Origin of the sequence: Stenotrophomonas sp. S41 (assembly GCF_016624625.1) — a bacterium.
In the GTDB taxonomy this organism is placed as follows: Bacteria; Pseudomonadota; Gammaproteobacteria; order Xanthomonadales; family Xanthomonadaceae; genus Stenotrophomonas.
On sequence record NZ_JACVTV010000028.1, the window covers coordinates 1 to 41,730 of the forward strand.

39 protein-coding genes and 1 tRNA gene are annotated in these 41,730 nt (G+C 65.8%); 12 read left to right on the forward strand and 28 right to left on the reverse strand.

What is annotated here, in order from left to right:
* Window positions 1–59 precede the first annotated feature (59 nt).
* Window positions 60–1,352 (reverse strand): tryptophan--tRNA ligase, encoded by a 1,293-nt coding sequence (locus tag IAE56_RS08290; protein ID WP_200752194.1) that lies wholly within the window; start codon window positions 1,350–1,352, stop codon window positions 60–62.
* A 108-nt stretch (window positions 1,353–1,460) separates the two neighbouring features.
* On the opposite strand from IAE56_RS08290, the gene IAE56_RS08295 reads away from it, so the two are divergent.
* Complete coding sequence (locus IAE56_RS08295) at window positions 1,461–2,273, forward strand: hypothetical protein (RefSeq protein WP_200752195.1); 813 nt, start codon at window positions 1,461–1,463, stop codon at window positions 2,271–2,273.
* A 79-nt stretch (window positions 2,274–2,352) separates the two neighbouring features.
* On the opposite strand, the gene IAE56_RS08300 is transcribed toward IAE56_RS08295, so the two are convergent.
* The 3 genes from IAE56_RS08300 to rocF form a co-directional block, all read right to left on the reverse strand.
* Window positions 2,353–2,574: a CsbD family protein gene (locus tag IAE56_RS08300; RefSeq protein WP_079224919.1), complete on the reverse strand. Its 222-nt coding sequence runs from the start codon at window positions 2,572–2,574 to the stop codon at window positions 2,353–2,355.
* 200 nt (window positions 2,575–2,774) lie between these two features.
* A complete protein-coding gene (locus IAE56_RS08305; protein ID WP_079224917.1) occupies window positions 2,775–2,912 on the reverse strand; it encodes an entericidin A/B family lipoprotein in 138 nt (45 codons plus the stop codon).
* A 151-nt stretch (window positions 2,913–3,063) separates the two neighbouring features.
* Entirely contained in the window at window positions 3,064–3,984 is a 921-nt protein-coding gene (rocF, locus tag IAE56_RS08310) for an arginase (protein ID WP_150455582.1), read from the reverse strand.
* 332 nt (window positions 3,985–4,316) lie between these two features.
* Between rocF and IAE56_RS08315 the strand changes: the two genes are divergently transcribed.
* Window positions 4,317–5,132, forward strand: a complete 816-nt coding sequence (locus IAE56_RS08315; RefSeq protein WP_200752196.1) for a hypothetical protein — start codon at window positions 4,317–4,319, stop codon at window positions 5,130–5,132.
* A 57-nt stretch (window positions 5,133–5,189) separates the two neighbouring features.
* Here the strand turns inward: IAE56_RS08315 and IAE56_RS08320 are convergent, their stop codons facing one another.
* The gene (locus IAE56_RS08320) at window positions 5,190–5,960 is read right to left on the reverse strand and encodes a DUF3011 domain-containing protein (RefSeq protein ID WP_200752197.1); all 771 of its coding nucleotides are present in this window, start codon (window positions 5,958–5,960) and stop codon (window positions 5,190–5,192) included.
* Window positions 5,961–6,121: 161 nt separating this feature from the next.
* Here IAE56_RS08320 and IAE56_RS08325 point away from each other — a divergent pair, with 161 nt between their 5' ends.
* Both IAE56_RS08325 and IAE56_RS08330 read left to right on the forward strand, forming a co-directional pair.
* Window positions 6,122–7,057 (forward strand): hypothetical protein, encoded by a 936-nt coding sequence (locus tag IAE56_RS08325; RefSeq protein ID WP_200752198.1) that lies wholly within the window; start codon window positions 6,122–6,124, stop codon window positions 7,055–7,057.
* A 499-nt stretch (window positions 7,058–7,556) separates the two neighbouring features.
* The gene (locus tag IAE56_RS08330; RefSeq protein ID WP_200752199.1) at window positions 7,557–7,961 is read left to right on the forward strand and encodes a hypothetical protein; all 405 of its coding nucleotides are present in this window, start codon (window positions 7,557–7,559) and stop codon (window positions 7,959–7,961) included.
* A gap of 438 nt (window positions 7,962–8,399) precedes the next feature.
* Here IAE56_RS08330 and IAE56_RS08335 read toward each other — a convergent pair whose 3' ends face one another.
* The 10 genes from IAE56_RS08335 to birA form a co-directional block, all read right to left on the reverse strand.
* Window positions 8,400–9,149: a SprT family zinc-dependent metalloprotease gene (locus tag IAE56_RS08335; RefSeq protein WP_200752220.1), complete on the reverse strand. Its 750-nt coding sequence runs from the start codon at window positions 9,147–9,149 to the stop codon at window positions 8,400–8,402.
* 2 nt (window positions 9,150–9,151) lie between these two features.
* Window positions 9,152–12,463 carry an HsdR family type I site-specific deoxyribonuclease gene (locus IAE56_RS08340; RefSeq protein WP_200752200.1) on the reverse strand — a complete coding sequence of 1,104 codons (3,312 nt, stop codon included), beginning with the start codon at window positions 12,461–12,463 and terminating at the stop codon, window positions 9,152–9,154.
* Window positions 12,460–13,716 carry a restriction endonuclease subunit S gene (locus IAE56_RS08345; protein ID WP_200752201.1) on the reverse strand — a complete coding sequence of 419 codons (1,257 nt, stop codon included), beginning with the start codon at window positions 13,714–13,716 and terminating at the stop codon, window positions 12,460–12,462. Before IAE56_RS08345 ends, IAE56_RS08340 begins: the two co-directional genes overlap by 4 nt.
* Window positions 13,706–14,845 carry a RhuM family protein gene (gene rhuM, locus IAE56_RS08350; RefSeq protein ID WP_234455971.1) on the reverse strand — a complete coding sequence of 380 codons (1,140 nt, stop codon included), beginning with the start codon at window positions 14,843–14,845 and terminating at the stop codon, window positions 13,706–13,708. Before rhuM ends, IAE56_RS08345 begins: the two co-directional genes overlap by 11 nt.
* The gene (locus IAE56_RS08355) at window positions 14,838–16,364 is read right to left on the reverse strand and encodes a type I restriction-modification system subunit M (RefSeq protein ID WP_200752202.1); all 1,527 of its coding nucleotides are present in this window, start codon (window positions 16,362–16,364) and stop codon (window positions 14,838–14,840) included. Before IAE56_RS08355 ends, rhuM begins: the two co-directional genes overlap by 8 nt.
* 22 nt (window positions 16,365–16,386) lie before the next feature.
* Window positions 16,387–16,992 (reverse strand): restriction endonuclease subunit S, encoded by a 606-nt coding sequence (locus IAE56_RS08360; protein ID WP_200752203.1) that lies wholly within the window; start codon window positions 16,990–16,992, stop codon window positions 16,387–16,389.
* Window positions 16,993–17,707: 715 nt separating this feature from the next.
* Window positions 17,708–17,783, reverse strand: a tRNA-Thr gene (locus IAE56_RS08365).
* 40 nt (window positions 17,784–17,823) lie between these two features.
* Window positions 17,824–18,669 carry an SPOR domain-containing protein gene (locus IAE56_RS08370; RefSeq protein ID WP_200752204.1) on the reverse strand — a complete coding sequence of 282 codons (846 nt, stop codon included), beginning with the start codon at window positions 18,667–18,669 and terminating at the stop codon, window positions 17,824–17,826.
* Between the two features lie 10 nt (window positions 18,670–18,679).
* A complete protein-coding gene (locus IAE56_RS08375; RefSeq protein WP_200752205.1) occupies window positions 18,680–19,411 on the reverse strand; it encodes a type III pantothenate kinase in 732 nt (243 codons plus the stop codon).
* Window positions 19,408–20,373 (reverse strand): bifunctional biotin--[acetyl-CoA-carboxylase] ligase/biotin operon repressor BirA, encoded by a 966-nt coding sequence (gene birA / locus IAE56_RS08380; RefSeq protein WP_200752206.1) that lies wholly within the window; start codon window positions 20,371–20,373, stop codon window positions 19,408–19,410. Before birA ends, IAE56_RS08375 begins: the two co-directional genes overlap by 4 nt.
* Before the next feature lie 142 nt (window positions 20,374–20,515).
* Here birA and IAE56_RS08385 point away from each other — a divergent pair, with 142 nt between their 5' ends.
* Both IAE56_RS08385 and IAE56_RS08390 read left to right on the forward strand, forming a co-directional pair.
* Window positions 20,516–20,809: a hypothetical protein gene (locus tag IAE56_RS08385; protein WP_200752207.1), complete on the forward strand. Its 294-nt coding sequence runs from the start codon at window positions 20,516–20,518 to the stop codon at window positions 20,807–20,809.
* Window positions 20,776–21,564: a M90 family metallopeptidase gene (locus IAE56_RS08390; RefSeq protein WP_200752208.1), complete on the forward strand. Its 789-nt coding sequence runs from the start codon at window positions 20,776–20,778 to the stop codon at window positions 21,562–21,564. The genes IAE56_RS08385 and IAE56_RS08390 overlap by 34 nt, the downstream gene beginning before the upstream one ends.
* Before the next feature lie 104 nt (window positions 21,565–21,668).
* On the opposite strand, the gene IAE56_RS08395 is transcribed toward IAE56_RS08390, so the two are convergent.
* The 4 genes from IAE56_RS08395 to dusA all read right to left on the reverse strand — a co-directional run bounded on the left by IAE56_RS08395 (window position 21,669) and on the right by dusA (window position 25,499).
* Window positions 21,669–23,093, reverse strand: a complete 1,425-nt coding sequence (locus IAE56_RS08395; protein ID WP_079224893.1) for a sensor histidine kinase — start codon at window positions 23,091–23,093, stop codon at window positions 21,669–21,671.
* Between the two features lie 22 nt (window positions 23,094–23,115).
* Window positions 23,116–23,799: a response regulator transcription factor gene (locus IAE56_RS08400; RefSeq protein ID WP_079224892.1), complete on the reverse strand. Its 684-nt coding sequence runs from the start codon at window positions 23,797–23,799 to the stop codon at window positions 23,116–23,118.
* 71 nt (window positions 23,800–23,870) lie between these two features.
* Window positions 23,871–24,254, reverse strand: coding sequence for a hypothetical protein (locus IAE56_RS08405; RefSeq protein WP_164073701.1), 384 nt, complete (start codon window positions 24,252–24,254; stop codon window positions 23,871–23,873).
* Between the two features lie 213 nt (window positions 24,255–24,467).
* Window positions 24,468–25,499: a tRNA dihydrouridine(20/20a) synthase DusA gene (gene dusA / locus IAE56_RS08410; protein ID WP_200752209.1), complete on the reverse strand. Its 1,032-nt coding sequence runs from the start codon at window positions 25,497–25,499 to the stop codon at window positions 24,468–24,470.
* 122 nt (window positions 25,500–25,621) lie between these two features.
* On the opposite strand from dusA, the gene IAE56_RS08415 reads away from it, so the two are divergent.
* Window positions 25,622–25,912, forward strand: coding sequence for a type II toxin-antitoxin system RelE/ParE family toxin (locus IAE56_RS08415; RefSeq protein ID WP_200752210.1), 291 nt, complete (start codon window positions 25,622–25,624; stop codon window positions 25,910–25,912).
* Window positions 25,913–25,948: 36 nt separating this feature from the next.
* On the forward strand, window positions 25,949–26,257 hold the full coding sequence (locus tag IAE56_RS08420) for an addiction module antidote protein (protein WP_108767378.1): 309 nt from the start codon (window positions 25,949–25,951) through the stop codon (window positions 26,255–26,257).
* 80 nt (window positions 26,258–26,337) lie between these two features.
* Here the strand turns inward: IAE56_RS08420 and IAE56_RS08425 are convergent, their stop codons facing one another.
* Together IAE56_RS08425 and IAE56_RS08430 are read right to left on the reverse strand one after the other, a co-directional pair.
* Complete coding sequence (locus IAE56_RS08425) at window positions 26,338–26,739, reverse strand: lysozyme inhibitor LprI family protein (RefSeq protein ID WP_200752211.1); 402 nt, start codon at window positions 26,737–26,739, stop codon at window positions 26,338–26,340.
* A gap of 133 nt (window positions 26,740–26,872) precedes the next feature.
* Entirely contained in the window at window positions 26,873–28,327 is a 1,455-nt protein-coding gene (locus IAE56_RS08430) for a SulP family inorganic anion transporter (RefSeq protein ID WP_200752212.1), read from the reverse strand.
* A 208-nt stretch (window positions 28,328–28,535) separates the two neighbouring features.
* Here IAE56_RS08430 and IAE56_RS08435 point away from each other — a divergent pair, with 208 nt between their 5' ends.
* Together IAE56_RS08435 and IAE56_RS08440 are read left to right on the forward strand one after the other, a co-directional pair.
* Entirely contained in the window at window positions 28,536–29,516 is a 981-nt protein-coding gene (locus tag IAE56_RS08435; protein ID WP_200752213.1) for a cation transporter, read from the forward strand.
* A 109-nt stretch (window positions 29,517–29,625) separates the two neighbouring features.
* Window positions 29,626–30,051, forward strand: coding sequence for an organic hydroperoxide resistance protein (locus tag IAE56_RS08440; protein ID WP_079224881.1), 426 nt, complete (start codon window positions 29,626–29,628; stop codon window positions 30,049–30,051).
* A 148-nt stretch (window positions 30,052–30,199) separates the two neighbouring features.
* Here the strand turns inward: IAE56_RS08440 and mmsB are convergent, their stop codons facing one another.
* The 5 genes from mmsB to IAE56_RS08465 are packed head-to-tail and all read right to left on the reverse strand — an operon-like array spanning window position 30,200 to window position 35,739.
* Window positions 30,200–31,090 (reverse strand): 3-hydroxyisobutyrate dehydrogenase, encoded by an 891-nt coding sequence (gene mmsB / locus IAE56_RS08445; protein ID WP_108767373.1) that lies wholly within the window; start codon window positions 31,088–31,090, stop codon window positions 30,200–30,202.
* The gene (locus IAE56_RS08450; protein WP_200752214.1) at window positions 31,087–32,262 is read right to left on the reverse strand and encodes an enoyl-CoA hydratase/isomerase family protein; all 1,176 of its coding nucleotides are present in this window, start codon (window positions 32,260–32,262) and stop codon (window positions 31,087–31,089) included. The genes mmsB and IAE56_RS08450 overlap by 4 nt, the downstream gene beginning before the upstream one ends.
* Entirely contained in the window at window positions 32,259–33,056 is a 798-nt protein-coding gene (locus tag IAE56_RS08455) for an enoyl-CoA hydratase (protein WP_200752215.1), read from the reverse strand. Before IAE56_RS08455 ends, IAE56_RS08450 begins: the two co-directional genes overlap by 4 nt.
* Window positions 33,053–34,219 carry an acyl-CoA dehydrogenase family protein gene (locus IAE56_RS08460; RefSeq protein WP_108767370.1) on the reverse strand — a complete coding sequence of 389 codons (1,167 nt, stop codon included), beginning with the start codon at window positions 34,217–34,219 and terminating at the stop codon, window positions 33,053–33,055. Before IAE56_RS08460 ends, IAE56_RS08455 begins: the two co-directional genes overlap by 4 nt.
* Window positions 34,220–34,233: 14 nt before the next feature.
* The gene (locus tag IAE56_RS08465) at window positions 34,234–35,739 is read right to left on the reverse strand and encodes a CoA-acylating methylmalonate-semialdehyde dehydrogenase (RefSeq protein ID WP_200752216.1); all 1,506 of its coding nucleotides are present in this window, start codon (window positions 35,737–35,739) and stop codon (window positions 34,234–34,236) included.
* A gap of 114 nt (window positions 35,740–35,853) precedes the next feature.
* Here IAE56_RS08465 and IAE56_RS08470 point away from each other — a divergent pair, with 114 nt between their 5' ends.
* Entirely contained in the window at window positions 35,854–37,221 is a 1,368-nt protein-coding gene (locus tag IAE56_RS08470) for a short-chain fatty acyl-CoA regulator family protein (RefSeq protein WP_200752217.1), read from the forward strand.
* 461 nt (window positions 37,222–37,682) lie between these two features.
* Here the strand turns inward: IAE56_RS08470 and IAE56_RS08475 are convergent, their stop codons facing one another.
* Both IAE56_RS08475 and IAE56_RS08480 read right to left on the reverse strand, forming a co-directional pair.
* Window positions 37,683–38,120 (reverse strand): hypothetical protein, encoded by a 438-nt coding sequence (locus IAE56_RS08475; RefSeq protein ID WP_200752218.1) that lies wholly within the window; start codon window positions 38,118–38,120, stop codon window positions 37,683–37,685.
* A 44-nt stretch (window positions 38,121–38,164) separates the two neighbouring features.
* Window positions 38,165–40,039: a patatin-like phospholipase family protein gene (locus IAE56_RS08480; protein ID WP_325167181.1), complete on the reverse strand. Its 1,875-nt coding sequence runs from the start codon at window positions 40,037–40,039 to the stop codon at window positions 38,165–38,167.
* 162 nt (window positions 40,040–40,201) lie between these two features.
* On the opposite strand from IAE56_RS08480, the gene IAE56_RS08485 reads away from it, so the two are divergent.
* On the forward strand, window positions 40,202–41,608 hold the full coding sequence (locus IAE56_RS08485; RefSeq protein WP_200752219.1) for an FAD-binding oxidoreductase: 1,407 nt from the start codon (window positions 40,202–40,204) through the stop codon (window positions 41,606–41,608).
* Window positions 41,609–41,730: the final 122 nt, after the last annotated feature.

Consider the following 41,730-nt stretch of genomic DNA (forward strand, 5'->3'; position numbering starts at 1 on the left):
GGGCGGGCGGGGGGGCGGGGGCGGGGGGGGGGGGGCCCCCCCCCCCCGGCCACTACCCGTCATTCGGCGCGCAGCACCGCCAGCGCGGCCAGCACGGCATCAACCTCGGCTTCCAGCTTGAACAGCTCGCTCTGCAGCTGGTCGCCCTGCTCGGCCTGCTTGATCACGGCAATCAGCTGGCCGGCATCGCGCGGCGAATCGAAGCCTTCGCTCTGGATCAGCAGCGTGCCGTCGCCGGCGGTCAGCTTGAAGTAGAAGCGGCCGTCCTTTTCGCGGTACTGCTTGAACAGCGGTGGTGCCGCGCGGGCGACGCCGGCATCCTCGCTGGCGATGTCGCCGGCGCTGGACAGGTCACGCAGGCCCACGGCATGGCGCAGTTCTTCCAGCAGCGGGGCCGCCAGCTGCTCGCGCAGCTGCTGGCCACGGCGCTTGAGCAGCGCTTCGATCTTCTCCGGCTCGGCCATCAGCGCGTTGTAGCGCTCGCGCAGCGGCGACAGCTCGCCGTCGATGCGCTCGAACAGCTGCTGCTTGGCATCGCCCCAGCTGATGCCGGCGGCGAAGGCCTTGGCGAATTCGGCGGTCTGTTCCGGGGTGGCGAAGGCCTGGTACATCTGGAACAGCGCCGAGCCCTCGGTGTCCTTCGGTTCGCCCGGTGCGCGCGAATCGGTGAGGATCGAGAACACCAGCTTCTTCAGCTCCTCGCGCGGCACGAACAGCGGAATGGTGTTGTGGTAGCTCTTGCTCATCTTGCGGCCGTCCAGGCCCGCCAGGGTCGCCACCTGCTCGTCGATCACCACGTCCGGCAGCGGGAAATACTCCTTGCCGTACACGTGGTTGAAGCGCTGGGCGAAATCGCGCGCCATCTCGATGTGCTGGATCTGGTCGCGGCCCACCGGCACCTGGTTGGCCTTGAAGATGAGGATGTCGGCGGCCATCAGCACCGGGTACATGAACAGGCCGGCGCTGACGCCCGCGTCCTCGTCCACGCCCTCTTCGCGGTTCTTGTCCACCGCCGCCTTGTAGGCGTGGGCACGGTTGAGGATGCCCTTGCTGGCGATGGCGGTGAGGAACCACATCAGCTCGGTGGTCTCGCGGATGTCGCTCTGGCGGTAGAACCACACGTGCTCCGGGTCCAGGCCGCAGGCCAGCCAGCTGGCCGCAATCTCCAGGGTCGCGCGCTGGGTGCGCTGCGGGTCCTGCGATTTGATCAGGCTGTGCAGGTCGGCCAGGAAGAAGAAACTCTCGATGCCCGGGGCGCGGCTGGCGGCGATGGCCGGACGGATGGCGCCAACGTAGTTGCCCAGGTGGGGCGTGCCGGAGGGGGTAATGCCGGTAAGAACTCGGGTCGTCATGACTGCGTAGGGTAACCTTCGATGAACGGGGCCAGTTTACCGTGCCCACGACCAACCCCGTCAGGGCCTGCGGCGCGTTTGTTCACCCAACCCCGCCGGAGACGCCTAATGAAACGCCTGCTGCCCCTGCTGCTGATCCTGCCCCTGGCCGGCTTCCGCCCGGCCCCGCTGCCGCTGCCTGTCTCCGAAAACGGCCCGGTCCGCATGAGCCTGGTTGACCGCGACCGCGGCACCGAACTGCGCAGCTACCCGGCCGACGGTCAGCGTTGGGTGGCCGGCGAGCGCGGCCATCGCTATGCCGTGCGCCTGTACAACGACAGCCCGCGGCGCGTGCTGGTGGTGCTATCGGTGGACGGCATCAATGCCATTTCCGGCGAAGACGCCAATCCCTCGCAGACCGGCTACGTGCTCAACCCCGGCCAGAGCGCGGACATCACCGGCTGGCGCAAGAGCCAGGACGAGGTAGCCCAGTTCGTGTTCAGCAGCCCCGGCGGCAGCTATGCCAGCCGCACCGGGCGGCCGGACAATGTGGGCGTGATCGGCATCGCGGTGTTCAACGAAATGTACCGCTGGCGCCCGCAGCCCCGCCCAGAACCGCGCCTGCGGCAGTTGCCGCCACCGGCGCCCGCGGCCCCGGCGGCCGAAGCGGCCGCTGACAGCAGCGCCAGCCGTGCCGAAGGCCATGCCGCCAAGTCGCAGGCCCCGGCACTGGGCACCGGCCACGGTGATCGCGAGACCTCGCAGGTGCGTGACACCACATTCGAGCGCGCCAGCCGCGGCCCTGCCCAGGTGCAGGAGCTGCGCTACGACAGCGCACGCAACCTGCGCGCACGCGGCATCGTGCTGGATACGCGCTCGCGCCTGCCGCGCGAACCGCAGGCCTTCCCCAACCGCTACGTGCCCGACCCGCCGGCACGCTGAGGCAGACAGCACGACGCCCGCACCATCACGGTACGGGCGCCGGGCTGTGGGGGCGCGCTGTGGGGGAAGCGCGACGGACTTACTTGAAGTCCGGATAATCCTTGCGGACGCTGTCGGAGAACTCGTGCACTTCCTTCTCGGCACGGTCCTTGGCCCAGCCATAGCGTTCCTGCAGACGGCCCGCCAGGTACTCGGCGTTGCCCTCGGCCACATCGAAATCGTCGTTGGTCAGATCGCCCCACTTGGCCTGGGCCTTGCCCTTGAGCTGCGACCACTTGCCGGAAATGATGTCTTTGTTCATTGCTGGAGTCCTCGGTTGCAACGGCGTTCTTACCGTGGCTGCAGCTTGGCGCACTCAGCGTTGAACACCAGTCAACCCGCAATGAAAAGCATGCTCACCTGCTTGAATGATTCACTACCGACGAGCTCGTCTGCGCGAAATGCGAAAAGAAAAAGGCCGGGACAGTGTCCCGGCCTCTTTAATTCGGCACCACCCCGGGCTCAGTTGCCCTTGGCGGCATCCTCAACCGACTGGCCAGCCTTCTGCACATCCTTGCCGGCGCCGGCAACGGTGTTGCAGCCAGCCAGCATGGCCACCGAGAACATCGACAACAGCATCAGGGCAACTACACGCTTCATGGGTTTTCTCCTGGGGTTCGCCACTACATGGTTTTCATCGCGCTTGGCCATTTCCACGGTGGAACGGCCTTGCGTGAAGTGCAATCTGGCGTCTGCCGCGTGCAGCGAGTGTGAACAGGCCCCGAAGCCATTCAGGCGCAGGCCGCCGGACTCAGTCGCGCATCAGCGTGGACTTGCCGAACAGGCTCTCCACCAGGTCCACGGCCAGCTCGGCGGTCGCGTTCTGCGTGTCCAGCAGCGGGTTCAGTTCAACGATGTCCAACGAGCCCATGCGGCCACTGTCGGCGATCATCTCCATCACCAGCTGCGCCTCGCGGTAGTTCACCCCGCCCGGCACCGTGGTGCCCACGCCCGGGGCGATGCTCGGGTCGAGGAAGTCCACGTCGAAGCTGACGTGCAGGTGGGTGTTCCCGTCGATGCCGGCCAGCGCCGCTTCCACGGCGCGCTTCATGCCGTTCTCGTCGATGTAGCGCATGTCGTAGACATCGACCTTGTGGGTCTTGATCAGGCGCTTCTCGTCCGGGTCCACCGAACGGATGCCGATCTGGTGCATCTGCGCCGGGGTGATGGCCGGGCTGCTACCGCCCAGCTGGGTCAGCGCGTCCGGGCCGAGGCCGCACAGGCAGGCCACCGGCATGCCGTGGATGTTGCCCGACGGGGTGACATCGCTGGTGTTGAAATCCGAATGCGCATCCAGCCACAGCACGCGCAGGGTCTTGCCCTGTTCGCGGCACCAGCGGGCGACGGCGGTGATCGAACCGATGCCCAGGCAATGGTCGCCGCCCAGCATGATCGGCATGCGCCCGGCCTGCAGTTCAGCGTAGCTGGCGTCCATCAGCGCGCGGTTCCAGGCCACCACCTCGTCCAGGTGGCGGTAGCCCTGCACGGGCGAGGTCCACGGGTTGCGCGGGCCATCCAGGTTGCCCAGGTCGCGCACATCCACGCCGCGCGCCGCCAGCGCCTCCGGCAGGCCGGCCACGCGCAGGGCTTCCGGGCCAAGCCGCGCACCACGATGGCCCGCGCCCACGTCGGTGGGCACGCCGATCAGGGTGACGGAAATGGGGTGGGCCATGGGTGCCTCCTGCAGACGAAAAAGAAGCACAGTCTAGCCAGAGGGATGTGACACCACTCGCGGCGGTGCAGCAGGAGCATTCAACAGCCAGAGCGCGGCAAGCACTTCCCAGGTTCTCCGGAATCCCCTCTCCTCCCAGCCGCCTTCCCCCGGGACGTGCGATCAGCCCCACAACAGGACCGGATGATGCAGTTTCCTTGACCGCGACAATGGGAGTGCCGAGTATCCGCGGGAAGGCAACGTGGGAAACGGCTGTTCGAACCCAAGGAGAGTGATTTGCAGAGTCTGTACAGCAGGGACGCGCCAAGGATCCCCATGGATTGGGAGGCACATTGAACATCGCCCGCACGTTCGCGCTGTTGGCGCTGGGTGTTCTTTCAGCCTCTTGCACGGAGGCCGATGACGCCCCGGTTGAGTGCACTGCAGGTGGCAATGCAACCTTGAGCCCGGTGGATGCCGATGGCTCTGACGCTATCGTTTTTGGCGAGATTCACGGGAACGTCCAGACGCCGCAATTGTTTTTCGACGCTGTCTGTAAATTCGCATCGAAATCAAGTCCACCCCTTGTAGGCGTGGAGATGCCCGCCTCTTCCATCAAAGCCGTCAGAGACTCAGCCGGACGCGGGAGGCAGGAGGTGTTCAAGGACGTCTTCTGGGCCAGATCGAGGGACGGTCGATCAAGTGCCGCGAACCTGGAACTGATCGAGCGCCTCGTCCGACTGGAGTCGCAGGGATTCATTCGACTTGTTGGGTTCGACAAGCGAGTAACGGGTAGAGAAGATTTTGGCGTAAGCTCGTTGTCAGCATTGGCGTCCGAGGAGCAAGCGACAGGTGGGAAGGGCAAGTGGATTCTGCTCACCGGCCGGGGTCACTCAAGATATGGCAATGACCCGTTGAGCCTGTCGTACGCCCTCGTCCAAAGCGGACGCAGCACCCGCGTTGTGGATCTGACCTTGGCCACTGGAACTACCTGGGCCTGCGTGATGGGCGAATGCAAGGTTCAGCAAACCGGAAGCGGTGAGTGCGAGAGCTCCTCCATGCCGAGGGAACCCGCACCAGGCACTCGTCTACAGGTCAACAATCTCTGCATTGACTCAGCAACTGCATCTGCTCCGGCGGCAGACTCAGCGGCCGCCAGCGGCGAGTAGTCGATGGTGTCGCCTCCCTGCAGGCCCCGGCGCACCACGCCGGGGGCAGGTCGGCGGTCAGCGGCGGCGCACCGGGGTCACGCTCTGCACCTCGCCGTTGTTGCGCAGCATGCACAGGAAGCGCCCATCGGGGTAATCGATGATCAGCTCCTGGTAGTCGCTGCCCACCGGCACCTGGGTCACCAGCGTGCCCTGTGCGCCCTTGCGCGTGTTGCAGGACCCCAGCGCAGTGCCGCCGCTGGGCGCGGTGTACGCAGCGCGCGAGGTATTGCGGAACACCGCGCGGCAGCCGCCGTTCACCCACACCGAATGCCGCGACAGGCCCCAGTTCTGGCCCTGCTCGCAGCGGGTGTGGCTGATCTGGCGGGCGACTTCCACGTTGCCGCGCGTGTCCATCTCGCACGACACCTGGCGCTGGTCGGTGGACTCGCATGTGACTTCGCGCGGCAGCGCCGCACCTTCGTCGTCACTGTCATCGTGGCGGCGGCGGTCATGCCGCTCGCCTGCCACGGGCGCGCCGCCGCCGCTGACCTGGCAGATGCCATTGGCGCCGCCCCGGCCGGTGTAGCTGATCTGCGGCGCACCGTCGTCACCGGTGGTGATCGACAGCGTCACCCCGCTCTGCGCGTCGCGCGCTTCGAAATAGCGGTCGTTGAAGCGCTTCAGCGCCGCCTCGCGCCCCTGCACGTACACCGGGCCGCCCTCGTCGGCGTGCACATCCAGGCCGCCGGGGCAGCTGGCGTTGAAGAAGGGCACGGCGGCCATGGCCGGGACCGCGAAGGCGGAGCACAGCAGTGCAGCAGCAAGGGAAACAGCGTGGCGGCGCATGATCGATTCCCGAAGTGGCCCGGACGGGCGGATGGCCACAGTATGCGACGGCACCGGGATGGCAGTTCGTGAGGAGCGTCATGAAGACGGGGACAGCGCTGCCGAACCTGCAGGGCCGGGGCTATCATCCCGGCTCACCCACGGATGATTGGTTACCTGCCATGGCCGCACCGGACTTCGAACGTGCCCAGCAGTCGCTGCTGGAACTGCAGCAACGCATCCACGCCTTCAGCCTGGAGACGGCCGACGAGTACGACCTGGACATCGCCGACCCCGCCGGGCCGCTGTGGTCGGCACTGCAGACACGCCTGACGGTGGCCCCGTTGTACGGCGGCCTGCACGTGGAATTTTTCGGCAACCCGTGGGATGCGCCGTTCGAATGGACGCTGGCCTGCCTGTCCGATCCAGCCGTAGCTGCGGCGGTCATGTCGCTGTGCTTCACCGGCGGGGATGAGGGCGCCAACGGCACCCGCGAATGGGAGTTCACTGCCCTGCTGGACAGCAACGTGCAGTTCCCGCGCCTGCGTTCGCTGGTGGTCACGCCCACCGCGCCGGAGCACCACAATGCCTCGCTGATCCAGCGCGCGGGCTCGATCATGGAAGAGGCTGGCGAGATCGCCCGCTTCGCCAGCCGTGCGCCGTGCCTGACCGAACTCGTGGTGCCCAACGCGCCCGATGCCAGCTTCTTCGATGTGCCGCTGCCGCATCTGAACATCCTGCAGATCGGCCCGGGTAGTGACACCCAGCACTTCATCGAACACCTGGCGGCGTCGCGCAACCTGCCGGCGCTCGGCCTGCTGGATTTCAGCGAGTCCACCGAACTGCAGTTCACCTGGGCCGATGTGCGTGAGGCCGATGCGGTGACGCCGTTCGCCGCCTACGAGCGCCTGTTCGCCAGTGACGCGTTCGCACCGGTGCACAGCTTCCGTCTGCGTAACAGCGCGCTGTCGCCGGCGCAGTTGCAGGCGCTGCAGGCGATGCGGCCGGGCCTGCAGTTCATGGTCATCCAGGCGGGCATGGGCGGTTACGTCAGCCATCTCGCGCGGAACGTGTTCCCGTGGCGACATCTGGTGCCGGGCGATAGCGGGCAGCGCTGAGGCGCGCTTGGTGCTGCGCGGATTGTGTGCAAGGTACGGCACGGCGGCTAAGGCTGCTTTGCAGTGCAGATGCCGATTGGCCTGCAGCGTGGTGGTGTAGTCGCTTGCGCCAGCGCATTGCGATCACGCCCGCGCGAATTGTCGTTTCTGCCTAGAAGACGAGCGAAACAAGCCAATCGCGATAATTCATTCTTCCTTTCGGGAACGGCGAATTCATCAGAACAATTGATTGGTGCGTCACGGCTTGGCGTGCCCAAGATGAATTGCTGCCTGCATCGGGTAGCCGGGACTTCCAAGCCCGTGTAGCTGGTGTTGTTTACGCTTGTCAGCCGGCGTCGTTCCCGTGTGGGCGACGTCGGCTGGCAATCCGTCTGCTGCGTTATGGCAGGCGGTGCGTGGGGGCCCTGTGCCCGCCGGCTCACCAACTCCCGGTCTTGGAAGCCACGCATCGCCTGCCACCCTTCCCGGTGGCACCTCCGTTCCTGCCGAGGATGCCCGCATGTCCAAATCCCGCCACCCGTACCTGGCCGCCACGCTCGGCGACGCCATCACCCGCCTGCCGCCCGAACTGGCCCAGCCGCTGGAAGCCGCCTTCGCTGCCGCGAACGAAGCGCCCTCCCCCATCACCCTGCGCAGCTGCCTGCAGCAGATTGCGGCCGGCGATACGGCCAACGGACAGCCATGGCCTGGCCCGGTCCGCACACCCGGCGAGGCCGTCGCCAACGCGCGCCGGGATCGCGCAGCCACCGGCCTGGTGTCGCTGCTGGAGCTTTACCACGCGACCGAACGCGTGCGCGTGGATGGCGAGGAGAAAGACGATATCGGCGACGGCTCGCGTGAGGGACTGATGCTGGCCTGCCGGGGCCTGGCCGAGTACGTGGCGCTGCAGTCGCGGGCTGGGTGAGCCACACGCTCTGCGTTGTCCGGATGTCAGACTGCCGCGCCTGCTGAAAAACATCAGCACCGCACGCTACAGCGCAATTGCGCAGCATGTGATGACAGGCGTTGAACGCACCATCCAGGCAAACCCGCGACTTTCGCTTGCGAGCAGCAAGGAAGGTCACGATGTTGAGTTCCTCCTTGTCAGCGCACCCTCGGAGGGGCAGCCTGGCGCCTCTGCGGCGGCTCCTTTCCGGCCGTTATTCGTGTTGACAGACAGGAACGGAAAATTCCTGTCCACTGACACACTCAGGTACCCGTAAGGGCCGCCAGACGGAAGTAAAGCTGAAATTTCGGATGCCTCAGGCAAAAAGAAGCTCGCAATGATCTTAATGTGGCCATTGGCTGGTTGATATGAGTTTGGATTTATTTCAAATAGCTGAAAGCCCCAGCCAACAGCACTCTAGATTCGAAATATTTCCTCAGCCATGTTGTCGAGCTTCTCCTTGACCGCTCTCCAGCTTGGCATGTGTCGATCAAGTGTTCGGTAGAAATTTGGACTGTGATTGTGGTGAAGGAGGTGGCACAACTCGTGGAGAAGTACGTAGTCGATGCACTCACGTGGAGCCTTCACCAGCAACGGGTTCAGTGTGATACGGCCCAAGGGTGAGCAACTACCCCATTGCACAGTCATGAACTGCAGGCGTGTTGATGGAAGCTGCTTGACCCACCGGAGGGGAGCTGAAACTACCGCAAGCCGGTCAGCAAACACCTCCCGCGCTCGCTGGCGATACCAGGCATCCAACGTTCTTCTGATCGTGGCTGGTGCTTGCTCTGGTGTCGTCACGGAGATGAAAGCACCCCGCATCCTAGCCTGGGTCTTTGAGCTTGCGTCGACAACAACCTTCAGGCGATAACGCCGGCCCAAGTAGTGCAGTGATTCACCACTTACGTACTCTCTAGGCAGCACATGGGCTAGTCGCGCCTTGGCAGCACTGACATGCTGGCTGATCCAACGCGCACGTTTTTTAACCGCAGCCAAAACCTCTGCCAGTGGTGCCGTATCGGGAGCATCCACCAGCACGCGTGCGTCCGGTTCTACATGAATGGCAACGTGCGTCTCAGCGCGCGACTGCTGGCGGCGCAGACTGAAGACAATGACCTCATCACCATAGGCGATGCGATGCTGCGAGACACGTCCTATGGCTTGCATGCTCAAGACTTGCTCAATCCGACACGCGTGATCTGGATGACTTGCTCGACCACTAGCTTTGCGTTATCCAAACCCAACGTGCCGAACAACAGAGGAAGCAGACCCTTGCGAATGGCCGCCTCAAGGTTCTGTGGGTTGAGCGAGTTCTCGGCCACTGCGTCGCGCACCACGGTGTCCATGGCAATTGCTTGTTGCACCAGCTTGTCCGTCGCATCAGCACTCAGGGCGGCGAAGACCTCTTCCCCCACCACCAGACGCATGGCTCCAAAGTAGGCCTTGGCATGTGACTTGTCTGCCAATGCATCTGGCATGTTCGGGGTGGCACGGGCGTCCAGCTTTTCCTCGAAGGACTTGAACATAGCGTACTGCTTCAACGGATGGTCGAACATGGCCTCCGCTTCAGCGATAGCCTGACGCAGCAGTTCGCCAAACACCTTCTGCGCATAGGGGTCGGCCGCCAGTTCCTGCTCGATGGTCTTCCGCAGCCGGGTGCGGATCATGTCCGTCTCGTTGCGCGTCTTCTCTTCCGACCAGTCCTTCGGGTCTTCTGCTTGCCCCAACTGATGCACCAGATAGACGCCTTCAGGTTCGCGCACTTCTGTCCCGATGACCTGCTTGTCCACCAGCTTGCGGATCTGTTCCTCGTAGACGCTGTAGTCTACCGTCTCCATGGCATCGCGCCGGGCGGTCTGGCGCAACTCGGCAAAGAAACGAAGGTCTGCCTTGTAGCGAGCGATCTGTGCTTCAGAAAAGCTCTTGTCCTCAAAGAAGCTGCGGGATGAAAGCGCCGTCTGCAAGCACAGGCCGAAAGCGGTCAGTGCCTCGTAGAAATCGTCTCGCAGCCTCTGCCGCTCGTCATACTCCTCGCCGTCACTGCCTTTCACGAACTTCGGTGCGAGCACTTGCCGGTACTGCTCGCTGTCGAGCTTGTTGGTCACAGACTTGAAGAACGACCACACGTTATCGTGCAAAGCAGGCAGGCGCTTGTACTCCGTGCTGAACTGGTGGTACAGGCCCTCCAAGTCGCTGATATCAAAGCCACCTTGCGTGCGAGCTTCCAAGTCCTGGTAGGAGCGGATGGCAGTGTCGAGTTCCTTCAGGATCCCTCGATAGTCCACCAATACGCCGTAACGCTTGGCGTCATGCAGGCGGTTGACGCGGGCTACGGCCTGAATCAGGTTGTGTCCTTTCAAGGGCTTATCGATGTACAGCACCGTGTTGCGGGGCTCATCAAAGCCCGTCAGCAGCTTGTCTACAACGATCAGCAAGTCAGGGGCACCGTCCGTACCAAAGTCACTGACCACGTGCTTCTCATAGGTCTCGGCATCGTTGCCGCAGGTGGCCATGGCTTGCTTCCACCACTTTTGCACCTCGGGCAGCGTGTCCTCGTCCACATCGGAATTGCCTTCACGCGTGTCCGGGGCCGAGATCACCACCGCACTGGTCACCAAGCCGGTGTCGTCCAGCGCCTTCTTGTACCGAATGGCATCGAGCTTGCTGTCGGTGGCAACCTGTCCCTTCAGGCCGAGAGCCAGCTTCTTGATGTTCTCGTTGAAGTGGGTGGCGATGTCCCAGGCGATCAACTCAATGCGGTTGGCTGCACCGTAGATGGCGCCCTTCTTGGCGAACTTCTTTTTCAGGTCGGTGCGCTGGGCATCGCTGAGGTTGCTGGTGATCTTCTCGAACCAGCGGTTCACCGCCTCTTCGTTGATGTCCAACTCGGGGACACGCTCTTCATACAGCAGCGGGGCCACGGTTTCGTCCTCCACCGCGCGCTGCATGGTGTACGCGTGCACGATGGGTCCGAACTTGTTGGCTGTCTTCTCGCCCTTGAGCAAAGGCGTGCCAGTGAAGGCGATGTAGGCGGCCTTGGGCAGCGCCTTCTTCATGCGCTCATGCGTCTCACCGCCATGGCTGCGGTGACCTTCATCTACCAGCACGATCATGTCGGCCGAGTCGTTGCGGCATTCCGGCAGCTTGGATGCCGTATTGAACTTGTGCACCAGCGTGAACGTGATGCGCTCGGTGCCTTTGCCGATGCGCTGGGCCAGGTCACGACCAGACAGCGTGCGACTCTTCTCGCCATCCTTCTGCGTGGCGGTGCTGGAGCCAAAGGCGCCACCGGTCATGAAGTTGCGGGCGAGCTGGGTTTCCAGGTCAATGCGGTCGGTCACCACCACCACACGGCATTCCTTCAAGGCATCCACCAGTAGCAGCGCTTTGGTCAGGAACACCATGGTGAAGCTCTTGCCCGAGCCTGTGGTGTGCCACACCACGCCACCCTCGCGGCCACCACCTTGCGATTCGGGCTTCATCTGGCTGATACGCTCCAGCAGCGCACGGATGCCGAAAAACTGCTGGTAGCGAGCCACGATCTTGCCAACCTTGCGGTCGAACAGCACATAGCTACGCAGGAATTCAAGCAGCCGTGCCGGGGTCAACAAGCTCACCAGCAAGCGGTCCTGCTGGGTAGCCTGCATGGGAGCGCTCCACAGCGTGTCGAAGTACGCGGCCAGCGCGGCAGGCTTGCCGTCGAACAGCGCAGCGCGCACTTCCGGCTTGAGTGCCTTGTTTTTGAGCGCCTGCACGTGGGCTTCGTCGAACTCTTCCTCCCGCCACTTTGCCCAGAACTTGGCCGCCGTGTGCGTGGTGCCGTAGCGCCCCTCGGTCTGGCTGATGGACAGCAGCAGTTGCGCATAAGCAAACAGGCTGGGAATCTCGTCTGGCCGCTGGTTGCGCAGGTGTTGGCTGATGCCCTCCGTCACCATCGCCTTGGCGGGGTGGCTGCCACCGCCCGACTCCGGCCGCTTGGCCTCGACCACCACCAGCGGGATGCCGTTCACATACGCCACTACATCGGGCGTGCGGTGGTGTGTGCCTTGTGCTGCCAGCACTTCCAGCTCTTCGGTCACATCCCAGCGGTTGGCATTTGCGTCAGCCCAGTCGATCACTGCGATGGTGGGCTGATGCTTTTTGCCATCGGGCATGAACTCCGTCACCGTGATGCCCAGCGCCAGCTTGCCGTACAGGCGTTCATTGGCAGGCATCAGTCCTTCGGCCAGGCTGAGTGCCGATAGCTCACGCACGATCTGGTCAATACCGCTGGGCGAAAGCGGGTACCACTCGCCCTTGTATTCGTAGCGCCGGGTCTGCAGCACCTCGATCAGACGGGGCTTGAGCAGCACCTCGCGCGTGCTGCCGCGCAGGGTCAGCGCCTGGGCTGTGGTCAGAAAGTTCCAGCCCAGGCTGCACAGCAGGTGCAGCGCGGGCAAGTGGGCGCTGTACTGCTCACGGGAGTTTGGCGTGCTATTCATGCCTGGACCTCTGTTTCGGTGTCCGGCAATTTGACGCGGCGCCTGCCGGTCAGGAGCTGGGACATGAGGGCAGATTTTTCTTGGCGCAATGCCTGTACTTGAGCCTGCAGCCGTGCCTCCTCTGACCTGGCGACGTTGATGACCTCAGAAATTCGCCGCTGTTCTGGCGCGGTCGGAATGTGGAGCTTCAGTTTGAAGAAATCGGTCACGCTCACGTTCAGCAGCCCATGATTTCGCGCACCTTCTTGAGCAATGCCTTCAATCTCCTGATTCAGCAGGCCTGCTTCAAAGTAGTGACGGAAGAAGTCGAAATCGGCGTCCACGTCCTCGCGCAATTTGAAGCACAGGTAGAGGCTTGAAACTACACCCGCGTCATAGGCCATCAGCGGCTTGATTGCCCCCATCGGGTAACCTGACGAGTAGCTCTTGTTGTAGGCGAAGTCATACCGATGCAGCAACGTATAGCCGCCGAGGTTGGCACTGGCAATGGACTTGTTGAAATAGTCGCGTTGACTGATGAGCCCATGCTCCCCTGAGATCGTCAACACATTGGTGTTCTGCGCACTGTTCTTGCGCGTAACTCGCTCAAAAACAGTATTGAGATCCACGAAACGCCACTTATCCGAGAATTCGGCAAAACGGCGGTGGCCTGACAACATAGACGCCATCAGATCACGCGTGCACCGCTGACTATTCGCCAGCAGACGCTCCGCAGTAGCAATGGCCTGATCCCAGCTGGAGAGGATTTGGGCGATGCGGCGTTGCTCCGCGGGGTTGATTGGGCAAGGAAATTCAAACTCTCGAATGTCATTCGGACTAATATGAGGAACCGCCGTCTGGGTTTTCTGGCCCCTCAGATGTTCGATAAAGCGGTGTGTCTGTAGAACTTGCGCCAGGTAGCCTTGATCAAAGTTTTTCTTCGCGCGAAGTCTGGCCACTCGCTGAACCAATAGCGAGGGCAAGTCCTGTTGTCGAACTACACTGCATTTGAGCCCTGCATTCACAATTGGACGGTCCATTGCAAGGACGATGTCACCCGCTTGCATTTCATAACGTTGGAGTGCGTCGGCGTAGGGAGTCGCCCAGTGCTTAGCATCGTCCCAGCGCAGCGAACCTTGAATGATGTTGTCGCCGCGAAGCAGCCTTATCGCGGACTCCCGAGCTTCCACATAGTCTTCACTGCGGAACGCATTGCCGGTTAGCAGATCTGCGTAGTCTTCGACTGCTTGCTTCTTCCATTCCTTAGGCAGCATCGCTCTCCCCCTTCTTCTTTTTCAGCCGCTTTGCGACTTGTTCCAATTCGTTCAAGGTATCTACGTCGGCCGATACCGGACCAAGCACGCGTACGGCATACGCCTCGCCCTCAACCTCCAATGCCCCACGCCGCTGCGCAGCAAACTGCTCGTACTCGTTCTGTGCATGGGCTACCGCCTGCTTGTGGGACACCTCGCCGGCGCCCACCAGCACTTGCCGGTCATTGAAGCTGAGGAAGGCGTCGAGCTTCTCGGTCCAATCCTTCAGGAAGACTTCCTTGCGGCGCGTGGCCTGGTCTTCGGCAAAGTCCAGCCACATGGTCACGATGCGGTTCAGCTCGGTGATCTCCTGCTCGGTCTGGTAGTTCTTGGCTACGCCCACGTCGGCCTTCTGCACTTGGCCCGTGCGGGTGGTGGTCAGGCCCATGTTCGGCTGGGTGTGGTCGGCGCGCGTGCGGATGATCTCGGCGGCGGTCTGGCCCGACACGGCGTAGTGCAGCTTGTTCTGGATGATGCGGAAAAAGGCGGTGGTCTCGGGCAGCGTGGGGGCGTAATCAGCCGCCAGGGCAAAGATTTCGCGCACCCGCAGGTACATCCGGCGCTCGCTGGCGCGGATGTCGCGGATGCGCTCCAGCAGCTCGCCAAAGCGGTCGGGCAGCACTGAATCGCCCACTGGCGGGTTTTTCAGCCGCACGTCGTCGAGCACGAACCCCTTGAGGAGGTACTCGCTCAGGTTGGCCGTGGCCCACTGGCGGAACTGGGTGCCGCGTGCCGAGCGCGCCCGGTAGCCCACGGCCAGGATGATGTCGAGACTGTAGAAGCGGACGTTGCGGCGAACCAGCCGCCCCCCCTCCTGGCGAACTTGTAAGCCGGACTTACAAGTTGCCTCGGGGTCGACCTCACCCTCCGCGTAAATGGCTTTCACATGCTGGGTAACGTTCTGCGGCGTGGTCTGGAACAGCGTGGCGATTTCGGCCTGGCTGAGCCACAGCGAGTCGCCCTCGGCCCTCATTTCCACGCGGGTGAGGCCGTCGTCTGTGGTGTAGAGAACAAATTCGCCTTGGCTTTCGACGTTGGCCGATGCAGCCATCGCCTTGGTCGGCTTGCTGGGTCTTGACGCTTTACTCATAGCCCAGCTCCTTCAAGTAGACGGCCATCTGAGCTTCCAGGCTGGCCAGCTCGGCTTTGAGCTGTTCGCGCTCCTTGCGCACGGCCATCAGGTCGATCTCGGCTTCTTCCTCAAAGGTGTCCACATAGCGCGGGATGTTGAGGTTGAAGTCGTTCTCGGCAATTTCGGCTGGCGAGGCGAGGTAGGCGTACTTGTCCACGCTTTGCCGTGTGGCGGCGGTATCCAGGATGCGCTGCAGGTCAGCTTCGCGCAGCAGGTTCTGGTTCTTTCCGGCCTCGAAGTCGCGGCTGGCGTCGATGAACAGCACCCTGTCGTCGGCCTTGTTCTTGCGGAACACCAGCACAGCGGCGGGGATACCGGTGCCATAGAACAGTTTTTCCGGCAGGCCGATCACCACGTCGAGCAGATTTTCTTCGATCATCTTCTGGCGAATGCGGCCCTCAGCAGCGCCTCGGAACAGCACGCCATGGGGTACGACTACCGCCATCCGCCCGGTGCCAGGCTTCATGGTCTCGATCATGTGCAGGATGAAGGCGTAGTCGCCCTTCGTACGTGGCGGCACGCCCCGCCGGAAGCGGCTGAACTTGTCGGCATCGGCCCCCTCGAAGCCCCACTTTTCCAGGCTGAACGGAGGATTGGCCACAACGATGTCGAAGTGTTTGAGACTTGCGGCACCGTCGAGCAGCTTGGGGTTGCGGATGGTGTCGCCCCACTCGATACGGTGGTTGTCCTCGCCATGCAGGAACATGTTCATCTTGGCCAGCGCCCAGGTACTGCCGATGGCTTCCTGCCCATAGAGCGCGTACTTGCGTGAACCAGTGTTCTCACGAATCAGGCGACCGCACTTCATCAACAGCGACCCTGAGCCGCAGGTGGGGTCACAGATTTCGTCACCCTCTTGCGGCGCCATCAAGCGCGCCATCAGTGCGGAGACTTCGGGCGGGGTATAGAACTCTCCCGCCTTTTTACCGCTGGTGGAGGCAAAGTTCTTGATGAGGAATTCGTAGGCGTTACCGATCACATCGAGCTGGCCTACACGGCTGGGGCGCAGATCCAGCTCGGGCTTGGCAAAGTCTTCCAGCAGGTGGCGCAGGATGTCGTTCTTCTGCTGCTCGTCGCCCAGCTTGTTTGAATTGAAGCTGATGTCCTGGAACACATCGCGCAGCTTGGTGATGTTGGCTTCTTCGATGGCGTGCAGTGCCTTGTCGATGCGTTCTCCGTTGCCAGGGCTGTGCCGCAGGGCGTGCAGGGCATAGAAGCTGGCACTGGCGGGCAGCACGAAACGCTCGTTCTTGAGCATTTCCTCGATCAACTCGGGGTGGTCACCGTACTGCTTCTTGTAGGCGTCGTAGTGGTCTTGCCAGACATCCGACACGTACTTGAGGAACAGCATGGTCAGGACGAAGTCCTTGTAGATGCTCGGGTCCACGGTGCCGCGGAAGGTGTCGCAGGCGGCCCAGACAGCGGAGTTGATGTCTTCCTGACTGACAGAGGCGATTTCGGTGGTTGTGCTGTTCATGATGTTTGAGCTCCTGCGTTGTTCAGTGACCGGCCTGTGCGGCATGCACAAGACTCTCTGCGAGCGCTTGAAGTTGCTGCTCGCGGTTATGAATGAGTTGATTGAGCACGTGGCGCTCCTGACGGGTAAGGTCAGCCAGGGCAACGATGCGTTGCTGATCCACCAGCGACGGCACGAACAGCGTGAGCGATTCCAGTACGGGGCGCCGGATGCTCAGCTGGCTGCTGCCTTCAGCGGCTTGCTGAAGCTGACGCTGAAATGGCGGTTGGTTTATTTGCCACGCCAGGAAAGCAGGCAGCAATAGACCTTGGGAGGCCACTCGGAGCAAAAAGAAGTGAGGGCTGCACACAGCAGGGCTCGGCGGCTCATCAATGCATACGGCATAGAACCGAGCACCTTTAGCGACGAACAATATGTCCCCTGCCGTGAGCCAGTCAGGTGGTTTGCGGCCTGCAAGCGTGGTGCGCGTAACGTCAGACCATTTGACGCCATGGTCAAGGTCAACATCCCTCATCTGCACCGCCAGAACTTCACCATCCTCCGACTCCTCAATGGAGCCGCGAAAAGGGTAGCCGGCCTGAATGGAGATCAACCCCTCAACCTTCAAAATTTCTGCATCAATCTTCATGCTGCACATCTTACAGTGGCGAAAAACGCCAATGCGAGTCTTTTTTTGCATCATTTCAATTGATGCAGCTCAAATTCCATCCCTTCAGCAACTAGTGAGTCGAGGGTAGCTGCTGGGGGCAGGCGCGCTTTACGCGGAGCTGGGTAGCTGTGGGCTGCTTTTCACGCAATCGGTCCAGGTAATCAGCCTGTGCCTGCATCATCTTCCGATGCTCCGGCAGGTGCTCTGCAAGGTTGTATGCCGCTTTGATGAGATTCCTCTCGGAGTGTGCCAACTGCCATTCGATGGCATCTGAGGTCCAGCCCATCTCATGCAACAAGGCATACGGCGTCGTGTACTGCCCGTATAGCCATCGATAGCTCTCAGCAGCTCACCGACCTTGGCAGGCTCCGTGATCGACGCGTAGCTCCAATTCTTGGCGGTCTTCAAAGCACCCCTTAGTCGGCAGTGCAGATGCCATCATTCGGGGCGTCGACCCAACCAAGGGTAGGCGCAGGTTTCCAGCAGCCGCTTGGCCTTGGTCCAAGTATTGACTGCTAGGTCCCTCCGCCTCTCCAAATGTCTGCCAGTCGAAATCGCCTTTGCACCCCGAGTTGTACCCCCGGTTGGCATGAATAGCGCTGGACTCCGATGTACGTCTAGGCACAAAAAAACCCGCATCTCTGCGGGCTTAGTATGAATTCTGGATTTGCTTGGACGCGATGGGCTCAGGCGATGGTGCCGCTTATCCGAATCGAACGGATGACCTACTGTTTACAAGACAGTTGCTCTACCAACTGAGCTAAAGCGGCATGGGTGCTTCACCGGCGGCAGCGCCGCGGTGGGGCGATTCTAGCGCAGTCGCGTGCATTCCAGCGACCGCTGCTGCGCGGCACCGCTGCGCTGCTGCGCCTGCGCCGGTTCGCTGCCGGCGGCCAGCTGCCCTTCCAGCCACCACTGGCCAGCGTCACCACTGGCCACCAGGCGCGGCTGGAAACCGGCCGCCTGCACGGCGGCGATGCGGCGCTCGGCGCCTTCGCGGTTGCGGTACTGGCCCAGGGCGATGGCGTTGCTCTCTTCGCCCTGGCTGATGATGTAGTAATCGCTGAGGCCGGCAGCGACGATGCGCTTGACCATGGCCTGGGCGTCTTCGCGGCTGGCAGCGGCCGGCAGCAGCACGCGGTAGCGGGTGCTGCCGCTGGCGGCGGGCTGTTCGCGCAGGCGCGCCGGGGCCAGCAGCTTGCCGGCACGGCCCTGTGCGGCGACGGCCGCGGCACGGTCGGCGAACGGCCCGAGGGCGACGCAGCGCGGCGGCGCGGCAGGCTTCTCCACAGCGGGCGTCTCGACCACGGGCTTCTGCACAACGGGCTCGGCCGGCTTGGCGGCCGCGGCCACGGCAGGCGCGGTCTCCGCGGTCGGGGCGGCGTCGACTGGCGGCGCGGCTGCCGGTGCCTCGGTGGCGGCCACGGCAGCGCTGGGCGCAGCCTCGCGCTCCTGCAGTGCCTCGGTCGGCGCGGCGGTGGCGGCGGTCTGCGCCACGGCAGCGGCATCGGTGCCGCCCGGCAGCCAGCGCAGTTCGGCCACGCCGGTGGCGGGCTGGGGCGGCGTGGCCGGCGCGGGTTCACTGCGCAGCAGCCACCAGCTGGCGACGCCTACGTTGAGGATGGCCAGGACGACGATCAGGGCACGGGTCAGCATGCTGCCGATACTAGCCTGCGGGCTGGTGCACCGCCCAGCGGGCGAGGCCGTCCAGCACCAGCGACGGGTGGTAATCGGCGCCGTCCAGTAGCGGCATCAGCGCCGGTGCGCCGCCGCCGTGTACCAGCAGCGAGGGTGCCACGCCCAGCAGCGCTTGCGCCTGGCGCGCACTGCGTTCGACCAGGGCCACGGCAGCGCCATCACAGCCGGAGGCCAGCGCGTCGGCGGTGTCGTTGGCGAATTCGCTGTAGTCGCCGCCACTGGCCGGCAGCTGCACCGCACGCGCATGCAGCGCTTCGCGCATGGTGGTGGGCGAGGCAGAAATGCGGCCACCGTGATGCTGGCCGTCGGCGTCCAGCAGATCGATGGTCAGCGCGGTACCCACGCCCACCACCAGCACCGGGCGCCGCGCGGTAGCCGCGGCCAGCAGTGCAAGGAAACGATCGACGCCGAATTTTTCCGGCTTGGCATAGGCAATGCGCACGCCTGCGCATTCGGCACTGGTGCGCACCACGCGTACATCGCCGAAGCGGGCCTGCAGCTGCTGCAGCATGGCGGTGGTCAGCGACGGGGCGGCCACGCTGGCCACGAAGGCGGTGCCGCCGGTGGGCAGGCTGTGCGGCGGCTGCGCGGCCATGCCTTCGGCGCCATGCGCCCAGGCCTGTACATCACCGGCACGGTCACCCTGCAACGGCGCGAACTTGAAGCGCGAATTGCCGAGGTCGAACAACCAATCGCTCATGCCTTCCTCACGCTCACTTCGCCGGCATGCAGCAGGCGCTCGTGGCCATCGATGCGTACGCGCAGGGCGCCGTCATCGGCCAGACCCAGGGCGGTGCCGTGCTGCCACTGGCCTTCCAGCTCGACGCGCACCTCGCGGCCGGCCAGCATGTCGAAGGCGGCATAGCGCGGCAGGAACGGGGCCAGGCCCTCGCGGTCGAACACGTCCAGCGCCGGCAGCAGGCGCGCCAGCACGGCGGCCACCACCACGTTGCGGTCCACGTGGCTGCCGGCCAGGGTGTCCAGGTCGACCCAGGGCTGGGTGATCTGCTCGGCGAAGGCCGGCGGCATGTGCACGTTGATGCCGATGCCGATGACCGCGCGCGCCGGGCCGGCGTATTCGCCGCCGCCCTCGGCCAGCAGGCCGACCAGCTTGCGGCCGTCCACCAGCACGTCGTTGGGCCACTTCAGCTGCGCCTGGGTGTAGCCGAGGTCGTGCAGCGCCTCAGCCACGGCGACGCCGGCCACCAGGCTGAGGCCGGCCAGGCGGCCCAGGCCACCGGAGAACAGGCGCAGTACTGACAGGTAAACGTGGGCGGCCAGCGGCGAGGCCCAGCTGCGGCCACGACGGCCACGGCCGCCGGTCTGGCGCTCGGCCAGCAGGACGCAAACGCCGCGCTCCGGCGCGCTGCACCGCAACAATTCGGCATTGGTGGAATCCACCGTCCAGGGCACCTGCAGGTCATGCAGCAGGGCCACGGCGTCGTCGGGCAGGTGCGCGCGGATGGCCGCCGGGTCCAGCAGCTCCAGAGGCCGGCTCAGTCCGTAGCCCTCGCCTGCACGGCCTTCGATGTCCACACCGGCAGCTCTAAGTCCTTGAATACGCTTCCAAATGGCCGCCCGGGTCTGGCCCAGCTCACGGGCCAGGGCGTCGCCGGACAGGCGACCGGCAGCGAGTTTGGCCAGCAATTGGCGATCGTCCACGGCAGCTTCCACAAGGTCAGACAGGAATTATGCGGGAAAGCCGCCAGCGGCGCCCGCGGGGTGCCGGCGGCGGGGCTTCCAATCCGGGGCCGGGTTCGGGCTAGAATCGGGAACTCACCCTCCCTTAACCTGGATGTCGTCAATGCGCCACTATGCCCATTGCCTGATCCTGCTGGCGATGCCCTTCGCGGCCTCGGCAACAGCATCGCTGGACGACAGCCGTGGGGCCTGTGTGTACTCCACCCCGGATGCCGCTTCGCAGCGTGCTTCGACCGCCACCGCTTCGGCCACCGCGGCCAAGCCGGCGCCGGTGCGCCCAGCGGCGAGCAGCGCGAGCAGCGCGACCAGCAGCGGTGGCGGCGGCAGCGATGACGATGTGCTGCAGCGCATCCGCGCGCCGAAGTGGCACAGCTACCTGCCGGGTATGTTCCGCTGATCAAGTCGTTGCTGCAGTGGCTGCGGCCTGCGCCGCGGCCGATCGAAGATGCAGTGTGGAATGAAGCCTGCGGCCGCGCCGCCTGGCTGCGGGGCCTGGACGATGCGCGCCGCGCGCGCCTGCGCGTGCTGGCCACCCGCTTCCTGCATGAGAAGACCATCACCCCGATTGGCGACCTGCAGCTGCAGGTGGCCGACGGCGTGCTGCTGGCCGCGCTGTGCTGCCTGCCGCTGCTGGAATTCGGCGAGGTCGGGCTGGAAGGCTGGTCGCAGCTGATCGTCTACCCCGATGCCTTCCGCGTGCATCGCAGCCACATGGATACGGCCGGCGTGCTGCACGAGTGGGATGACGAACTGATTGGCGAGTCGTGGGACAGCGGGCCATTGATCCTGTCGTGGGCCGACGTGCAGGCCGACCTGGCCGAACCGCACGAGGGCTACTGCGTGGCCGTGCACGAGATGGTGCACAAGCTGGATGCATTGGATGGCGCGATGGACGGCACGCCGCCGTTGCCGCGTGCGTGGCAGCGCGATTGGGCGGCCGCCTTCCAGCAGTCCTACGATGCGTTCTGCGCGCAGGTGGATGCTGGCGAGGAAACGCTGATCGACCCGTATGCGGCCGAGGCACCGGAAGAGTTCTTCGCGGTGGCCAGCGAGTACCACTTCTCCGCGCCGGATGTGCTGGCGCAGGCGCTGCCGGAGGTGGCCGCGCACCTGCGGCGGTTCTATGGTGAGCCGCCGGCGTTCGACGCTTGATTCACCCGTACGCCGGGCATGGCCCGGCGCTACCTGCGGGGCACGTCGAGCGGTAGCGCCGGGCCGTGCCCGGCGGATCGAAGGGCAGTCGAGCAAGCTCGACTCTACGGCCCCGGCGGCAGGCGCACTTCGAAGCGGGCGCCACCCAGTTCGCTGGAGCGGGCGACCAGCAGTTCGCCGCGGTAATCCTTGATCAGGTCCTGCACGATCGACAGGCCGATGCCGTGGCCCTGCACGCGTTCGTCGCCGCGCACGCCACGCTGCAGCACCTTGCCAATGTCTTCCGGGGCGATGCCCGGGCCATCGTCGTCCACCGCCAGCAGCAGGCCGGCGCGTCGCGCGTTCGGTGCCGGCAGCGGCTGCGCGGTCAGTAGTACGCGGCGCTTGGCCCACTTGAAGGCGTTCTCCAGCAGGTTGCCCAGCAGTTCCTGCAGGTCGCCCGGTTCGCCGTGGAAACGCGCGGCCGGGTCGATGTCGAATTCGCAGAGCACACCCTTCGACGCGTAGACCTTCTCCAGGCCACGCACGATTTCCTCGGCGTTGGATTCCACCGGCAGCGGCGCGGAGAACAGCTTGTGGCCCGACGAGGCGGCGCGCGCCAGCTGGTAGGACACCAGGTTGTTCATGCGCTGCAGCTGCACGTCCAGTTCCTCGCGCAGGGCGCCATCGCCGGCACCGCTGTCCATCTGCGTGCGCAGCACGGCGATCGGCGTCTTCAGGCTGTGCGCGAGGTCGGCCAGGGTGTTGCGCTGGCGCTCGAGGTTTTCGCGCTCGCTCTCGATGAAGGCGTTGATGCTGTCGGTCAACGGCTCCAGCTCGCGCGGGTGGCGTTCGCTCATGCGCTCGGTTTCGCCGCGCTGCACCTTGGTCAGCTCGGTGATGACCCGGCGCAACGGGCGCAGGCTCCACTGCAGGATGACCGTCTGCAGCAGCAGCAGGATCAGGCCGATGCCGCCCAGGTAGAACCAGACCCGGCTGCGGAACACGCGCAGCTGCGCGCCCAGCGCGCGCGAGTCTTCCATCACGTAGATGGTGTACGGGAATTCGGTGGCGGGGTCGGCGTCGGCATCCCACACCAGGCCCAGGCCGTAGCGGTACACCGAGCCCTGGCTGCCGTCGATCTGGATCATCGGCAGCGGGCCTTCGAACACTTCCTGGCGCGGGGCCAGCAGGCCGCCGCCCACGGTGGGCAGCATCGGGCCTTCGGCGGACATCGAATTGCCCTTGCCGTCCGGCATCACCACCTGCAGGTACAGGCCACTGCCCGGCACGTCGAAGCGCGGATCCGGCGGCTGCTCGCGGATGTACAGCGAGCGGTCGCGGGTGAAGTCGATGCCGGCCGCATAGGCCGTGGCGTAGTTCTTCAGGCGCTCACGCAGGTTCGCCTTCGCCGTGTCGGCGAAGGCGGCATCGAGCGCGTAACCGGCCAAGGCCAGGAACGCGACCAGGCCCACGGACGCGGCGAACAGCTGGCGCGCCTGCAGTGAGCGCGGCCGCCAGCGTCGGAAGAACCACAGACGGCCGGACATCGTTTATCGCCTTGTGGAAGGCTCAGCCCTCGTTGCGCGGGATCGCGAAACGGTAGCCGCGGCCACGCACGGTCTCGATCGGCTTCAGTTCGCCGTCCGGGTCCAGCTTCTTGCGCAGGCGGCCGATGAAGACTTCCAGCACGTTCGAGTCGCGGTCGAAATCCTGCTGGTAGATGTGCTCGGTGAGGTCGGCCTTGGAGACCAGTTCACCGGCATGCATCATCAGGTATTCCAGCACCTTGTACTCGTAGCTGGTCAGGTCGACATTGCTGCCGGTGACGCTGACCGTCTGTGCTGCCAGGTCCAGGGCAACCGGACCGCATTCCAGGGTCGGCTTGCTCCAGCCGGCGGCGCGGCGCAGCAGCGCGTTGACGCGGGCCAGCAGCTCTTCCACATGGAACGGCTTGACCAGGTAATCGTCGGCGCCCTGCTTGAGGCCCTCGACCTTGTCCTGCCAGCTCGAACGCGCGGTCAGGATCAGCACCGGGAACTTCTTGCCCTCGTCGCGCAGGGCCTTGATCAGCTCCATGCCCGACATCTTGGGCAGGCCCAGGTCGATGATGCCGACGTCGAACGGTACTTCGCGGCCCATATAGAGGCCTTCCTCGCCGTCCTGTGCGGCATCGACGGCAAAACCTTCGCGCTTGAGCCGGGCTGCCAGGGTCTCACGCAGCGGGGCTTCGTCTTCGACCAGAAGGATACGCATGAACTCTCCCTAGTGTCCTGGGTGTGGCCCGGAGGCCTGTGGGTACGGTGTATTACGGCAACTATCCCTGTTCAGGGGTTATCGCCGCGTAGTGATGACATATCCGACCGCGGCGTGCGCGGCTGTGAACGTGCCGGGGCGGGGTCGTCCATGTAGCGGACCCGGCCCCGGTCATCCATGTACTTGACCCGGTTGATGTCCCGGCCATCGAACGGCACGCGCTCGGCGCCGAGGATGTGGCCACCGGTGGAGCGCTGCACCCGGCGCACGGCATCGGACAGCGAACGGTCGTCGCCACGGCCACCACGATCCATCATTTCCGCGCGCATGGCCGCCCGCGGCTCGCCGCCACCACCGCGCGGTGGCTGCTGGGCCATCGCTGCAGAAAGGGGGGCAGCCGCCAGGACCACGCAGGTGGCCAGGGCAATGCGGCGGTGGAAGGGAGCGGAAGACATCGATGCGATCCTAGCCGAGCACGGCGATTCGTTCAAAAGTCGTAAATCCGGAGCGCCGGATACGGGACCCAGCCTTTACATTTCCTTTGCAAATGATTGGTTTGGCGCGGTGAATCCGATCTGAACTTTTCCGGGTGCTCTCCGGCGTCGTTCATCTAAGTGAACATTCGGGACGAATCCACGGGCCTTGTCAAGTCAGGAATGTGACTGAAATCACGCTGCGGCGCGATCGGCCTCGCGCTCGGTGACCGCCAGCGCCTGCTCGATCAGCGCCCAGTCGGCGCCGGGGCGGTGGGCGCCCTCGCTCAGCACCTGGCGGAACGCGCGGCCGCCCGGCTGGCCGTGGAACAGGCCCAGCAGGTGGCGGGTGATGTGCTTCAGGGCCAGGCCCTCGCCCAGGCGGGCCTCGATGTAGGGGTGCATCGCGCGCAGCAGTTCGCGACGCGGGCGCAGCGCGGCGCCGGTGTGCAGCGCCTCCAGCTGATGCAGCAGGTAGGGGTCGTGGTACGCGGCGCGGCCGAGCATGACGCCATCGACATGCGCGGCCTGGGCCTGCACGGCCTCCACCGTGGCCAGGCCACCGTTGATGACCACCGGCAGCGCCGGGCGTTCCTGCTTGAGGCGGTAGGCCCAGTCGTACTTCAGCGGCGGAACTTCGCGGTTCTCCTTCGGCGACAGGCCCTTCAGCCAGGCGTTGCGCGCGTGGACCACGACCATGGCGGCACCGGCGGCGACCTGGCGGTCGACGAAGCCGGCGAACACGTCGTACTCGTTGTCCTCGTCCACGCCCAGGCGGCACTTCACCGTCACCGGGATGTCCACCGCCGCGACCATCGCCGCCACGCACTCGGCCACCAGCGCCGGTTCGCGCATCAGGCAGGCACCGAAACGCCCGGCCTGCACGCGGTCGGACGGGCAGCCGCAGTTGAGGTTGACCTCGTCGTAGCCCCAGTCGGCGGCGATGCGCGCGGCCTGCGCCAGCAGGGCCGGATCGCTGCCGCCCAGCTGCAGGGCCAGCGGCTGTTCGCTGCCGTCGAAGCCGAGCAGGCGCTCGCGGTCACCGTGGATGACGGCGTTGGCGTGCACCATCTCGGTGTACAGCCGGGCACCCGGCGCCAGCACGCGGTGGAACACGCGGCAGTGGCGGTCCGTCCAATCCATCATGGGGGCAACGGACAGACGCAGGGAATCGGCGTAACGGGCGGTGGCGGACGTCATCGGGGTGTTGATCGTGGAGACTGGCATTGCCAGTGAGATCAATAGTTTACACCGGGCGGCTGAATGGCGAGGAGCGGATTGGGGGGCGCGCGGCTGCCGTTGACGCATCTGCCAATTGAACGATGTATCCTTCTGGATACGATCACCCGATGGCATCCCTGCACGCGACGACGGCGTTTACGCGATGGCTTGAGAAACTCGCCGATGTGCGGGCGCGAGCCATCATTGTCGAGCGCTTGCAGCGCGTGGCGCGGGGCCTGGAGGGGGACATCCGATCCATCGGCAACGGCGTGAGCGAATTGCGGATCGGGTATGGCCCCGGGTACCGCGTCTACTTCACCCGTCGAGAAGGGACGATCGTCGTGCTTCTGATAGGCGGCGACAAATCCACGCAGCCTCGCGACATCCGGCGAGCCATCGCCATGGCCAGCAGGGTGTAGCGCGCTGCTTTCCGCTCCACGTGTTCAGGACCCGCCATGAGCAAGCTCAAGACACTCCCTTTCGATCCCGCTGACTTCCTGCAGGACGATGTTGCGATTGCAGCCTATCTGACCGAAGCCCTCGCGGCTGGCGATGCCGGCCATTTCCAGGATGCGCTTGGGACGGTCGCACGGGCACGCGGCATGGCCGGCATCGCGGAGACATCCGGCCTGGGCCGCGAGAGCCTGTACAAGGCGCTGCGACCGGACGCGCACCCACGATTCGACACGGTGCAGCGTGTGCTGCTGGCCATGGGCGTGCACCTGACGGTACAGGCTGACGCGCAACCCGCTTTACCGGATTGAATGCTTGCGGCGGACGCGGGGGGGGGGGGGGCGGGGGGGGCCCCCCCCCCCCCCCCGCGCGGCCCGCCCGGCGGCGGCCACTACCCTACCAGGCGCAGGTAGGCTTCCAGCTGGTCGGCGCGCACGCGCAGACGCTCGGCGTCGTTGCGCGCCTGCTGCAGGTTGTCCACCGGCTGGCTGTCATACAGTGCAGCTTCCAGCGCACCCTCGCTTTCGCGCCACTGCAGCCAGGACCGTTGCGCGGCCACAAGGCGGGCCTTGCCAGCGCTGTCCAGGCGGCCCTGCAGCTGCTTGTAGGCCTGGTTCAAGCGACGGTCCTGCCGCTCCGCTTCGCTGCTCAGGCAGGCAGCCTGTTCGATGGCGCCTTGTGCCTTGCCGGTGCAGGCGTCGAAGGTCGGGCTCAGCCCGCTGGCGGCCCCTGCGTGCCCGGCGGTGAAGGCCAGGACCGCCACGGTGGCAAGGCCCAACATCCTGTTCAACATATTCCATCTCCTGGTCGGGAACGCAGCGCCGCTCCGGAAGCGGTACGCGGTTCGTGCGCGATGACGCAGGCCATGCTACGCCAGCCGCCGTGGCAGCTGGCTGACCTGGCTCACAGTGCACCGCACGGCACGACTAGTGCCCGCCGCGCGCGCCGCCCACCTGCTCGATCAGGGTCTGGCTGGCGGCATTGAGGCCCACCACCGTCACCTGCGCACCATGCGCGGCCAGCTTTTCCTGCGCGCGCTCCAGCGCCGCCACTGCGGTCAGGTCCCACAGATGGGCATCGCGCAGGTCGATCTGCACCTTCGGCGCCACGTGCTGGTAATCAAACGCCGCGCCCAGCTGCCCAGCCGAGGCGAAGAACACCTGGCCACGCACGCGGTAGACCTGGGTATCGGCGGCATCTTCGCGCTGCACATCCAGCATGCGGCCGACCTTGCGCGCGAAGAACAGCGCCGACAGCAGCACGCCGCTGAGCACGCCCTTGGCCAGGTCGTGGGTGGCCACGGTGACCACGACGGTCAGCAGCATCACGGCAGACGAGCTTCGCGGATGGGTGCGCAGGTCACGCAGCGAGCGCCAGCTGAAGGTGCCGATGCTGACCATGATCATCACTGCCACCAGCGCTGCCATCGGGATCTGCCGCACCAGGTCGCTGCCGTACACCACCAGCACCAGCAGCAGCGCGCCGGCCACCAGGCAGGACAGGCGGCCGCGGCCACCGGAGGTCACGTTGATGACCGACTGGCCGATCATCGCGCAGCCGGCCATGCCGCCGAGGAAGCCGGTGACCGTGTTGGCCACGCCCTGGCCGACGCACTCGCGGTTGCGCTCGCTGGGGGTCTCGGTGATGTCCTCGACGATCTGCAGGGTCATCATCGATTCGAGCAGGCCGACCACCGCCAGCGTGGCCGACACCGGCAGCAGGATGCGCAGGGTTTCCCAGGTGAGGGGCACGTCGGGGATGAGGAAGTGCGGCAGGCTGTCGGGCAGCTGGCCCATGTCGCCTACGCTGCGCACGTCCACGCCGAAGCCGATGACCACGGCGGTGAGCACGACAATGGCGACCAGCGGCGACGGCACCGCGCGGGTGATGCGCGGCAGCAGGTAGATGATGGCCAGCGCGGCGGCACACAGCACGTAGACGGTGGGGCCGCGGCCGATCAGTTCCGGCATCTGCGCCAGGAAGATGAGGATGGCCAGCGCGTTGACGAAGCCGGTGATGACCGAGCGCGAGACGAAGCGCATCAGCGAGCCGAGCTTGAACACGCCGGCCAGCACCTGCAGCAGGCCGGCCAGGATGCTGGCGGCGAACAGGTACTGCAGGCCGTGGTCCTTGACCAGGTCGACCATCACCAGCGCCATCGCGCCGGTGGCAGCGGAGATCATGCCGGGGCGGCCGCCAGCGATGGCGGTGACCACGGCGATCGAGAACGCGGCGTACAGGCCGACCTTGGGGTCGACGCCGGCGATCAGCGAGAAGGCGATGGCCTCGGGAATCAGGGCCAGGGCGACGACCATGCCGGACAGCAGATCACCACGGATGTTGCCGAGCCATTGCTGGCGCAGGGGGTAGGACGTTTGCATGGGAAAACTCCGCGCGCACGGGGGCTTGGCCACGTGGCGCTGCAGGGGAAAGACACGGGTTCCTGAGCCGGGCGGGCCGGCTGCCGAGGTGCGGCAAGGGTCAGGGTGGCGTGATCACTGCAGGCGGGGGCGGTACGTGGGAAGGGGCGCAGTCTACGGGAACCAGCGCGGCGGGGATAGCGCGGGCGTGGCGGAAACGCAGCCGAGCATGGCCCGGCCCTACAATCGAACCATGGCCAACATCCGCCCGCATTTCTTCGATCCCAGCAGCGAACAGGGCGTGCTGCGCCTGTCCATCGCCTTCTCACTGGCCGTTGCGCTGGCCGGCGTAGTGTTCGGCCTGCTGGCCAATTCCTCGCTGATCATCTTCGACGGCATCTACGGCCTGATCGACGTGGTGATGACCTGGCTGTCGCTGCTGGTGGCACGCCTGATCGCGCTGTCCACGCAGACCGATGCGCTGCAGTCGCGGCTCAACCAGCGTTTCACCATGGGCTTCTGGCACCTGGAACCGATCGTGCTGGGGGTGAGCGGCCTGCTGATGATCGGCGCGGCGCTGTACGCGCTGGTCAATGCGGTGGATGCGCTGATGTCGGGCGGGCGCCACATCGCGCTGGGGCCGGCCATCGTGTTCGGTGTGGTCTCGCTGCTGGCCGAAAGTGCGTTCGGTGCGTTCGTGTGGCGGGCCAACCGCCGCATCGGCTCGGATTTCATCGCCCTGGACGCGAAGAACTGGGTGATCGCCGCCAGCATGTCGGCCTGCTATGTGGTCGCGTTCGTGGGCGGCGTGCTGGTGCAGGGCACGTCGCTGGCCTGGGTCGGGCCCTATATCGATCCGGCCATCCTGGCGGTGGTCTGCCTGTTCGTGATGGTGGCGCCGCTGGGCACGGTGCGTCGCGCGCTGGCCGGGATCCTGCTGGTGACCCCCCCGGAGCTGCAGGCGCACGTGGATGCCGTGGCGCGCGACATCGTGGCCCGGCATGGCTTTGTCGAGCACCGCAGCTACGTGGCCCAGGTCGGCCGTGGCGAGCAGATCGAGTTGTTCTTCGTGGTCCGCGAGGACGACCCGCCGCGGCCGCTGGTGGAGTGGGACCAGCTGCGCGACGAGATCGGCGATGCGCTGGGCGAGGCCTCGCCGGACCGCTGGCTGACGATCATGTTCACCACCGACCGCGAGTGGACCATCTAAGCCGACAGGACGATGCATCAAATTTTCAGGACGAACCATCACCCATCGTCCTGCTGGATCGGGCAAAGTAGACCCATCGAAACACCCACCCACTGACCAGGAGCATCACATGTCCATCGAAAAGGTTCTGTACACCGCCCAGGCCACCTCCACCGGCGGCCGTGAAGGCCGTTCGGTCTCCTCCGACAACGTGCTGGACATCCAGCTGTCGACCCCGCGCGAGCTGGGCGGCGCCGGCGGCCCGGGCACCAACCCGGAACAGCTGTTCGCTGCCGGTTACTCGGCCTGCTTCCTCGGCGCGCTGAAGTTCGTCGCCGGCCAGGCCAAGGTCGCGCTGCCGGCCGACACCACCGTCACCGGCAAGGTCGGCATCGGCCAGATCCCGACCGGTTTCGGCATCGAAGCCGAGCTGACCATCAACGCCCCGGGCGTGCCGCGCGAGCAGCTGGAAGAGCTGGTGCAGAAGGCGCACATCGTCTGCCCGTACTCCAACGCCACCCGCGGCAACATCGACGTGACGCTGATCGTTGCCTGATGTGGTGATGCCGGCCAGCGGCCGGCACTACCCGCGCGCGGGGCAAAAAAATGGGCGGATGCCGGTCGAAACCGGGCATCCGCCCATCCCACCTTCGTTGTCCCGCACGGGGGCATGAGGTTGCCGGCCAGCGGCCGGCACTACCAGGTCACTTCTCGCTCGTGATGAGCTGCACGACGCTGGAAAAATCCAGCTTGCCGCGGCCGGCCTGGTGGTTCATCGAGTACAGGTTGCGGGCCACTTCGCCCAGCGGGATCGAGGCGCCGACATTCATCGCCGCTTCCACCGCCAGGCCCATGTCCTTCAGCATCAGGTCGCTGCCGAAACCGCCGCTGTAGCCGCGCGAGGCCGGGGCGTTTTCCAGCACGCCCGGCCACGGGTTGCACACTTCGGTGGCCCAGCTGCGGCCGGTGCTGACCGCCATCATCTGCGACAGCACCTTCGGATCCAGACCGTGCGCCACGCCCAAGGCGATGGCTTCGCCGGTGACGGCCATGATCACGCCCAGCGCCATGTTGTTGCACAGCTTGGCGACCTGGCCGGCGCCGCTGGCACCGACATGGAAGATGTTCTTGCCCATCGCCTGCAGCACCGGGCGCGCACGTTCCAGCGCGTCCTCTTCGCCGCCGACGATGAAGGTGAGCGTGCCCGCCTGGGCACCGGCGGTACCGCCGGACACCGGTGCGTCGAGCATCTGCAGGCCACGCGCGGCGGCGGCTTCAGAGACCTTGCGGGCGCTGGCCGGAGCGATCGTGCTGCAGTCGATGACCAGCGCACCGGCCGGGATGTCGGCGAGGATGCCGTCATCGCCGAGGTACACGCCTTCGACGTGGCGGCTGGCCGGCAGCATCGAGATCACCACTTCGGCGCCGGCCAGGGTGTCACGCGCCGACGGCGCGGCGCTGGCACCGGCGTCGACGGCGGCCTGGACCGCGGCCGGCACCAGGTCGAACACACGCACGGTGTGTCCGTTCTTGACGAGGTTGGCGGCCATCGGGCCACCCATGTTGCCCAACCCGATGAATGCAATGCGGCTCATGCAAGGCTCCTTTCAGCAAGCGGAGTGCCCAGGTCGGCCAGCGGGTGCGCGGCCTCGGCCCAGGGGGAAACAAAGAAGGTGTCCGCCCACGCGGCGGTGGCCTCGGCCAGGGTGGCCGGGCTCCACTGCGGGTTGCGGTCCTTGTCGATCAGCAGCGCGCGGATGCCTTCGGCGAAATCGCCACGGGCGGCGCAGTGCAGGGCGGTGATGTATTCCAGGCGATAGACGCTGGCCAAGTCCTGGCCGGCGCTGCGGCGCTGCAGCTCGAAGGCCAGCCGCGCCGAACCGGGTGCACCGGCGGCGAGGGTCTTCTGTGCGGCCTGCAGCCAGGCATCGTCGGTCTGCAGACTGCTGATGCGGTCGATGATCGCGGACAGGTCATCGCCTTCGCACAGCGCGTCGACCTGCGCGGCGTTGGCCAGCAGCGGGCCGGTCGCGGCGTCGCTGGCATGCGATTGCAGCAGATGATCCAGGCGTTCGTGATTGTGCGCGGCATCGCCCGACCAAGCCACCTGCAGCAGTGCATCGAACACCGCGCTGCGGCGTTCTTCCGCGACGTGCACGTCGGCCAGGCCGGCGTAGATGGCATCGCCCGGGTTCAGCAGCGCACCGGTCAGGGCCAGGAACAGGCCGCCCTTGCCCGGCACGCGCGGCAGCAGCCAGCTGCCACCCACATCGGGGAACAGGCCGACGGTGATTTCCGGGAAGGCCAGCTTGGAGCGCTCGCTGACCACGCGGTGGCTGGCGCCGGACATCAGGCCGATGCCACCGCCCATCACGATGCCGTGGCCCCAGCACAGGATCGGCTTGGCGTAGGTATGGATGAGGTAATCGACGCGGTACTCGACGTCGAAGAACTCGGCGGCGTAGTCGTTTTCGCGGATGTCGTCGTGGCCGGCGTCGCGGAAGGCGACCATCGCCTTGTACAGGCTGTGCAGGTCGCCACCGGCGCAGAACGCCTTTTCGCCGGCACCCTGCAGCACCACCATCGCGATGCCGTCATCGTCGGCCCAGGCGTTCAACTGCTTCAGCAGCAGATGCGCCATCGGCAGCGAGAAGCCATTGAGCGTGCGCGGCGCGTTGAGCGTGGCGAAGCCGATGCGCGTGCCGTTGCCGGCCACGCGCTCTTCGAACAGCACCGGTGCGTCGTCGGCAACGGTGTCGGTGGTCATGCGTTCTTCCACTGCGCGGCGCGCTTTTCCAGGAAGGCGCTCACGCCCTCGACCTGGTCGGCGGTGTCGAACAGATCGACGAAGGCTTCGCGCTCGGCCACCAGCGCGGCGGCATGGGTGCCGGTGCGGGTGGACTGCACCAGGGTCTTGCAGGCGGCGATGCTGGTCGGGCTCTGCTTGCCGGCCTTCTTCGCCCACTCCAGCGCCAGCGCCTTGGCTTCGCCCTTGCCGACCTTCTCTTCGGCCAGGCCAATGCGCACGGCGGTTTCAGCGTTGATGCGCTCGCCCAGCAGGATCATGCGCTTGGCCCAGCCCTCGCCGACCAGACGCGGCAGGTTCTGGGTGCCACCGGCGCACGGCAGCAGGCCGACGGTGGCCTCCGGCAGCGCCACCTGGGCGTGGTCTTCGATGATGCGCAGGTCGCAGGCCAGCGCGCATTCCAGGCCACCGCCCATGGCGTAGCCGTTGATGGCAGCGATGGACACGCCACGGAAGGCGGACAGCGCTTCGAAGGCTTCACCGAAACGGCGTGCGGCTTCGCGTGCGGCGGCCTTGTCGCCCGAGGCGAACTGGTTGAGATCGGCGCCAGCAGAGAAGAACTTCTCGCCGTCACCGGTGATCACCAGCGCGTAGATCTCGCGGTCTGCGTTGAGCGCGCCCACCAGGTCGCGCAGCGCGGACAGGCTGTGCACGGTCCAGGTGTGCGCCGGCGGGTTGTGCAGGGTGACCACGGCGGTGTGGCCATCGGCCTCGACCTTCAGGCCCACGTGCTCCTGGGTACGCCAATCCTTCATCGCAGTTCCTCTTCGGTGTTGAGCAGGTGGCGGGCAACGATCACCCGCATGATCTCGTTGGTGCCTTCCAGGATCTGGTGCACGCGGCTGTCGCGCAGCAGGCGCTCGATCGGGTATTCGCGGATGTAGCCGTAGCCGCCGTGGATCTGCAGCGCTTCGTTGCAGATCTTGAAGCCGGCATCGGTGGCGAAGCGCTTGGCCATCGCGCACCACACGTTGGCATCGCTGGCACCGGCGTCGAGCTTGCGCGCGGCCGAATGCACCATCTGCCGCGCGGCGACCAGTTCGATGGCCATGTCGGCCAGCTTGAACTGCAGCGCCTGGAAATCGGCCAGCGCCTTGCCGAACTGGCGGCGCTCGCCCATGTAGCGGCGTGCGGCATCCAGCGCGCCCTGCGCGGCACCCAGCGAGCAGGCGGCGATGTTGATGCGGCCGCCGTCCAGCCCCTTCATCGCCAGCTTGAAGCCGCCGCCTTCCTCTCCCAGAAGGTGGCTGACCGGCACGCGGACGTTTTCGAAGGTGATGCCACGGGTGGGCTGGCTGTTCCAGCCCATCTTCTCTTCCTTGCGGCCATAGCTGATGCCCGGCAGGTCAGCCGGCACCGCGATGGCACTGACACCGCCCGCACCGGCACCGCCGGTACGCGCCATCACCACCAGCAGCTCGGTGGCACCGGCGCCGGAGATGAAGGCCTTGGAGCCGTTCAGCACATAGAAGTCACCGTCGCGCACGGCGGTGGTCTTCAGCGAGGCCGCATCGGAACCGGCGCCCGGCTCGGTCAGGCAGTACGAGGCCAGCTTGCTGCCCGAGGACAGATCGGTGCCCCACGCATCGCGCAGTTCGGCCTGGCCCCACTTGGAGACCATCCACGAGGCCATGTTATGGATGCTGACGTAGGCCGCGGTCGACGGATCGACGTTGGCGAGCTCCTCGATGACGACGGCGGCGTCCAGGCGGCTGAGGCCGCTGCCGCCGACTTCCGGGTCCATGTACAGACCACAGAAGCCCAGTTCACCGGCCTTGGCGATCGCCTCGCGCGGAAAGATGCCCTCCGCATCCCATCGCGCGGCGTGCGGCGCCAGTTCGGCCTGTGCGAAGTCACGCGCGGCTTCACGATACGCCTGCTGCGCTTCTTCCTGGTCCGTCGTCATCGAGTGGCTCATGGCTGCTCCTGCCCTTACTTCAGGCTGATGGTGGTGTTGACGCCGTGGCTCAGCGTCTCGTCATCGAACCAACGTGCGGTGACGGTCTTGGTCTGGGTGTAGAACAGCACGACCTGCTTGCCGTACGGGCCCAGGTCGCCCAGCTTGGAGGCGCGCGAACCGGTGAACGAGAACAGCGGCACCGGCACCGGGATCGGCACGTTGATGCCGACCTGGCCGACGTCGATGTCTTCCTGGAATTTGCGCGCGGCGGCGCCCGACTGGGTGAACAGCGCGGTGCCGTTGCCGTTCGGGTTGCTGTTGACCATGGCGATGGCCTCGTCCAGCGTTTCCGCTTCGAGGATGACCAGCACCGGGCCGAACACTTCTTCCTGGTAGATGCGCATGTCGGTGGTGACACCGGCAAAGATGGTCGGGCCGACGAAGTTGCCCTTCTCGAAGCCATCGACCTGCGGGTTGCGGCCGTCGAGCACCAGCTTGGCACCCTGCTCCACGCCCGAGGCGATCAAGCCTTCCACGCGCTCGCGGGCGCTGCAGGAAATGACCGGGCCGACGTCGGTGCCGGAGACGGTGCCGCCGCTGACCTTGAGGGTCTTGGCCTTGGCCACCAGGTCCTGCACCCAGTTGCGCGCTTCGCCGACCAGCACCAGGGTGGAGGCGGCCATGCAGCGCTGGCCGGCCGCACCGAAGGCGGCGCCGACCATCGCGTTGAGGGTCTGTTCCTTGTTGGCGTCCGGCAGCACCACGGCGTGGTTCTTGGCGCCCATCATGCACTGCACGCGCTTGCCGGCCAGCGAGGCGCGGTTGTAGACGTGGGTGCCGACGCGGGTCGAACCGACGAACGACACGGCCTTGATGTCCGGGTGGTCGCAGATCGCGTTGACCACTTCCTCGCCACCGTGGACGACGTTCAGCACGCCCTTCGGAATGCCGGCTTCCAAGGCAAGCTCGACCAGGCGCATGGTCACCATCGGGTCCTGCTCGGACGGCTTGAGGATGAAGGTGTTGCCCGTTGCAATCGCCATCGGGAACATCCACAGCGGGATCATCGCCGGGAAGTTGAACGGGGTGATGCCGGCGCACACGCCCAGCGGCTGCATGATGCTGTAGGTGTCCACGCCGTTGGCCACGTTGTTGGCCAGCTCGCCCAGCTGCAGGTTGCCGATGGCGGCAGCGTGCTCGACCACTTCCAGGCCGCGGAACACATCGCCTTCGGCGTCGGGCAGGGTCTTGCCCTGTTCGGCGGTGAGGATGTGGGCCAGCTCGCTCATGTTCTCGCGGATCAGCTGCTGGTACTTCAGGAAGATGCGCGCACGGGTGCCAATTGGGGTCTTGCGCCAGGTCTTGAAGGCTTCCTTGGCGGCGGCGACGGCGGCATCCACTTCACCGGTGGTGGCGAACGGCACCTGGGCCAGCACGTCCTGGGTGGCCGGATTGATCACGTCCTGCCAGTGGGAGGTGGCCGATTCAATGAACTGGCCATCGATCAGCATGCGGATACGGGGCGCTGCAACAGTCATGACGACAATCCCACTGGCTCGAAAGATGCTTGGCATTATTCACAGCAGCTACCTCGATTTCCGGCCTGAATCCGCTTAATCTGGCCAACACGCCAGACGATTCATGTTAATTCTGTGAATTTCCAGCCTTCACAACGCCAGCTGGGCCTGCGCCTGCTGCGCCTGCGCGAGCAGCGCGGCTACAGCCAGGTGGACCTGGCCCGTGCCCTCGGCCTGTCGGCCAGCTACCTGAACCAGATCGAGCGCAACAAGCGCCCGCTGACGCCGGCCGTGCAGAAGAAGCTGGGCGAGGTGTTGGGCGATGTTTCCGCCTTGTTCGACGACGATGAGCCCGCCGCGCTGCAGGAGGCGCTGGGCGAGACCCTGCGCGACCTGGGCCTGGCGGAGGTGAGTGCCACCGAGCTGCGATCGCTGGCCGGCAACCTGCCGCAGGTCAGCCGCGCCCTGCTGGACCTGCACCGTCGCCACCTGGCCCTGCGCGAGCATGCCGCCGCGCTGGAATTCCAGCTGGGCGAGCCCGCGGCCGGCAGCACCCTGCCTGCCGGCGACCAGGTGCGCGAGTTCTTCAACCGCATGCACAACCACATCCCCGAGCTGGACGAGCTGGCCGAGCGCCTGTTCGCTGAGTGGGGGCTGTCACCGGGCCATGTGGCGCCGCGCCTGCGACAGCTGCTGGCCGACCGCCACGGCGTGCTGGTGGAAGTGGCCGCGCTGCAGGCCAGGCGCGAGAAGCGCCAGTTCGATGCCGGGGCGCGGCGGCTGTGGCTGCCCGATTACCTGGAACCGGGCCAGCAGGCCTTCCAGATGGCGGCCGAGCTGGCCCTGCACGGCTACCTGCCGCAGATCGATGCGGTGATCGCCCGCGCGGGCTTCCACGATGACGCGCGAATCGCGCAGGCGCGCATTGGTCTGTCGAACTACTTCGCCGGTGCGCTGGTGATGCCGTACATGCGTTTCCTGCGTGCGGCCGAGGCCAGCAGCTACGACATCGAGCTGCTGGCGCATCAGTTCGGCGTGGGCTTCGAGGCGGTGTGCCATCGGCTGAGCACGCTGGCGCGGCGCAGTGCGCCGGGGCTGCCGTTCTTCTTCATCCGCGTGGACCGTGCGGGCAATGTATCCAAGCGCCATTCGGCGACTGATTTCCATTTCTCGCAGGTGGGTGGGTCATGCCCGCTGTGGATCGTCTACGAGGCGTTCAACCAGCCGGGGCGGATCCTGACACAGACCGCGCGCATGCCCGATGGGCGACGCCACTTCTGGCTGGCGCGGCAGGTGAGCAGCGGGCCGGTGGGGCATGGGCAGCCGCGCAAGACGTTTGCGGTGGCGCTGGGCTGCGATCTGCAGCATGCGGAACGGTTGGTGTATTCGCTGGGGCTGGATGTGCAGAGCCCGGGGAATTCGGTGTCGATTGGCCCGGGGTGCCGGGTGTGCCCGCGGGAGGACTGCATGCAGCGCGCGTTTGCGCAGTTGCCGGGGAGGTAGGGGGTTTTGCAGGGCTGCGCCCTGCACCTGCGGTAGTGCCGGCCGCTGGCCGGCAACCTCAAAAGCAAAAGCTGGCTATCCGTGGGTTGGCGGGGTGGGTCCGGTTGAGGGGGACGCCGTAAACCCGTCCATGGGGGCTTGGTCGCGGCATCCATGCCGCTCACACCCCCTCAACCGGACCCACCCCGCCTTCGACAGTTTCCCGCGCCTGTTGAAACCTGCTGCTGATGATGCTGATGCTGATGCTGATGCTGATGGTGGGTGCCGACCGTTGGTCGCCACGCTCTGGCCATGCGCGAAATGCATCCACGCGTGGCGTGGCTCTACTGGTGGGTGCCGACCGTTGGTCGGCACGCTCTGGCCGTGCGCGAAATGCATCCACGCGTGGCGTGGCTCTACTGCTCTGGTGGGTGCCGACCGCTGATTTCCGCTCTGGTAGCGCCAACCTTGGTTGGCGCGTTTCAGTCCCAGAACACGGTCAGTACGCGGTGGCCTTCCGAGGGCACGGGGGCGTCGATGTGTTGGCCGTAGGGCCAGCCTTCGCCCACGCCGTCGCATTCCAGGCCCTGCAGCCAGCCTTCCACGGTTGCGGCGTCGGCACGGGTCAGCACGTGCACGTTCTCTGCGGCAGGCCATTCGCTGTCGTCTTCCAGTGCACTGCCCCAGTCCTGGTGCAGGCCGACGTACACGCCTTCCACTTCGGGCTTTTCAGCAATCGCAGCCAGGCGTGCGTACAGCTCGGCAATCGGCGGGCGACCGTAGCCCCACTGGTTCGGTGCGATGCACTCTTCGAAGTCGTTGCCTTCGAAGTACGCGGCCAGCGGTACCACCGGCAGGTGCTCCGGATCACGGGCGTCAAGACGTTCAAGCAGGTCCAGCAGTTGCTGACGGGCGGACATGGGGCGTTCCTTGCAATGGGGGGCCGCGATTGTAGCGATCGCGGTCAGTAGATCGGCGTGACCTTCATCTGCGGCAGCGGACGTGGTGCGCCGTCGGTCAGGTCCGGGCCCAGGTCTTCCCAGGTGCGGCCCTGCTCCACCATCTGCGCCCACAGCTGCTGCGAACCACGACGCTTGTCTTCCGAGCCGAGCTTGTACGAAGGTGGCACGGGCTCGCCGCGGGCGACGATGGAATACGCCGCACGATAAGCCAGCACCTGCTGCGCCGGGTCGTCGGTGCGCGCCACTTCCAGCGTGTAGCGCTGGTAGGCCGAAGCGAGGTTGCGCCAACGGATCCAGTAGTGATTCTCGAACGAGAACGCGCAGAAGCGTGCGCCGGCCAGGCTGCCCTTGTCAGCGATGCGGCTGAGCACCTCCTGCGGCATGTCCAGGTTCATGCCGCCTTCGTCGCCCTGCAGGCTCACATGCACGATGCGGTCGCGGTAGCCCGGTGCACGCGCCTGCAGCAGGTCGCGCCAGTTCTGCATGGTGGCCACCACCGCGAACAGGAAGCGACCCAGCTCGGCCGCGGCCAGCGGCGTGGCGATGGACTGGTAATGCCGCTGCCAGCCGTGGCGGTTCTCGGTAGGCAGCACCACCGCACGCTCCAGCGCCTGCTGGCCGGTGGTGCCGTGGCTGACATCCTCGGCGTGCTGCGGGTAGACCAGGTTGATCGCGAAGGTCGGCCAGCGTGGCATCGCCGCGTCGAACAGGTGGATCGGGAAGTTGCTGCTGATGCCACCATCGGAAAACCAGCAGATGCGGAAGGCGGTGATGACCGGCCCGCAGGACTGGCCGGCACTGGTCAGCCCTTCCATGCTGTCGGCCACGCTGTGTTCTGCATCGGCTGCGGCCGGCGATGGCTCGCAGCGGCGCTCGCGGCGCGCAGGTTCATGCAGCGGCACCGCGCTGATCAGCAGCGGGAAGCTCAGGCTCATGCGGGTGGCCACCAGCACCGGCAACTGCGGGCCCTGCGGCAGGTGGTAGTACTGCCGGCCGTCCACCTCCACCGGCGCACCGGCGTGGTCGACCAGCCACTGCACCACGCTGGCCGGGAACAACTGTTCGAATTCCTCGCGCAGGAACCAGAACTGCGCGCCACCCAGCGGCAGCGTGCGCGGTTCGTTGTGCGATACGCAGGTGGTGATCACCTGCAGGCTGATCGCGTGCGGGCTCTCCGGCTCGCCGGCATAGCGGGGCGCATCGTGAAGATCGGCGAAGGTGAGCGGTGCGTCCAGCGGCTTGCCGGACAGCTGCTGCAGGCTCTGGTGCAGCCATTCGGTCAGCGCCGGCTTGCGCGCATCGCGGCCCAGGCCGCTGCACAGGCCCAGCAGGTTGCGCCGTGCCACCCTCGCCACCCGCAGCGCTGCACCGGCCACACCCGCACCATAGGCGCACAGCAGCGACGGCAGCAGGGTGGCCGCCACACCGCTCCAGCCGCCGCCCCACCAGCCCAGGCCGAGCAGCAGCGCCAGCGACACCAGCACTTCCAGCGGGGCGATCTCGAACACGGCCACCGCCAGGCACAGCAGCTTGCGCGGCCAGCCGTAGCCGCCGGTCAACGCGACCAGCAGCCGGTAGGCCGCCCGCGCACCGCGTGCCGGCTGGAACAGGCTGTAGATGAAGCCGCGCCGCGACAGCTGCGCCGACACCGCCGACAGGCCGCCATAGCCGGCGTCGTCAGCCAGGTGCTCGCCTGCCTGCTGGCGGCGATCGCCATAGGCCGCCGCTGCCGCCACCGCCGCGGCAATGGCGCCGGCCGAGGTCCCACCGATGCTCTTGAACCGATAATCGCGGGCCAGCGCCAGTACCGCATTGGGGTACACGATGCCGCTGGTGATGCCGCCCTTCATGACCAGATCGCAGTACTTGTCTGCCACTACCCTGCCCCCGCTGACTGTGCCTGAGATGCCACCCGACGCTACGGATGCAGTATGACGCGAAGGCTTCTCACAGCCTGAGAACCCGCCCACGGAAGGGCCACTGGCCGCCCCCGCCGTGCCGGGGCACACTGCGCCCAGGACACTCATGCAGGGATTGCCATGACCACCCGTCGCGCGTTCATCGCAGGCTGTGCCGCCGCCACTGCCGCCAGTGCCTGTACCCGGCGCGGCACGCCCGTGGCCAACGACATCAGCCAGCTGGAACCCACCGACGTGGCCGCGGTGCGGGCCGTTGCCGAAACGGCCGACCTGCAGGCCGCCCTGCAGCAGCACCGGGGCACGATCTGCGTGGCCGGCGGCCGCTACAGCATGGGCGGGCAGACCAGTGCGGCCGGCGCCCTGCAGCTGGACCTGACGCCGAGCCACCGCCTGCTGTGGCTGGACGTCGCGCGCAAGGCGGTGCGCGTGCAGGCCGGCATGCGCTGGCGCGCGCTGCAGGAATGGCTGGACCCGCACAACCTGTCGGTGAAGGTGATGCTGAGCTTCAGCAATTTCACCGTGGGCGGTTCGGTGTCGGTGAACTGCCATGGTCGCTACGTCGGCAGCGGCAGCATCGCCTCCACCGTCCGTGCGCTGCAGGTGGTGCTGCGTTCGGGCGAAGTTGTGGAGACCTCGCGCACGCAGCACCCGGAGCTGTTCGCCGCGGTCATCGGTGGCTATGGGCTGATCGGTGTTGTCAGCGAAGTCGAGCTGGACCTGGCCGACAACGAGCGCATGGCGCGGCACATGGAGCGGATGGCATTGGCCGACTATCCGCAGTGGTTCCGCGAAAACGTGGCGTCGCGCAAGGATGCGTTGATGCACAACGCCGACCTCATTCCTCCGCGTTTCGATGCGCCGGTAACCGTGACCTGGCGGCGCAGCACGGCAGCGCTGACTGACACCCGGCGCCTGATACCGGTGGGTGCGAACTATGCCCACGAGCAGAACATGATCTGGGCCGTCACCGAACTGCCTGGCGGCCCGCAGCTGCGCGAGAGCTCGGTGGTGAAGCAGCAGATTGCCGAACCGCGGGTGATCCATCGCAACCTGGAAGCGAGCCTGGACGTGGCATCGCTGGAACCTCGCACGCGCGCGATGTCGACCTACCTGCTGCAGGAATACTTCATCCCCGTGCGCAGCTTCCAGGCCTTCGCCACGCGCATGGCCGCGATCCTGCAGCACCACCGCGTGGATGCATTGAACGTATCGATCCGCCACGCGCCGGCGGATACGACCGCGTTGATGAAGTGGGCGAACGAAGAAGTGTTCTGCTTCGTGCTGTACCACAAGCAGCGACGACACCCGTGGGGCGACACGATGTCCACGCGCTGGACCCGCGCATTGATCGACGCCGCGGTGGACTGTGGCGGCCGCTACTACCTGCCCTACCGCCCGCACGCCACGCGCGACCAGTTCCAGCGCGCGTACCCGCAGTGGAACGCATTCGTTGAACGCAAACGCCAGTACGACCCGCAGATGCAGCTGGTGAACCACCTCTGGCAGCGCTACTTGGCCGCCCCCTAGAAATGGGGTCAGAGCCCGTTGCGATGCAACGGGATCCGACCCCGTGCCGTTCCCACAGATCGCGGAAAACCGTCGAAGGCGGGGTGGGTCCGGTTGAGGGGGTGTGAGCGGCATGGATGCCG

Coding starts and splice junctions, on each gene's coding strand:
- IAE56_RS08290 (WP_200752194.1), bottom strand. CDS start 1,352: ATGACGACCCGAGTTCTTACCGGCATTACCCCCTCCGGCACGCCCCAC.
- IAE56_RS08295 (WP_200752195.1), top strand. CDS start 1,461: ATGAAACGCCTGCTGCCCCTGCTGCTGATCCTGCCCCTGGCCGGCTTC.
- IAE56_RS08300 (WP_079224919.1), bottom strand. CDS start 2,574: ATGAACAAAGACATCATTTCCGGCAAGTGGTCGCAGCTCAAGGGCAAG.
- IAE56_RS08305 (WP_079224917.1), bottom strand. CDS start 2,912: ATGAAGCGTGTAGTTGCCCTGATGCTGTTGTCGATGTTCTCGGTGGCC.
- rocF (WP_150455582.1), bottom strand. CDS start 3,984: ATGGCCCACCCCATTTCCGTCACCCTGATCGGCGTGCCCACCGACGTG.
- IAE56_RS08320 (WP_200752197.1), bottom strand. CDS start 5,960: ATGCGCCGCCACGCTGTTTCCCTTGCTGCTGCACTGCTGTGCTCCGCC.
- IAE56_RS08325 (WP_200752198.1), top strand. CDS start 6,122: ATGGCCGCACCGGACTTCGAACGTGCCCAGCAGTCGCTGCTGGAACTG.
- IAE56_RS08330 (WP_200752199.1), top strand. CDS start 7,557: ATGTCCAAATCCCGCCACCCGTACCTGGCCGCCACGCTCGGCGACGCC.
- IAE56_RS08335 (WP_200752220.1), bottom strand. CDS start 9,149: ATGCAAGCCATAGGACGTGTCTCGCAGCATCGCATCGCCTATGGTGAT.
- IAE56_RS08340 (WP_200752200.1), bottom strand. CDS start 12,463: ATGAATAGCACGCCAAACTCCCGTGAGCAGTACAGCGCCCACTTGCCC.
- IAE56_RS08345 (WP_200752201.1), bottom strand. CDS start 13,716: ATGCTGCCTAAGGAATGGAAGAAGCAAGCAGTCGAAGACTACGCAGAT.
- rhuM (WP_234455971.1), bottom strand. CDS start 14,845: ATGAGTAAAGCGTCAAGACCCAGCAAGCCGACCAAGGCGATGGCTGCA.
- IAE56_RS08355 (WP_200752202.1), bottom strand. CDS start 16,364: ATGAACAGCACAACCACCGAAATCGCCTCTGTCAGTCAGGAAGACATC.
- IAE56_RS08360 (WP_200752203.1), bottom strand. CDS start 16,992: ATGAAGATTGATGCAGAAATTTTGAAGGTTGAGGGGTTGATCTCCATT.
- IAE56_RS08370 (WP_200752204.1), bottom strand. CDS start 18,669: ATGCTGACCCGTGCCCTGATCGTCGTCCTGGCCATCCTCAACGTAGGC.
- IAE56_RS08375 (WP_200752205.1), bottom strand. CDS start 19,411: ATGAGCGATTGGTTGTTCGACCTCGGCAATTCGCGCTTCAAGTTCGCG.
- IAE56_RS08385 (WP_200752207.1), top strand. CDS start 20,516: ATGCGCCACTATGCCCATTGCCTGATCCTGCTGGCGATGCCCTTCGCG.
- IAE56_RS08395 (WP_079224893.1), bottom strand. CDS start 23,093: ATGTCCGGCCGTCTGTGGTTCTTCCGACGCTGGCGGCCGCGCTCACTG.
- IAE56_RS08400 (WP_079224892.1), bottom strand. CDS start 23,799: ATGCGTATCCTTCTGGTCGAAGACGAAGCCCCGCTGCGTGAGACCCTG.
- IAE56_RS08405 (WP_164073701.1), bottom strand. CDS start 24,254: ATGTCTTCCGCTCCCTTCCACCGCCGCATTGCCCTGGCCACCTGCGTG.
- dusA (WP_200752209.1), bottom strand. CDS start 25,499: ATGCCAGTCTCCACGATCAACACCCCGATGACGTCCGCCACCGCCCGT.
- IAE56_RS08415 (WP_200752210.1), top strand. CDS start 25,622: ATGGCATCCCTGCACGCGACGACGGCGTTTACGCGATGGCTTGAGAAA.
- IAE56_RS08420 (WP_108767378.1), top strand. CDS start 25,949: ATGAGCAAGCTCAAGACACTCCCTTTCGATCCCGCTGACTTCCTGCAG.
- IAE56_RS08425 (WP_200752211.1), bottom strand. CDS start 26,739: ATGTTGAACAGGATGTTGGGCCTTGCCACCGTGGCGGTCCTGGCCTTC.
- IAE56_RS08430 (WP_200752212.1), bottom strand. CDS start 28,327: ATGCAAACGTCCTACCCCCTGCGCCAGCAATGGCTCGGCAACATCCGT.
- IAE56_RS08435 (WP_200752213.1), top strand. CDS start 28,536: ATGGCCCGGCCCTACAATCGAACCATGGCCAACATCCGCCCGCATTTC.
- IAE56_RS08440 (WP_079224881.1), top strand. CDS start 29,626: ATGTCCATCGAAAAGGTTCTGTACACCGCCCAGGCCACCTCCACCGGC.
- mmsB (WP_108767373.1), bottom strand. CDS start 31,090: ATGAGCCGCATTGCATTCATCGGGTTGGGCAACATGGGTGGCCCGATG.
- IAE56_RS08450 (WP_200752214.1), bottom strand. CDS start 32,262: ATGACCACCGACACCGTTGCCGACGACGCACCGGTGCTGTTCGAAGAG.
- IAE56_RS08455 (WP_200752215.1), bottom strand. CDS start 33,056: ATGAAGGATTGGCGTACCCAGGAGCACGTGGGCCTGAAGGTCGAGGCC.
- IAE56_RS08460 (WP_108767370.1), bottom strand. CDS start 34,219: ATGAGCCACTCGATGACGACGGACCAGGAAGAAGCGCAGCAGGCGTAT.
- IAE56_RS08465 (WP_200752216.1), bottom strand. CDS start 35,739: ATGACTGTTGCAGCGCCCCGTATCCGCATGCTGATCGATGGCCAGTTC.
- IAE56_RS08475 (WP_200752218.1), bottom strand. CDS start 38,120: ATGTCCGCCCGTCAGCAACTGCTGGACCTGCTTGAACGTCTTGACGCC.
- IAE56_RS08485 (WP_200752219.1), top strand. CDS start 40,202: ATGACCACCCGTCGCGCGTTCATCGCAGGCTGTGCCGCCGCCACTGCC.